This window comes from Nocardia brasiliensis IFM 10847, from assembly GCF_000710915.1.
GTDB lineage: Bacteria > Actinomycetota > Actinomycetes > Mycobacteriales > Mycobacteriaceae > Nocardia > Nocardia brasiliensis_A.
In genome coordinates this window covers 1-45961 of the sequence record NZ_BAUA01000183.1, presented here as the reverse complement: position 1 = coordinate 45961, position 45961 = coordinate 1, and the positions used below count along the sequence as shown (strand labels likewise).

General features: G+C 67.3%; 46 protein-coding genes. 32 read left to right on the top strand and 14 right to left on the bottom strand.

Features of this window, described 5'->3' with window-relative positions; all coding sequences use genetic code 11:
- The 6 genes from NBRGI_RS48335 to NBRGI_RS35775 all read left to right on the top strand — a co-directional run.
- The coding region (locus tag NBRGI_RS48335) for a hypothetical protein (RefSeq protein ID WP_158439986.1) at positions 1–265 on the top strand (265 nt) is incomplete at its 5' end.
- Between the two features lie 46 nt (positions 266–311).
- Positions 312–842, top strand: coding sequence for a hypothetical protein (locus tag NBRGI_RS35795; protein ID WP_029901601.1), 531 nt, complete (start codon positions 312–314; stop codon positions 840–842).
- 34 nt (positions 843–876) lie between these two features.
- Positions 877–1161: a hypothetical protein gene (locus NBRGI_RS35790; protein WP_029901600.1), complete on the top strand. Its 285-nt coding sequence runs from the start codon at positions 877–879 to the stop codon at positions 1159–1161.
- Positions 1151–1738 (top strand): hypothetical protein, encoded by a 588-nt coding sequence (locus NBRGI_RS35785; protein WP_029901599.1) that lies wholly within the window; start codon positions 1151–1153, stop codon positions 1736–1738. The genes NBRGI_RS35790 and NBRGI_RS35785 overlap by 11 nt, the downstream gene beginning before the upstream one ends.
- Positions 1739–1963: 225 nt before the next feature.
- A complete protein-coding gene (locus tag NBRGI_RS35780) occupies positions 1964–2470 on the top strand; it encodes a hypothetical protein (RefSeq protein WP_029901598.1) in 507 nt (168 codons plus the stop codon).
- Between the two features lie 93 nt (positions 2471–2563).
- The gene (locus NBRGI_RS35775; RefSeq protein WP_051728282.1) at positions 2564–2863 is read left to right on the top strand and encodes a hypothetical protein; all 300 of its coding nucleotides are present in this window, start codon (positions 2564–2566) and stop codon (positions 2861–2863) included.
- Positions 2864–2930: 67 nt separating this feature from the next.
- Here the strand turns inward: NBRGI_RS35775 and NBRGI_RS35770 are convergent, their stop codons facing one another.
- On the bottom strand, positions 2931–3473 hold the full coding sequence (locus tag NBRGI_RS35770; protein WP_148311084.1) for a DUF7691 family protein: 543 nt from the start codon (positions 3471–3473) through the stop codon (positions 2931–2933).
- A 295-nt stretch (positions 3474–3768) separates the two neighbouring features.
- Here NBRGI_RS35770 and NBRGI_RS35765 point away from each other — a divergent pair, with 295 nt between their 5' ends.
- The 4 genes from NBRGI_RS35765 (at position 3769) to NBRGI_RS35750 (ending at position 7412) form a co-directional block, all read left to right on the top strand.
- Complete coding sequence (locus tag NBRGI_RS35765) at positions 3769–4593, top strand: CPBP family intramembrane glutamic endopeptidase (protein WP_158439984.1); 825 nt, start codon at positions 3769–3771, stop codon at positions 4591–4593.
- A 250-nt stretch (positions 4594–4843) separates the two neighbouring features.
- Positions 4844–5626 carry a hypothetical protein gene (locus NBRGI_RS45700; protein ID WP_051728280.1) on the top strand — a complete coding sequence of 261 codons (783 nt, stop codon included), beginning with the start codon at positions 4844–4846 and terminating at the stop codon, positions 5624–5626.
- A 160-nt stretch (positions 5627–5786) separates the two neighbouring features.
- Positions 5787–5972: a hypothetical protein gene (locus NBRGI_RS47800; protein WP_148311083.1), complete on the top strand. Its 186-nt coding sequence runs from the start codon at positions 5787–5789 to the stop codon at positions 5970–5972.
- A gap of 495 nt (positions 5973–6467) precedes the next feature.
- Positions 6468–7412 carry a hypothetical protein gene (locus tag NBRGI_RS35750; RefSeq protein ID WP_029901593.1) on the top strand — a complete coding sequence of 315 codons (945 nt, stop codon included), beginning with the start codon at positions 6468–6470 and terminating at the stop codon, positions 7410–7412.
- A 100-nt stretch (positions 7413–7512) separates the two neighbouring features.
- Here NBRGI_RS35750 and NBRGI_RS35745 read toward each other — a convergent pair whose 3' ends face one another.
- Positions 7513–8688 carry an ROK family transcriptional regulator gene (locus tag NBRGI_RS35745; protein WP_036562082.1) on the bottom strand — a complete coding sequence of 392 codons (1176 nt, stop codon included), beginning with the start codon at positions 8686–8688 and terminating at the stop codon, positions 7513–7515.
- Between the two features lie 168 nt (positions 8689–8856).
- Between NBRGI_RS35745 and NBRGI_RS35740 the strand changes: the two genes are divergently transcribed.
- The 5 genes from NBRGI_RS35740 to NBRGI_RS35720 all read left to right on the top strand — a co-directional run bounded on the left by NBRGI_RS35740 (position 8857) and on the right by NBRGI_RS35720 (position 14371).
- Positions 8857–9939: a sugar ABC transporter substrate-binding protein gene (locus NBRGI_RS35740; RefSeq protein WP_029901591.1), complete on the top strand. Its 1083-nt coding sequence runs from the start codon at positions 8857–8859 to the stop codon at positions 9937–9939.
- The gene (locus tag NBRGI_RS35735) at positions 9936–10673 is read left to right on the top strand and encodes an ATP-binding cassette domain-containing protein (RefSeq protein ID WP_029901590.1); all 738 of its coding nucleotides are present in this window, start codon (positions 9936–9938) and stop codon (positions 10671–10673) included. Before NBRGI_RS35740 ends, NBRGI_RS35735 begins: the two co-directional genes overlap by 4 nt.
- A 72-nt stretch (positions 10674–10745) precedes the next feature.
- A complete protein-coding gene (locus NBRGI_RS35730) occupies positions 10746–11960 on the top strand; it encodes a sugar ABC transporter permease (protein WP_029901589.1) in 1215 nt (404 codons plus the stop codon).
- A gap of 216 nt (positions 11961–12176) precedes the next feature.
- Positions 12177–13229: an alpha/beta hydrolase gene (locus tag NBRGI_RS35725; protein ID WP_370627902.1), complete on the top strand. Its 1053-nt coding sequence runs from the start codon at positions 12177–12179 to the stop codon at positions 13227–13229.
- Between the two features lie 122 nt (positions 13230–13351).
- Positions 13352–14371: a cation diffusion facilitator family transporter gene (locus NBRGI_RS35720; RefSeq protein WP_370627903.1), complete on the top strand. Its 1020-nt coding sequence runs from the start codon at positions 13352–13354 to the stop codon at positions 14369–14371.
- Positions 14372–14375: 4 nt separating this feature from the next.
- Here NBRGI_RS35720 and NBRGI_RS35715 read toward each other — a convergent pair whose 3' ends face one another.
- Positions 14376–15785, bottom strand: coding sequence for an amidase (locus tag NBRGI_RS35715; RefSeq protein ID WP_029901586.1), 1410 nt, complete (start codon positions 15783–15785; stop codon positions 14376–14378).
- 109 nt (positions 15786–15894) lie between these two features.
- Here NBRGI_RS35715 and NBRGI_RS35710 point away from each other — a divergent pair, with 109 nt between their 5' ends.
- Together NBRGI_RS35710 and NBRGI_RS35705 are read left to right on the top strand one after the other, a co-directional pair.
- The gene (locus NBRGI_RS35710; protein ID WP_029901585.1) at positions 15895–17544 is read left to right on the top strand and encodes an FUSC family protein; all 1650 of its coding nucleotides are present in this window, start codon (positions 15895–15897) and stop codon (positions 17542–17544) included.
- Positions 17545–17575: 31 nt separating this feature from the next.
- Positions 17576–18028, top strand: a complete 453-nt coding sequence (locus tag NBRGI_RS35705) for an SRPBCC family protein (protein WP_029901584.1) — start codon at positions 17576–17578, stop codon at positions 18026–18028.
- 1 nt (position 18029) lies between these two features.
- Here NBRGI_RS35705 and NBRGI_RS35700 read toward each other — a convergent pair whose 3' ends face one another.
- On the bottom strand, positions 18030–19556 hold the full coding sequence (locus NBRGI_RS35700) for an LCP family protein (RefSeq protein WP_029901583.1): 1527 nt from the start codon (positions 19554–19556) through the stop codon (positions 18030–18032).
- A gap of 727 nt (positions 19557–20283) precedes the next feature.
- Here NBRGI_RS35700 and NBRGI_RS35695 point away from each other — a divergent pair.
- Complete coding sequence (locus NBRGI_RS35695; protein WP_029901582.1) at positions 20284–20937, top strand: SDR family oxidoreductase; 654 nt, start codon at positions 20284–20286, stop codon at positions 20935–20937.
- Between the two features lie 49 nt (positions 20938–20986).
- Here NBRGI_RS35695 and NBRGI_RS35690 read toward each other — a convergent pair whose 3' ends face one another.
- The gene (locus tag NBRGI_RS35690) at positions 20987–22237 is read right to left on the bottom strand and encodes a cytochrome P450 (protein ID WP_029901581.1); all 1251 of its coding nucleotides are present in this window, start codon (positions 22235–22237) and stop codon (positions 20987–20989) included.
- 129 nt (positions 22238–22366) lie between these two features.
- Here NBRGI_RS35690 and NBRGI_RS35685 point away from each other — a divergent pair, with 129 nt between their 5' ends.
- Positions 22367–22837 (top strand): winged helix-turn-helix transcriptional regulator, encoded by a 471-nt coding sequence (locus NBRGI_RS35685; RefSeq protein WP_029901580.1) that lies wholly within the window; start codon positions 22367–22369, stop codon positions 22835–22837.
- Positions 22838–22840: 3 nt separating this feature from the next.
- Here the strand turns inward: NBRGI_RS35685 and NBRGI_RS35680 are convergent, their stop codons facing one another.
- The 3 genes from NBRGI_RS35680 to NBRGI_RS35665 all read right to left on the bottom strand — a co-directional run bounded on the left by NBRGI_RS35680 (position 22841) and on the right by NBRGI_RS35665 (position 26851).
- Positions 22841–24232 carry a pyridoxal phosphate-dependent decarboxylase family protein gene (locus NBRGI_RS35680; RefSeq protein ID WP_029901579.1) on the bottom strand — a complete coding sequence of 464 codons (1392 nt, stop codon included), beginning with the start codon at positions 24230–24232 and terminating at the stop codon, positions 22841–22843.
- Between the two features lie 72 nt (positions 24233–24304).
- Positions 24305–25519: a L,D-transpeptidase gene (locus tag NBRGI_RS35675; RefSeq protein WP_029901578.1), complete on the bottom strand. Its 1215-nt coding sequence runs from the start codon at positions 25517–25519 to the stop codon at positions 24305–24307.
- Between the two features lie 369 nt (positions 25520–25888).
- Positions 25889–26851, bottom strand: coding sequence for a GlxA family transcriptional regulator (locus tag NBRGI_RS35665; protein WP_029901577.1), 963 nt, complete (start codon positions 26849–26851; stop codon positions 25889–25891).
- A 107-nt stretch (positions 26852–26958) separates the two neighbouring features.
- Between NBRGI_RS35665 and NBRGI_RS48330 the strand changes: the two genes are divergently transcribed.
- From NBRGI_RS48330 to NBRGI_RS35650, 3 genes are all read left to right on the top strand, one after another.
- Positions 26959–27510, top strand: a complete 552-nt coding sequence (locus NBRGI_RS48330) for a nuclear transport factor 2 family protein (RefSeq protein WP_158439982.1) — start codon at positions 26959–26961, stop codon at positions 27508–27510.
- A gap of 68 nt (positions 27511–27578) precedes the next feature.
- Positions 27579–28028, top strand: a complete 450-nt coding sequence (locus NBRGI_RS48325) for an SRPBCC family protein (protein WP_029901575.1) — start codon at positions 27579–27581, stop codon at positions 28026–28028.
- A gap of 9 nt (positions 28029–28037) precedes the next feature.
- Positions 28038–28820 (top strand): SDR family oxidoreductase, encoded by a 783-nt coding sequence (locus tag NBRGI_RS35650; RefSeq protein ID WP_036562078.1) that lies wholly within the window; start codon positions 28038–28040, stop codon positions 28818–28820.
- 8 nt (positions 28821–28828) lie between these two features.
- Here NBRGI_RS35650 and NBRGI_RS35645 read toward each other — a convergent pair whose 3' ends face one another.
- Positions 28829–29542 carry a M24 family metallopeptidase gene (locus NBRGI_RS35645; RefSeq protein ID WP_029901573.1) on the bottom strand — a complete coding sequence of 238 codons (714 nt, stop codon included), beginning with the start codon at positions 29540–29542 and terminating at the stop codon, positions 28829–28831.
- Positions 29543–29712: 170 nt separating this feature from the next.
- Here NBRGI_RS35645 and NBRGI_RS48320 point away from each other — a divergent pair, with 170 nt between their 5' ends.
- Positions 29713–29877: a hypothetical protein gene (locus NBRGI_RS48320; protein ID WP_156055173.1), complete on the top strand. Its 165-nt coding sequence runs from the start codon at positions 29713–29715 to the stop codon at positions 29875–29877.
- On the opposite strand, the gene NBRGI_RS35635 is transcribed toward NBRGI_RS48320, so the two are convergent.
- On the bottom strand, positions 29874–30524 hold the full coding sequence (locus NBRGI_RS35635) for a class I SAM-dependent methyltransferase (protein WP_029901571.1): 651 nt from the start codon (positions 30522–30524) through the stop codon (positions 29874–29876). The genes NBRGI_RS48320 and NBRGI_RS35635 overlap by 4 nt on opposite strands.
- A gap of 88 nt (positions 30525–30612) precedes the next feature.
- Here NBRGI_RS35635 and NBRGI_RS35630 point away from each other — a divergent pair, with 88 nt between their 5' ends.
- On the top strand, positions 30613–31497 hold the full coding sequence (locus NBRGI_RS35630; RefSeq protein ID WP_029901570.1) for a class I SAM-dependent methyltransferase: 885 nt from the start codon (positions 30613–30615) through the stop codon (positions 31495–31497).
- Positions 31498–31575: 78 nt separating this feature from the next.
- Here NBRGI_RS35630 and glpD read toward each other — a convergent pair whose 3' ends face one another.
- Genes glpD through NBRGI_RS35615 form a run of 3 tightly spaced genes read right to left on the bottom strand, consistent with a single transcriptional unit; the run spans position 31576 to position 35682 of the window.
- On the bottom strand, positions 31576–33255 hold the full coding sequence (glpD, locus tag NBRGI_RS35625; protein WP_029901569.1) for a glycerol-3-phosphate dehydrogenase: 1680 nt from the start codon (positions 33253–33255) through the stop codon (positions 31576–31578).
- Between the two features lie 43 nt (positions 33256–33298).
- The gene (glpK, locus tag NBRGI_RS35620; RefSeq protein ID WP_029901568.1) at positions 33299–34819 is read right to left on the bottom strand and encodes a glycerol kinase GlpK; all 1521 of its coding nucleotides are present in this window, start codon (positions 34817–34819) and stop codon (positions 33299–33301) included.
- Positions 34820–34860: 41 nt separating this feature from the next.
- Positions 34861–35682 (bottom strand): MIP/aquaporin family protein, encoded by an 822-nt coding sequence (locus NBRGI_RS35615; protein WP_029901567.1) that lies wholly within the window; start codon positions 35680–35682, stop codon positions 34861–34863.
- 251 nt (positions 35683–35933) lie between these two features.
- Between NBRGI_RS35615 and NBRGI_RS35610 the strand changes: the two genes are divergently transcribed.
- Both NBRGI_RS35610 and glpK (NBRGI_RS35605) read left to right on the top strand, forming a co-directional pair.
- Positions 35934–36698, top strand: a complete 765-nt coding sequence (locus NBRGI_RS35610) for an IclR family transcriptional regulator (RefSeq protein ID WP_029901566.1) — start codon at positions 35934–35936, stop codon at positions 36696–36698.
- A 30-nt stretch (positions 36699–36728) separates the two neighbouring features.
- Positions 36729–38261, top strand: a complete 1533-nt coding sequence (glpK, locus tag NBRGI_RS35605; RefSeq protein ID WP_029901565.1) for a glycerol kinase GlpK — start codon at positions 36729–36731, stop codon at positions 38259–38261.
- Here the strand turns inward: glpK (NBRGI_RS35605) and NBRGI_RS35600 are convergent, their stop codons facing one another.
- Positions 38262–39572 (bottom strand): fatty acid desaturase family protein, encoded by a 1311-nt coding sequence (locus NBRGI_RS35600; RefSeq protein ID WP_029901564.1) that lies wholly within the window; start codon positions 39570–39572, stop codon positions 38262–38264. It lies immediately after the preceding gene.
- 701 nt (positions 39573–40273) lie between these two features.
- Here NBRGI_RS35600 and NBRGI_RS35590 point away from each other — a divergent pair.
- Genes NBRGI_RS35590 through NBRGI_RS35565 form a run of 6 tightly spaced genes read left to right on the top strand, consistent with a single transcriptional unit; the run spans position 40274 to position 45946 of the window.
- On the top strand, positions 40274–41461 hold the full coding sequence (locus NBRGI_RS35590) for a lipid-transfer protein (protein ID WP_029901563.1): 1188 nt from the start codon (positions 40274–40276) through the stop codon (positions 41459–41461).
- Positions 41462–41465: 4 nt separating this feature from the next.
- Positions 41466–41927, top strand: coding sequence for a MaoC family dehydratase N-terminal domain-containing protein (locus NBRGI_RS35585; protein ID WP_029901562.1), 462 nt, complete (start codon positions 41466–41468; stop codon positions 41925–41927).
- Positions 41924–42334 carry a MaoC/PaaZ C-terminal domain-containing protein gene (locus NBRGI_RS35580; RefSeq protein WP_029901561.1) on the top strand — a complete coding sequence of 137 codons (411 nt, stop codon included), beginning with the start codon at positions 41924–41926 and terminating at the stop codon, positions 42332–42334. Before NBRGI_RS35585 ends, NBRGI_RS35580 begins: the two co-directional genes overlap by 4 nt.
- 15 nt (positions 42335–42349) lie before the next feature.
- A complete protein-coding gene (locus NBRGI_RS35575; protein ID WP_029901560.1) occupies positions 42350–43180 on the top strand; it encodes an SDR family NAD(P)-dependent oxidoreductase in 831 nt (276 codons plus the stop codon).
- 7 nt (positions 43181–43187) lie between these two features.
- Positions 43188–44735 (top strand): long-chain-fatty-acid--CoA ligase, encoded by a 1548-nt coding sequence (locus NBRGI_RS35570; protein WP_029901559.1) that lies wholly within the window; start codon positions 43188–43190, stop codon positions 44733–44735.
- 14 nt (positions 44736–44749) lie between these two features.
- Positions 44750–45946: a TetR/AcrR family transcriptional regulator gene (locus NBRGI_RS35565; RefSeq protein ID WP_029901558.1), complete on the top strand. Its 1197-nt coding sequence runs from the start codon at positions 44750–44752 to the stop codon at positions 45944–45946.
- Positions 45947–45961 lie beyond the last annotated feature (15 nt).

Here is a 45961-nt window from a genome sequence, read left to right as displayed (position 1 = left end):
TCGCAATGGGCCGCTGGGGGCTTCGGGTGGCGGCGCGGCTGCGGCAGGCAGCCAGTTCCTCGATGACATCCCCGACGACCCGTCCCTGGAGCAGTTGGCCGCTTCGCTGCAAAAACTGCTCGCCCCGCTGCCCAGCCAACCGCAGGCAGCTCCGAAACCCGCGGCCGCACCGGTCGCCTACGCCGATCTGCCCTACTCCGGAAAGGGGGCTGCCGAAGCGGTGGCGCGGGACCGCGCGCCGCACCTCGTCAGCGTTTCGCTGTGACGAACCCTGCATTGTCCCAACGCATTCAGCACAAGGAGAGTCAGACATGACGCACACAACGCAGACCCTGCACCTGGAATACCTCTACGGCCCGCGCTGGCAGGACGCCGTCCGCATCATCGAACGGTCCGGCCAATTGACCGCGGCCGAACGCGAGAAGCTCAACGCGGCGGCGAAACAGATGGTGCAGGAAAAGGTTTCGTCGCTGTCCAACGGTACCGGTCTCGGCCTGGAAGGCGGCTTGGCCGGCCTGCTGGCGGGACTGGGCCAGGGCACGAACGCCGCCGCACCTGGTATGCCGATCAATATCGCCACCGCCACGGCGAAGGCCTTCGGCCGCTCGCGCAACGTACAGGTCGCGGGAATGATCGCGGGCCAAGCGATCGCGCCCAATTCGGCGGCGGGCCCCGGCGAGCTGACCGGCCTGCTCGAGTCGTTCGGTTCGATCGGCGTGGTGACCGTGGTCGGTCAGGCGGTGACCGCGGCGGTGCTGAGCGACCTTGTGGGGCAAGGCGATTTCACTCAGGACGTCTATGACGAGCTGATGCGCCCGTGGAGCACCAGCATCGACGTGTGAGCGCGGCGACGAGTAGTGGGAAGAGGTCGGCACCATGTTCGATTCACGACACATCGGCTCGGGTGGGCTCGCCACCGATGCCCTCGGTGGTCTGCTCGACGTACGATCCGCACCGGTCACGTTCGGCTACTACGAACAGAACGAGGCCACCGCGGACGCCGGTGTCGAGTGGAACACCCGGTCCCGGACCGCCCCGATCGGGTGGTGGAATCGGCACCGGCACGCGCAGACCGGTTTCGGGCTGGCGTTGATCACGACGCTCGCCTTCGTGCCTGCCGTGCAGAACGCGATCCTCACGGTGCTGACCCATGCCGGGTGACCGGCGGCCGTCGCGTCGAGGGACGACCTTCCTCGGCGCGGCGGCCCTTGCCGTCCTTTTCCTGCTCGTCGCGGGACTGCTTGCCGCGTGCTCCGAGCACGGGTCGGCCGCCACGGAGCGCAAAGTCGCCGATCCCGGCACCGCGGATTGCGCGGCGGGCGGCCAGGCCGTCGCGGGCTTGCGCGACACCTTCCGCGCGCTGTCCGATCAGCTCAACGGCCTCGGTCCCGCCGCGCAACGTGGCGACCTCGCCGACATGAAGTCCCGTGTCGCCCAGGGCATCCGATTGTCCGACCAGATCACCGCGACGATCCATCCAGCGGTCGATCGCATGGGTTCCCCCCTCATCAGCAGCACCTATCGCGATGTCGCCACCGCGGGCGGCGGACTGCGCTCCGCGCTGGCCGAGTTCGCCGCGGCGTTGGACGCCGAACGACAGGCCCAACCGGCTGCCGACGCCGTGAGCGCCGCCCTGACCTCGCTCAACACCACCATGGACCGTATGCGCCGCGCCTGCCCCACCGTCTTCCCGGACCAGCCGAGCCCGACCTACGGTCCCGCCGCTCATCACCGATAGCGGATCACGCACCCGCAGAACGTCTTTCGAAGAGCCGGTCGCGGGCGAGGGCGAAGGCAGTCCGGTCGGCTACAGCTACGACGCATATTTCGCGATCGGGCAACGGGGCGGTGGCGCTGCCCCCCGAATCCCGCGCCGCAGATCTATCTTCTCGGTCGCAACCGACGGTGGAGACGGACGAACTGGGGGCGTGGGGTTTCCGCGCTGCTCTGCAATGATCCACGCATGGATTTCGAGCTGGATCCACCTCTCGGTGTCGGCCCACTGCGCGTCGGGATGGTCCGCACGGACGCCGTCGCCGCCTTGCAATCGCTACGCGACGCCGATGACATATCCGAGTCCGACAGCACTGGGCAATACATCTTCCGGCCGAGCGGCTTGATGATGCGCATCGAGTGCAGGGACAATCGCCTAATCGCGGTAGAGCTCGGCCGGCCCGAAACCGATGCCGATACCGTGCACTTCCAGGGAGTCGACGTATTCGGCCTGCCGGCGCGGGAGGTGGTCGAACGGCTGCGTCAGCGCGTTTCGATCGAACCGGCGCAGGACGATCCCGCCTCATTTGTTGCCCCAGATCTCCTGCTCAGCCTTTGGCGTCCGTTCGAGACCGATGACGATCCCGCGGAGGAGCAGGGGTTCTACTTCAATGCTGTGCTACTGGCCGCCCCTGGCTACTACGACACCCCGGCTCAGACAGCCGAACGGTCCCGCGGGACCGGCGGAGTGTCGTGAGCATGCCCGTCGCTTCGCCGACTCGACGAAATGTGAACCCCCGCAAGTGAACCCCGACCGAAGCACGGCCCCGTCGTACGGAATGGATCTGCGATGAACACCCATCAACCGGGCCAGGCGACGCGCGACGATGATCGTTTGGTCCCTACCCCGATTCCCGCGCTGATCGCCGTGCTGCTCCGCCGGGAAGAGGACAAGGGCGCAGCGTTGACCGAGGCCGAGCTCCTCGACACCCGCGACAACGCCGCCGCCGTGATGCTGCCACTGTCGATGCAACGAGGGTTGAATCAGTCGCGCGGATACCGCGACATCGATCCGGACAACCTCTGGCAGGAATGGTGTGCCTACAAATCCGGCCAGGACCCCTTCACCCTCACCGACGATCACCTCTGACCAAGGCTATCCACGAGCCCTGGCTCGTCAGCGGCAAGGTGGCGGGCAGGCATAGGTGCTCTACCACTCAGCCGTAGAAGGTGACCAGATCCTGCAGCGGCCAGGGCTTATCGAAGCTCAGGGCGAACGCGTTGAAGTGGAGAGTCTCGTCCGCAGCGTCGAGCAGGACGTCGACCAGAGCGGCCGTCTGCGTCCCGACGGTGACCGCGCCGTAGACCTCGCGCAAGGCCGGCACTCGATGGGCCACCACATGTCCGACGACCGGCGCATTGTCGGCCTGGGGCGTACTGGTGAAGGGGTTGTCGAAGACGAAACTCGATGGCGTGAGTTCCCGGGGCACTCCGGCGGCCTCGAGTTCCGCACTCGCTTCTTCCAGAAACCGTCCGCCCCACCGCAGCGGTCCGAGGTCGAAGCGGGTCGACTCGCCGTACTCGATCACGTCCTGCCACACGCGGGCGTAGGCGTCCCCGGCATCCGGGTTCTTGGGGCGGTCACCGAAGATGTCGTCGACGGCCTCCACCACGGACGGCGACCCGTTTTCCCTGTTCTGCGCGTCCATGGCGATCGCTCGCCGGCGGCTCTCCTCCAGCACTCCGGCTCCCGGACCCACGACTGCACGTTCTCGAGGCTCACGCTGTAGATGGTGAGCTGCGTACCCATCGGTTCTCCTCCACTGGGCGTTCCGGGACCCGCAGCACATCAACCGGTGCTGACGGTCCCCGGAGCCGTCTGCGCCCTATAGTCCCTAGTCGGTCAACGCATCCCGACTATGCCATGGACACGCTCGCCGGTGACGTCGAATTTCTTTGCCCAAGACTTCGACATCTGCTCGATCAACTCGGTTCGGGCGGATGCTGCCACAACGGCTGGGGGCGGCGTGTTTTCGTATGCGGCAAGCTGGTGCGGTGGATTCTGAACTCGCGTCGGCGCCGCGCCCAATGCTGTTCCTGTTGTTGGTCACCGCGATGTCGTTGCCGTTCTTCGTCTTGGGCGCGTTCGTCGACAGTGTGCGGGTGGGTGCGCTGGAATTGCCCGCCAGCGCGGCAATGTTCCTGGTTCCGGTACTTGCGGCAGTGTTCCTTGTCCGCCGGGACGAAGGCAGGAAGGCAGTCTGGGCGCTGCTGCGGCGCGCGGTCGATTATTCAGCTGCGCCGCAAAAGGTTTGGTATCTCGTGGCGGCGGGCGTGCCGGTAGCCGCCGGAATAGCGGCCTATGGGATCGCCCGAGGGTTGGACGCGGTCGGCGGGGGCATCCCAATTGCCTTGGCGGCGTTGCCTTTCGTACTGATCGCGACGTTGTTCTCAGCAACCTGTGAGGAACTGGGCTGGACGGGCTACGCGACCGATCCGCTGCAACGGCGCTGGGGCCAGGTGTGGGCGGGGATTGCCCTCGGAATCTATTGGGCGGTCTGGCATCTGGTGCCGCTTGCCCAGGTCGGGCACGGGTTCTGGTGGATCTCCGGATGGTTCGCCGGGACCGTATCCGGGCGAGTGCTGATCGTTTGGTTGCACAACCGAACCGGCCGGGGGATCCTGGCCGCGATTCTGTTTCACGCCATGCTCAATGTAACCGCCATAGTCACACCGGATTACGGCGCGCCGATCGTCCCGATTCTCGGCGGAGCGCTCCTGACATTCGCCGCGGTCTTGGTATGTGTTCGTCGGCCACTAGGCAACAGGACGGCACCGCCGACCACCACACTGCCGATGGCCGACAGGCCAGATCTATGAACCACTCCTCGGCATTTCCGTGCGCTGGAGAGGTCGAGATCGTCTCCGCGCGTCGATCTTCCAGTGCGGCTCGGCTCGGTCAGGAACCGCCTGAGCCCGCAGGCAATATCGTGCGTTGTCGATGGCGAGATAGTCTGCCGTTTATCTTCTGCAGACCGACACCGTCGCAACCACAGTGGTCCGCCGCAGGTTCTAGTTGTACGCATGGCTCCGCCTCTTCCGACAGTGGTCGGACAGTAATGTTCAGCAGGTGACCATCGAGGTAGTCGACGTGGCAGACGGCGCGGGAGTGATCGATGTCCGCGGCGATTGCGGATCACACGGGCAGTACGGTCAGAGCTTGCTCTATCTGGGCGGAAAAGCGGCGGGGCTGGATATAGCCGATTTTGCCGGAAGCATCGGCCGATTGTTCGTGCGAGCTCCGGAGCGAGCGCCCCGGCCCGAAGAGTTGCAGGCTATGCGTGACCTGACCACCGAGGGCTACAGCACCGGGAGCCTCGCCGAAACTCTCGCGCCGCTGCTCATGCTGATGGCCGACGGCCGCTATGAATTACGATTCCCCGAACCGGTAACCAACCGGATCGTCGAAGGCTTCCAGGCTTGGTACAGCTCGACGAAGTGGGGTATCAGCCGACCCAAGCCCGACGAGCCGAGCGGCATTTACCCGTTGGAGGACTGGCTTACACCGACCGAGGCGTGGCCGCCGACCGACACCGGAACGGTCGAGCGGTATCGCGCGGCAATCCGCCAGGGCGCACGGCCAGTGATCATCGCCCTGCGCGCCGGCGCAAAAAACGTCTGGAGTGGTTTCGTTCTCGACGGACACCACAAGCTCGCTGCCTATCATGCCGAAGAACTTGCCCCAACCGTGTTGCGCATCGCGCGAGTGGACGCACCACCGATCACGGCCGAGGAGGTCCGAAACCATTTTCCTCGCGCGGCCGAGCATTCGGAGATGAAGTGGGCGATGGCTGCGCTGGAGCGCCGTGATCAGCGACCATTCGAGCGACCTGGCCAGCCGTATCGAGACTGATGACCGACCCGAAGACAGGATGATCGGCGCTCGGTACAGACAGCAGAACTGTCCGTGAATCCCCTTCGCGCCAAAGTCGTCCGCCTGGAGATCGGTATCTCCAGACATCCTTAGGCACAGTCGATCTCGCTGCGATCCGAGCGCTCGGCGGGATGGGAGTGTGTTGTCCACTACAGTGCGGCAGGATGCCCGGCTGCTCGATGACCCGCCGTGGGACGCCGAGGGCTGCGCCGACGCCGTGCTCCGGGCCGAAGGCATCGACACCGAGTGGCGGGACAAGCGAACCCGCGCCCGGCTCGTCGCCTACATCCGCGACTGGCTCGGATGCCCCTGGCCTGCGCCCTGACCAGGCGGACGGAGGACACGCCCAGCCCGTTCTTCGCTGACGAAGCATCCGCTCTTCGGCATGTTCGAGCGCTGGAAGCATTGCCCACCAACGAATCTGGGCGACTGCCCGACGTGCGCCCAGCGGCAGATGAGCACGTTCGGCCGAGTTGGTTTCGATCAGGTCTGCGCTGACCGGGCGGCCCGGTCTCGGATGCCATCGAGCACAGCGTCGAGCATCCGGTCGAATTCCGCTGCGGAGCCGAATCGGAATGCTGCCCTGTCTGGCAGGACTTTTGGCAATCCTGCTGTTGTGGAAACAGCCGCAGATCCGACGAGTCGGGGCTGCCCAACGTACTCGACCCGGCATATGCGTGCGTTGGCTGCGGCGCCGGCCTGAGCCTGCCCGCCGAGCGCTCAGGGCATGTGCGGATGGCCAATACGGTTGTGCGGCGACCGAACTGAGCATCTGCGACTGGGCCGTGCGATGATCACATCATGACAACCGGAAAGGGCGATGGTCAGTAGACGCCGACTCGCGCTGCACGCAACCCTGCCGCATCGCTACGCACAATTCGACGTTTCCGCCGCCACGATCGATCACCGCGGCCGGCTCGTGGCCCTGCTCGTGGATCCCGCACAAATTACCGCCGCGCGTGCACACAGCCCGCACTACGACGCGACCGTTGTCATCTGCGACGACGACGAAATCGACCAGATACCGCTGACCGGCCTCGATCAGTGGTTCCGCGAGATCGATGTCCTCGACGATGGAGTCGTCCTGGGCGCTGCACGAACCAAGCGAGTCGAGCCCACGGATTCGACCTTGCCCCACAACGTCGTCGCCTTCGACAGCACGGGACATCGAGTGGGCGCCTGCTACGCAGGAGACGCTATCGCGCAATTGCTGACAGATCCCGCTGGGAGGATCTGGATCAGCTACTTCGACGAAGCCTCCTTCGCGTTTGCGGAACCGGACGGCACCTGGTCGACCGGTTTCAGTATCGGCTTGGCGCGCTGGGACAGCGTCGACAGGGGGCCTTGGTTCGCTTTCGAGGACACCGGAAATCAGGTCGACTGGTGTGACTGCTATGCGATCAATGTCGGTCGCACCCTCACCTACGCCTGTCCCTATACCAAGTTTCCGCTGGTGGAGATGGACGCCAATGGCGTGCGATCGATCACCCCGAACTCGGTCACCCGTTGTGTCGGTTTGGCGGTATCGGGCGCGACCTTCGGCTTCTTCGACCAACATCGATACAAAGGGAAGCCGAAATGGAAGATCAGAAAAGGCCGACTCCAGGACGGAGTCATCACCGAAACCGATACCGAGGAACTCGTTTTGCCGAATGGTCGGCAGCCCACAGTATGGGCTCGCGGAAAGATCGGACGTGACTCGACTCTCTGGTTGCACGAGGACGGCGACCCCAGACGCTGGTATCGATACGAACTTGCTGACTGACTCCGACGAATGACACTGAACCAGTCGTGAGCTCCTCGGTCGATCCGCATAGCATTCTTACCAAGGATGTACGGTCCCGCGGTCCCTCACCGCTAGCGGATCACGCACCTGCTGAACGTCTTTCGAAGAGGCGGTCGCGGGCGACGGCGAGTGCTCGGGAGACGGCGCCGGTGAGGACGCCGTCGTCGCCGAGGGTGCTGGCGACGATGCGGGGGCGTAGCGGACCGAGTTCGCTCATCCGGCGGCCGATCGCGCTGCCGAGCAGCTCGAGATTGTTGCCGATACCGCCGCTGAGCACGACGAGTTCGGGATCGAGGATGGCGGCGACCGCGGTGATGAGCGCGCCGATGCGGCGGCCTTCGGCTTCGACCACCGCGATCGCGCGGGCATCGCCGCCCGCCGCGGCGCTGAAGATCTCCTTCGCGGAGGCGCCCGGCAGACCGGCCTGTTCGGCCGCACGCGCGACACCGCCTGCCGCGGCGACGGTTTCGGTCATGCCGCGTTCGCGGGCATCGAGTGGGGGAGCGTCGACCTCGGTCGCGGGCAGGAACGAGACCTCACCGGCCGCACCGGTATTGCCGACGTAGAGTTCGCCGTTGATCACGATGCCCATGCCGACACCGGTGCCGATCGAGATGAGCACGAAATTGCGCACACCCGCCCCGGCGCCGAAGGTCAATTCGCCGACGGCCGCGAGGTTGATGTCGTTCTCGATGCTCGACTCGACCTCGAGCGCGGCACGCAGCTGCCCGACCAGCCCGGCCCGGCCCCACCCGGGCAGGTTCTGTGCGTAGTCGAGTCGCCCAGTGCTCGGATTCAGCACACCGGGACTGCCGATCACCGCGTAATGCACTGCGGTCCAGTCGATCCCCGCGTCAGACGCGACCTCGTCGGCCAGGCTGCGCACCCGGCGCACCAGATCCGCGGCCGAGCGGGCGGAATTGCGTACATCGCGGCGTCCGATGAAATCCCCGCGCAGATCGGCGATGGCGAGCCGGATCCAATTCCGGCCGATATCGACTCCGGCCACCACCCCGGCGCGCACGTTCACGTCGTACAGCGCGGTGGTCGGTCCCGGCCGGCCGCTCAACGAGCCGACCAGCTGTACCAGGCCGGACTGTTCCAGGCCCGAAAGTGCCGCTGACACGGTAGGTTTGGACAGTCCGCTGGCTTTCGCGAGCTCACCGCGCGAGGCGGGCCCGCTGACCCGCAGGTAGTCGAGCAGCAGCCGTTCGTTCATCGTCCGGAGCAGTTGGGGATTGCCCACCCTGCTCATGACTTCGCCTCGGCGGCGCTCGGCGTCGTCACGCGCGGGCACGCCGCGACACGATTCGCTCGCTCATGAATCCTCCTGCTCGCACCACTGGACACCTCGTTGTTAGTAAACTACCTTTCTTACCAACGCTCAACCGGGCGCTCTCACTCCACTCGGCACGGTGACCTCATGCGTCGAATTCAGCTCTTCACCGCGGCGGCGGCCGCACTCGTCCTGGCGGCAGGCTGTAGCTCCGGCGACAGCGCCAAAGACGCGAAATCGGGCGGCGACACCCCGACGATCGCGCTGCTGTTGCCCGAATCCAAGACCACCCGCTACGAGGCCTTCGACCGCCCGCTGTTCGAGGCGAAGGTCAGGCAGCTCTGCGACAAATGCAAGGTGCTCTACTTCAACGCCGACCAGGATGCGGCCAAGCAGCAGGGCCAGTTCGAGTCCGCGCTCACCCAGGGCGCCGACGTCATCGTGTTCGACGCGGTCAACGCCGATGCCGTTGCCCCGCAGGTGAATACCGCCCAGCAGAAGAAGATCCCGGTGATCGCCTACGACCGGTTGATCTCCGGCATCGCCTACGACTACTACGTGTCCTTCGACAACGTGAAGGTCGGCAAGGTGCAGGGCGACGCGCTGCTGGCCGAACTGAGCAAGCGCGGCACCACCGACAAGGGTCAGGTCGTGGTGATCAACGGCTCGCCGACCGATCCCAGCGCGGGCGACTACAAGAAGGGCGCGCACGAGGCCCTGGACGGAAAAGTGAAGGTGGGCCGCGAGTTCGACACTCCGGACTGGTCGCCGGACAAGGCGCAGCAGCAGATGGAACAGGCCATCACCGCCCTCGGCAAGGACGCGATCGTCGGCGTGTACTCGGCCAACGACGGCATGGCGGGTGGCGCGATCGCGGCGCTGAAGCGGGCCGGCTACGCCACCCTGCCCCCGCTTACCGGGCAGGACGCGGAACTGGCAGGCGTGCAACGGATCCTGACGGGCGAGCAGACCATGACCATCTACCTGGACTATCGGGCCCAGGCGGAGAAGGCGGCCGAGCTCGCCGTCGCGCTCACCAGGGGCGAAAAGCCCACGGCGCCCGCGAAGACGAACAACGGTGCCACCGATATCCCGTCCTTCCTGCTCGATGCGATCGCGGTGGGCAAGGACAACATCAAGGACACCATCGTCAAGGACGGTCTCTATTCCGTCGCCGATATCTGCACGCCCGACGTCGCGGCGGCATGCCAGGCCGCGGGTATCAAATGACAGCTCCCACAGCGGTTCTCTCGGCCCGCGGTCTGACCAAACGCTACGGCGCGGTGCAGGCGCTGGCGGGCGCGGATCTCGAGGTCCGCGCCGGTGAGGTGGTGGCCTTGGTCGGCGACAACGGCGCGGGCAAATCGACACTGGTGAAGGCGATTTCGGGCGTGACCGTCGCCGATGAGGGCGAAATCGTCTTCGCCGGTGCGCCCGTGCGGATCGCGCGCCCGCAGGACGCGCAGGCGCTCGGCATCACCACGGTGTTCCAGGATCTCGCGTTGTGCGACAACCTCGATGTCGTCGCCAACCTGCATCTCGGTGCGGAGACCCGGATCTGCTCGGTGCTCGACGAGATCGAAATGGAGCGCAGCGCACGCGATCTGCTCGCCTCGCTGGATGTGCGGATCAAGGACGTGCGGGCGCCGGTCTCCGCGCTGTCCGGTGGTCAGCGCCAGTCGGTCGCCATCGCGCGGGCCCTGCTCGGGCGGCCGCGCATGGTGATTCTGGACGAGCCGACCGCCGCGCTCGGCGTCGAACAGACCGCGCAGGTGCTCGCGTTGATCGGCCGCCTGCGTGAGCGCGGCCTCGCGGTGCTGCTGATTTCGCACAATCTGGTGGACGTGCGCTCGGTCAGCGATCGTGTCGTGGTGCTGCGGCTGGGGCGCAATGCTGGTGAGTTCGAGACCGCCAAGGCGACTCAAGCAGATATCGTGGCAGCGATCACGGGAGCGGCCGCATGAAAGAACGCAGTGAGCGAATCATGTCACAGCGGGTATCGCACATGACCGTGCCGAGCGACGGCGAGGTAGGTCATGAGTGAAGCCGTTATGAAAAGACCTGTGTTACAGGAAAATCGGGGGCGTGGGCTGGTCGACGCCGCATTGGACCGGCTGCGCCGCGGCGAAGTCGGATCGGTTCCGGTGGCGATCGGGCTGGTCATCATCGCCGCAGTGTTCTACCGGCTCAACGCGCACTTCCTGTCCGCGGAGAATCTCACCAACCTCGCGTTGCAGATGGCGGCGACCGGGACCATCGCGCTCGGCATCGTGCTGGTGCTGCTGCTCGGCGAGATCGACCTGTCCGCGGGCTCGGTCAGTGGCCTGACCGCCGTGGTGATGACGCTGCTGTACGTGCAGCACGGCTGGAATCCGATCTTCTCGGTGCTCGCCGCGGTGGCGGTCGGCGCGGCCATCGGACTACTGCACGGCCTGATGCGGACGATGCTGAGCATGCCGTCGTTCGTGGTGACGCTGGCCGGTTTGATCGGCTGGCAGGGGTTGATGCTCTACCTGCTCGGCAAAGACGGCACGGTGAACCTGCCTTTCGATCGCGGCATCGCCACGATCAGCGATACCTGGCTCTCGCCGCTGCTCGGCTGGATTCTCGTGGTGCTGCTCGCGGGCGGTCATCTCGTGGCGAGCCTGATCACCCGGCACCAGCGGGTGCACGCCGAACTCGATGCCTCGGCGCCGGTGTGGATCGTGCTGCGCTCCGCCGCGCTCGCGGCCCTGCTCGGCGCCACCGTGCTGGTGCTGAATTCCGATCGCGGCGTGCCGCTGACCCTGGTGATCTTCGGCGGACTGGTGCTCGGCCTCGACTTGATCTTGCGCAGAACGGTTTTCGGCCGGCGCATGTACGCCGTCGGCGGCAATGCCGAGGCGGCGCGGCGCGCCGGCATCAACGTCACCTGGATCCGGATCTCCGCGTTCATCGGGTGCTCCGTGCTGGCCACCGTCGGCGGTATCCTGGCCGCGTCCCGGCTGGTCGCGGTCAACCAGAGTTCCGGCGGCAGCGACATCCTGCTCAACGCCATCGCGGCCGCGGTGATCGGCGGCACCAGCCTGTTCGGTGGTCGCGGGCGCGCCTATGCCGCGCTGCTCGGCATTCTCGTCATCCAGTCCATCACCAACGGCATGCTGCTGCTCAATGTGGACTCCTCGGTGCGCTTCATGGTCACCGGCGCCGTCCTCGCGGTCTCCGTCGCCATCGATTCGGTGGCCCGCCGCGGCGCCGAGGGAGCGCGCTGAATCACGGGCGAAACTGGGTCGCCCGCCGGAGGGGCGCCTGAACGCGGAGGGGTTGTCTCGCGTTCAGGCGGTTCCTCGCCCGTCTCTGTGTCGATCGAACAACTGTGTCCGATCGAACAACGTGATCGGGTAACACCGCTGAACACCCGACCGACACGCTGGGGGAGTTGTGCATGTGTCCGGAGTCGTACGGGTCGGGGTTTTGGGAGTGTGTTCGTGGATCGCAGGTCGACCTGGGTGGTTCGAGTTCGGGCAGTAGTACTGGCGGCGTCACTGTGTCTCGGACTCGGTATCGCGGCCGGTGCACCGGCACAGGCGAGCGTCCCGCGCGACTGGGTGTCCACGCCCGCCGCGCCCGACGGGTCGGTGATCGCGCGGGTCGAGGAACCCGACGGACGCAACATCCGGATCTGGGTGCGTTCCACTGCGATGCAGGGCGCGACCTTCCCGGTCGACATCCAGCGCCCCGCCGACGATGGGCAGCCGCGGCCGACGCTGTATCTGCTGAACGGCGCGGGCGGCGGCGTCGACGACGCCAGCTGGCAGCTGCGCACCAACGTGCTCGACTTCCTGGCGGACAAGAACGTCAATGTGGTGCAGCCGGTGGGCGGGCAGTTCAGCTATTACACCGACTGGCTCGAGGACGACCCCGTACTCGGGCCGAACAAATGGAAGACCTACCTCACCGAGGAACTGCCCCCGCTGATCGACGCGGCCCTGGGCACCAACAAGGTGAACGCGATCGCGGGTCTGTCCATGGCGGGCACCTCGGTGCTCGCCCTGGCCGAGGCGAAACCGCAGCTGTATCGCAGCGTCTCCTCCTACAGCGGGTGCGCGCAGACCAGCGACCCGATCGGTCAGGCCTTCGTGCAGATGACGGTAGAACGCGGGCACGGCACGATCGACAACATGTGGGGCCCGCCCGGCGACCCGCTGTGGGCGGCCAACGATCCGCTGGTGCACGCGGACAAGCTGCGCGGCGTCAACCTGTTCGTCTCCAGCGGTAGCGGGCTGCCCGGTCCGCACGACACCCTCGACGGACCGTTCCAGATCAAGCCCGGCGTCCAGCAGTGGGCCGATCAGCTGGTGGTCGGCGGCGCGATCGAGGCCGGTATCCGGATGTGCTCGCAGAATTTGCAGAACCGGCTGAACGAGCTGGGCATCCCCGCGACCTTCGATTTCACCCTCACCGGTACCCATTCGTGGGGCTACTGGCAGGACGCCTTCATCGCGTCCTGGCCGGTGCTCGCTCGCGGTCTCTACAGCTGATGAAGCCCGACCGCGGCGTGTGACCCAGGTCATCCCAGGTAGCGCGCCGTGGTCGGCATAGGCTCGGCTAAGGTGGGTATGACAGATGCAGATATGCGCATACATCGCGGTGAGGCGGGCGGCTGATGGGACACGAACACGAGCACGGACACGGCCATGGGAGTGGCGGGCACGCGCATTCCCACGGGGTGTCCGGTGATGCCGATCGCCGCTGGCTGACGGTCGCGCTAGCGTTGATCGGCGGCTTCATGATGATCGAGGTCGTCGTCGGTTTGCTGGCGAACTCGCTGGCCCTGCTCTCCGACGCGGCGCACATGCTTACCGACGCGGCCTCGATCGTACTGGCGCTGACCGCGATTCGGCTGGCCGCCAGGCCGGCCCGTGGCAAATACACTTACGGCTTCAAACGCGCCGAGATCCTGTCCGCGCAGGCCAACGGCATCACGCTGCTGGTGCTGGCGGGCTGGCTGACCTACGAGGCGATCCGGCGCCTGCTCGACCCGCCGGAGGTGACCGGCGGGCTGGTCGTGATCACCGCGCTGTTCGGCATCGCCGTCAATATCGCCGCGGCCTGGGCAATCAGCAAGGCGAACCGATCCAGCCTGAATGTCGAAGGCGCGTTCCAGCACGTGCTCAACGATCTGTACGGGTTCATCGCGACCGCGGTGGCCGGTGTCGTCGTGCTGCTCACCGGTTTCGCCCGCGCCGACGCGATCGCCACCCTGGTTGTCGTCGCCCTCATGGTCAAGGCGGGCCTGGGCCTGGTCCGGGAGTCCGGCCGCATCTTCCTCGAAGCGGCGCCCGCCGGTCTCGACCCCGACGCACTCGGCCGCAGGCTCGTCGAGATGCCCGGCATCGATGAGGTGCACGATCTGCACGTCTGGCAGATCACCTCGGGCAATGTGGCGCTGTCCGCGCATGTCCTGGTCCAGCCCGGCGCGGACTGCCACGGCCTGCGCCAGCAGATCGAGCGCCTACTCGACCACGACTACGAGATCACGCACACCACCCTGCAGGTCGACCACTCCCAATTGGTCTCCGCCGCAGCGACATCCGACACCGGACGGCTGCTCCCGGTGCTGGCGGAGCACTGCGACGACGCGCACGGCCCGGTGCACCGCGAAACCCACCCGCGCCGTTAGCCGCTCAGGTGTCCAAGCGCCGGAACGGTTGTTCGGCTTCGATGAGGTAGGCAAGTTCGAGCAGGGTGCGTTCGGTGCCCATGGTGCCCGCGAACTGCACACCGACGGGCAGCCCTGTGGCGGTGTAGCCGCCGGGCACGGTGATCGCGGGCGTGCCGGTGATGTTGTTGATCGGGGTAAAGGCCACATAGGTGCGCAGGCGCTCGATCAGCACATCGAAAGGCACTGTCGGACTGAGGAAACCGAGTTCGGGAGTTTCGTGTCCGAGGGTGGGGAGCAGCGCCGCGTCGTAGGGGTCGAAGGCGCGCCGATAGGTCGCGGCCGCCGCGCGTAGTCGATACAACGTCAGTGGTGTGCGCCACGCGTCGCGAAGATAGAGGCGGCGCAGGCCGATCGTCAGATCGTCGAGCTTGCCGGTGTCGAAGCGACGGTCGGCGAGTTTGCCGGTCGAGGCGATCACCGCGGCGAGCAGGCCCCAATAGTGCACGAACGCGTTCTCCAGCGCGGCATCGAACGGCAGCGCGACCGGCTCCACCCGATGGCCGTGCGATTCCAGTGTGGCAGCGACGTTTTCGACGGCGTCGCGAATCGGGCCCGGCGGCACCGGTCCGCCGATGCCTTCGAGAATGAGCGCGATGCGCAGCGGCTTCGACCCCGGCCCCTCGACCCGGCCGATCGGCGGCAGTGCCGGATTATGCCAATACTCCTCGGCCGCAGCGGTATACGCCGCGGTGTCGCGCACGGTTCTGGTCAGCACGCCCTCGCTGACGATCCGGACCGGCAGCTTCCGCGACATCGGGGCGTCGATATGGCGTCCCCGGCTGGGTTTCAGCCCGACCAACCCGGCGCACGCCGCCGGAATGCGGATCGATCCGCCGCCGTCGTTGCCGTGTGCGATCGGCACCACCCCGGCGGCGACCAGGGCGGCCGTGCCGCCGGACGATCCACCCACCGAATAGCCGGTGTGCCAAGGGTTTCGGGTCGGCGGCGCGAACGGCGGCTCGGTGGTCGCGTTGAAGCCGAACTCCGGCAGGGCGCTCTTGCCGAGCACCGTCATTCCGGCGCTGCGGAATTGACTGGTGTAATCGCCGTCCTTGCGAGCGGTCCGCGCGCGGAAGGCCGCGCTGCCGTGGTTGGTCGGCATTCCCGCGACATCGAGGTTGTCCTTGATGAACGTGGGGACGCCGTAGAGGCGGCCGCCCTGCTCGGGCGGGGCCAGCGGTCGCGTATACGTCGCATAGGCGACCGCCGCGAGTTCTTCGACCTGCTCCGCCCGTCGCACCGCCGCCTCGGCCAGTTCGCCGGGGCTGCGTTCGCCGCGCCGCACCAGTTCGGCCAGCGCGACCGCATCGTGCGTACCGAGCGCATCGTCGGTGAAGGAATGCAAACGGGTGGGCGGAGCGTCAGCGGTCACATTTCGAACTTAGCGGCCGATCGGGCACCGGAGGCGGTTGTTCGTGACACAACGAGCGGCGCTTACGGTGGAATGACAGGTCACTCTCGGCTATCTCGGAAGGAAGTAGATGGTTTCGCCGGTCTCCGACCCGTTGCCGCCGCAGGTGCGGATCGGTTCGCTGCTGTTCGCGCTTCCGCCGGCGGGACGGCGATGGAGTCCGGCGTTGCGCTCGGCGCTGGCGTTCCTGCTGCCCGCCGCGGTGGTGGTCGCGCTGGGGCATCCGGGGTACGCGCTGTTCGTGTTGTTCGGCGCGCTCGCCGTCATGTACGGGGAGCGCCGGGCCTATCTCCTGCGGGCCGGCGTGGTGCTCACGGCGGGACTGGCGTTGCTGATGTCGTGTGCTCTCGGCGCGCTGCTCGGCGAGGTGCTTTCCGGCGGGCTCGGTGCCGCGCTGCTCACGGTGGCGTTGCTGACGGCGGTCGCGACGGTCGCGGTGTATGTGATCGACGCGATGCGGCTCGGTCCGCCGGGCGCGCTGCTGTTCGTGATCGTGTGCGGTGGCTCGATGATGGCCACCGAGGCAGGAATTTCGGCCGGGGTATTGCTGGCTTGCACGGCATTCGGTGTGGCGGTCTCGGTTCTCGTCTCGATGGCCGGGGTGCTGCGCGATCGGCGCAAGCCCGAGCGGGTCGCCGTCGAAGCCGCTGATCACGCCGTCGACGCCTACCTGGCGGCGCGCGCGACCGGCCGGCCCGCCATCGACCTGCGCCATCAGGCGGGTGGCGCGATCGCGGAGGCGTGGGCCGCGGTCTACGACGCGCGGCTGCCGACCAGGATGCCGGATTCCGAGCTGCTGAGCACCCTGGTCGCGGCCCGGAACCGGCTGGCAGGCCCGGCCTACGACGACACCGACGATGTGGTCGTCGATCCGCTCATCTCGTTCGTCCGGCCCGGTGTCGGGTTCCGGCTGCGGCGCTCGCTGTCGTTCGACTCCCACGCGATGATCAGCGCGTACCGGGTCGGCCTCGCCTGCCTGGTCGCCGGCGGTCTGAGCGCGTTGCTCGGCCAGGACCGGCCGCACTGGGCGGTGTTCACGGCCGTGATGGTGTTGCAGATCGGTCCCGACCGGGTCCGCGGCAAGGTCCGCGGCATCCACCGTTTCGCTGGAACTGTCGTCGGGCTGGCGCTTTTCGCGGGCATCCATCAACTCGCGCCGACCGGTTACGCGCTCGCCGCGCTGGTGGCCGTGCTGATTTTCTTCATGGAGTTGTACGTCCCGCGCAACTACGCGATCGCGGCCGTCTTCATCACGCCGATCGCGCTGCTCGCCGTCGGCGCGTCGCCGCAGGTGGCGGTCGGGCCGCTGATCCGGGATCGGTTCGTGGAGACCGTGCTCGGCGTGGCGGTCGCGATGCTCGCACCGCATGTCGTCACGCCGCGCGCGCACCGGCGCACCTTCCGCTGGATCGAGTTGCGGGTTCGGGCCGCGGCGCATGCGCTGGTCGAATTGCTTCGTGCCGAACCGGCCGGTGCCGAAGCCGTGGTTCTGGTCCAGCAGTTGCAGTTCGAGCTGGTCGGAGTGGCCCGGACGGGACTGGACTCGGCCACCGAGGAACCGAAATGGACCGCCGCGCATTGGCCGGTGCACGCCGCCATCGCCCATCTCGGCTACGACCTGCTCGCCGCCTGCTGGGCGTTGCCGCCCGGCGCGCTGCTGGACGATCCGGACTCCTGGGACACCGCGTTCGACGCAGTGCTGCCGCATGCGCAGGGGTAGCGAAAAACCTTAGGCCTGCTAGCGTTCGGGCATGCAGGACAGCGTGACGGTGCGGATGGCCGCACCCGCCGAAACCATCTGGGAATTGGTCAGCGATATCACCAACACCGGACGGTTCAGTCCGGAGACCTTCGCCGCCGAGTGGCTCGGCGGCGCCACCGGCCCGGCGGTCGGGGTGAAATTCCGCGGCCACGTCAACCGCAACGGCTGGGGTCTGAAGTACTGGACCGTGTGCCGGATCATCGCCAGCGAGCCCGGCCGCGAGTTCGCGTTCACCGTGCTCGGGCCCGGCGGCATGGCGATCAACACCTGGACCTATCGCTTCGAACCGGTCGAGGGCGGAACCGACGTCACCGAGTCGTTCCAGTTGCATGCCAGCCCGCCGATCCGGCTGTACTGGCTGCTGGCCGGGCGAGCAAGGCGCAAGACGAACGTCGAGGGGATGCGCGAGACGCTGGAGCGCATCAAAGCCGTCGTCGAATAGGTCAATTCACGCACGGGATCGTATTGCCGATCGTCGTGGTGACCGGTTTGCCCGCGTCCGGCGCGGGCTCGGCCGGTGTGGTCGTCGTGGTGGACGGTGCGGTCGAGGCCGACGTGCTCGCGGTCAGCTCGGTGGGCATGGTGAAGTCGCCGCCGAGAACTACCAGGACGTGTCCCGGCGCGACGCTCGTCGACGCGGTGGGGGTGAGACCGCCGAGGGTTTCGCCCAGCTGGTTCGCGTCCGCTTCGGCGCCCGCACCGTAGGTGATCGACGTCGAGACGGCGCCGCTCGTTGTACTCCGATTGCCGAGGGTGCCCTCCCGGTAACCGCGCGCGGTCAGCGCGGCGGACAGGGTGGCAGCCGCGCCGGACACCGTGCCCGCGTTCTGGATATCGACCGTGCTCGTCGGCGGTTGCGCCGCGGTGGTCGGCGGCTGCACCCCGAACGCGGTCCGGACCTCTTTCTTGATCGCCGCCGGATCGATGATGTTGACGTCCTGGCCGTTGATCGTCTCGTAGCGCAGCACGGGCAGGGTCCGGAATTCGATCGCGATCGAGCCGGCGGCGCCCAGATCGCTCGCGAAGTCGATCAGATTCCAGCCGTCCGAGAGCACCACGTCGCGGTGGGCCACGTCCATCAGTGCGGAGAGCTTGCTCAGATTGGTCAGCGTCCCGGATTCCTTGAGCGACTTGGCCACCGAGGTGAGGAACGCCTGCTGCCGGTGCGTCCGGTCCAGATCGCCGTTCTCCAGTTCGTGCCGTTGCCGCACGAACGCCAGCGCCTCGGAACCGTTCAGATGCTGCGGTCCCGCCGGGAACTTGGCGCCGGAGTAGTAGCTGTCGTCGACCGCCTTGTTCAGGCACACGTCGACGCCGCCGAGCGCGGTGGCCAAGTCGTAGAACCCGGCGAGCGAAATCTCGGCGAACCGGTCGATCGGGACACCCACCAGGTTGCGCACCGTGGACACGATCGACGCGCGGCCGGCCTCGCGACCTTTCCGCTCCAAGGTGACCGGGTCCTTCTCGCCGGCCGCGACGAGCTTGTCCTGCGCGGCGGCCTTTTTCAGGCCGTATGCCTCCTTGATCTTGGCCCGGTCGTAGCCGGGGATACCGGTGACCGGCACGTAGTCGTCGCGCGGGATGGAGAACGCGACGATCTTCTTCATGTCCGCCGGAATATGCATCAGGATCAGCGAATTCGCGTTGTAACCGCCGTCGTCGCCGTCGCCCGCGTGCAGTTGATCGAGGATCTCTTTCGGTAAGTCCTTGCCGTTCAGGTCTTTCCGGGTGTCCAAGCCGATCAGCAGGATATTCAGGTCGCCGCCGAGCGAGTGCGGCGCGTCGTCGCCGATCGCGTCGGTGCGGGTGAAGCCGTGGTCGAATTCGAGCTTCGCCGACCAGGCGAAACCGGTGCCAGAGACCACGGCCAGGGCGGTGAGGGCCACCACCGCGCGGACGGCGTTCTTCGCCACCTTGGTCGCACGACGTGGCGGCTGCTCGCGCGGTGCGGCGGCGCGCCGGGTTGCCACCCGGCGGGGTTTCGCCGCCCTGCGATGCCGCGCCCGGCCACTGGTCTCGTCGCCGACCTTGGCGAACTCGACGGTGTCGTCGTCCAGCATCGCGGCAGGTTCCGTGCCCGGCTTCCTCTTCGGCACTCGCTCCACCGGATCATCCTCGTCGTCAGTTCTACGCGCTTTCCCATCGAGAGTACGGATATTGCGCTGGCTACGCCGGGGCAACCATCGGCAGGGGTCCGACCACCGCTTTCGGCGCAACCGCTGCAGGGTGCCATCCAACTTGTTCCAACGTGAACGTTCCAACGTGACCATTCCAGTGTGGAAAGGTCGTAAGTCGTTGGGGGTCAATGTTTTTCGTTGGTGATTTGTACTAGGGTGATGGCACCTCCACCTCGAGGGACGGCGCGGCAGCTGGTCCAGGCCGCATCGTGCCGAGGAAAGAGGTGGTGGGTATGGCGAAACATCGCCGGAAAAAGCGAGAGGCTCCGGTCGATTACGGCATCCTCTTGAGCGGAGCTGCTGTAATCGCCGGAGCACTCGTCTTGGTCCGCTGGCTGCGGGCTGAGTGACCCACCAGGCGGGGCGTCGACTGACCTCGGCGTCCCGCCACCCAGCATCACTAGGTGACGACCACAACTCTACACGCCCCTGTGCGCATTGTTGCGGCGAAATCGGAGCACAGCCTGCGTCAACCGCGGGTTTTCGGCGGGACCGCCGAGGCGGCCGTAGGCTCGAGTCCATGTCTGCTCCCGTTCTTCTCGTGCTCGGCGCCGGCCCCGGTGTCGGATTGGCTGTGGCCCGGCTCTTCGCTCGTGACGGATATGCGGTAGTGCTGGCCTGTCGGTTGGCCGAGGAGGCGGAGCCGCTGGTCGCCGAGTTGCGCGGGCAAGGGGTCGACGCGGACGGGGTGGGTGTAGACCTGTCCGATCCCGCCGATGTGACCCGGGTGGTCGCCGGGGTGGGCGAGCGGCACGGCCGGATCGATGTGCTGCACTTCAACCCGAGCATGTTCCGCCAGTCCGATCCGCTCCAGTTGACCGTGCCGGAGTTGATCGAGGACTTCACCATCGGCGCCGCCGCGTTGCTGCCCGCCGTACAGACCGCCCTGCCGTTCTTCGCCGAAGGCGCCCGGGTGCTGGTCACCGGCAGCGCCGCGGCGGACAAGCCGTGGCATCAGGCCGCCTCGCTCGGCGTGCAGAAGGCGGCCGTCCGCAACCTGGTCACCAGCCTGGATACCACCTTGGCCCCCAAGGGTTTCCGCGCCGTCGCAGTCCAGATCAACGGCGTCCTCGGCGAGGGAGCCTTCACCAGAGACCGCGTCGCCGCCGCCCTGCACGCCGCCGCCACCCGCCCTTTGACCGACTGGACCCCCCACACCTCCTACAACGGCTGACCCCGCGCACCTTCCAGCATCCTGCGCACGGATTCGTCGACAAAGACGACTAGCGGGGGAGGATTTCGGGGAGCTCTATCGGGAGATGGGCGGGGCCGCGGAGGTTTACGTGTTCGCGGTAGGGCGGGGGGTCTGCGAGGAGGTGGGGGGCGGGCAGGCGTTGCGCGAAGCGGGTCAGGGCTATTCGGGCTTCCAGGCGGGCGAGCGGGGCGCCGAGGCAGAAGTGGGCGCCGAGGCCGAAGGTGAGGTGACGGCTTTCGCGGGTGGGGTCGAAGCGGTCCGGGTCGGGGTATACGGCTGGGTCGCGTTGGGCGGCGGCGATCAGCATGACCAGCAGGTCGCCGCGCGCGACGTCCATGCCGCCGACTGTGAACGCATCGGCGGCGATCCGCGGCATCAGCTGCACCGGCGGGTCGAACCGCAGCGTTTCCTCGACAATCCCTTGGGCCCGTTCGGGATTCGCTCGCAGGGCGGCGAGTTCGTCCGGGCGGCGTAACAAGGCCAGTGTCGCGTTCGAGATGAGGTTCACCGTGGTCTCGTGTCCGGCGATGAGCAGCAGTGCACAGGTGGAGATCAGTTCCTGGTGCGAGAGCATGTCGCCCGCGTCTTCGGCCGCGATGAGCTGCGAGAGTAGGTCGGGCCCCGGTGTGGCGCGGCGGCGTTCGGCGAGTTCCTCGAAGTAATTGCTGAGTTCGGTGCCCGCACGCTCCAATTCCGCTGGGTCGTCCTGGAATTCGGCGGCGCGCCGGGAGGTCGGGTCCAGGGTGCGGGCCAGCAGCCCGGACCAACTGCTGAGTTGCGCTTCGTCTTCGAGCGGCACGCCGAGTAACTCACAGATGACGGTGACCGGCAGTGGATACGCGAAGTCGGCGACGCCATCGAATACCCCTGCCGCCGAGTGTTTGTCGAGCAGGTCATCGACGATTTCGGTGATCCGTGGCTCGAGCTGCTGCACCACCCGCGGCGTGAACGCCTTCGACACCAGCCGTCGCAGCCGGGTGTGGTCGGGCGGATCGAGGAACAGGAACGACGGTTTCACTTGTTCCGCAGGAGTTTTCGACGAGGTGTACAGCGGCATCGGGCCCATCTGCAACGTGGCGAGCGAGCGGTCCACGCTCACCCGTGGGTCGCGCAGTACTGCCGTGCAGTCGGCATGGCTGGAGAACACGACGACCGGCGCGGTACCGATCCGGAACGGCCCGGCTTGGCGAATCCGCGCGAACAGGGGATAGGGGTCCGGCCTGAGTGCGGGATCGAGCAGGCGCACGTAATCGGCGGTCGGTTCTTGGGCTGTAGTCATGAGGCTCCCACCTGATGCACCGCGCCGTTGCGGGTCGGCATCTGCTCGCCCGGCGGCGACGGTTATTAGTATTATTGTGATACTGCCGGTAGGAATGCAATACCGTTACCGCATGCGAGGATGAGCCCCATGACCATCCGACGTCCGCCTGATGATTCGGTGACCCGTGTCGTCGAGTTGCTCGGCGACCGGTGGACGATCCTGCTCATCGCCGAGGCGTTCTTCGGCGTGCGGCGATTCAGCGATTTCGCCCGCAATATCGGCATCACCAATCGCAACCTGCTCACCAGCCGCTTGCGCATGTTGATCGACGCGGAGATCTTCGCCCGCACCGACGAGGGCGGCGGCCGGGTGGATTACCACCTCACCGCCGCCGGTCGCGAGCTGTACCCGATCATCATCGCCATGATGGCCTGGGGCGATCGTCACCTCACCGACCCGCAGGGTCCGCCGCTCGTGCTCGAGCACCGCACCTGTGGGCACACGATCACCCCGGTCATGGTCTGTGATCACTGCCGGACCGAGCTCGACCCGCGCGAGGTCGAGGCGCGGCCGGGCCCCGGCTTCCATTCCGCGCCCATCACGGAGGCGACGGGCTGAGCGTCAGGCGAGCTCGCGGGTCGCGGCGGTGATGGCCGCGGCCGCGCGGTCCACGTCGTCGGCGGTGGTGCGCCAGTTGCTGAACGCCGCGCGCAGTGCGGGAAGTCCTTCGTAAACCGTTGGGGTGACGAAGGTTTCGCCGCTTGCCGCGATCGATTCGGTGAGCGCGGCGATCCGCTCCGGTGTCGGCCGGTCGGCGAGGGTGAAGCAGACGACGTTGAGCCGCACCGGCGCGACGAGTCGCAGCAGCCCGTTGGCGGTGAGCTGCTCGGCGAGGCGATTCGCGCAGGCTATGTTGCGCCGCACAATGTCTCGATGACCGTCGCGGCCGTAAGCGGTCAGCGAGAACCACGCGGGCAAGGCACGCAGTCGGCGGGAGTTCTCCGGCACCAGGTGCCCGAAATCTGGCGTGCCGGTCGGCGCGGTCAGGTACGCGGCGGAATTCAGGAAGACCCGCAACTGGAGCTCGCGGTGCTTGCTGAACTGGACCGCGGCGTCGTAGGGCACGTTGAGCCATTTGTGCAGGTCGACGCACACCGAATCCGCCTCGGCCAGTCCGTCGACCAGCTCGGCGTGCTCGGGGTCCAGCGCCGCGAACGCGCCGAACGCGCCGTCGACGTGCAACCAGAACGGATACCGTTGGCGCAGTGCGGCAATCGCACGCAGATCGTCGAAATCGACGGTGTTCACCGTGCCTGCGTTCGCCACCACGATGGCGGGCCGGCCGTCGAGCGCATCGAGCGCCTCGGCGAGCCTGCGCACGTCGACGGCTTCGCGCCCGGCCCGGGTCGGCACGTATCTCATGCTGTCCCGGCCGATTCCGAGCATGGACAGCGACTTGATGATGCTGGAGTGCGGTGTGCCCGAGAGCACGGTTACCGGGCCTAGTACCCCGACACCGGCCTGCGCCACCGAGACGCCGAGCCGTTCGCCGAGCCACTCTCGGGCCATCGCCAGGCCGACGAAGTTCGACATGGTCGCGCCGCTGACGAAAGCGCCGGTGTGCCCGGCCAATCCGAACAGCTGCCCGATCCAGTCGACCGTTTGACGCTCCAGTTCGGCCGCCGAGGAGTCCTCGCCCGACATGGCGTTCTGGTCGAGGGCTCCGGTGAGCCAGTCACCTGCGACCGCCGCGGGCGTGGCGCCACCGGTGACGAAGCCGAAGTACCGTGGACCCGCGCTGGCCGAGAACTGCGGCTCCCAGCGTTGCCGGAACACCGCGAGCGCGGCCCGCAAACCACGGCCCTGCTCCGGAAGCGGCTCCGGCCCAACTTCTTTCGCCGGTCGCGCGACCGGTCGCGCGGCGAGGCCGGTCAGCAGCTCGGTCGCCGATGCGCCCACCACGTCGAGCAGTGCGGGCAGTTCGGCCAGGTCACCGGCAAGGTTCTCATCCACAGCTCGACGCTACGAGCCGTGCCCCGGCGTGTCCCGAGCCAGTCGAAAAGTGCTGGCCTTGCCCGAAAGGCCTCAGCGCAGCGCGCTGCCCTGCTGCCACTGGTCCCAGGGCACGCCCCAGTCGCCGTTCTGCCAAACCTCGAGCGGCGCGCCACCGGTGTTGCGGACCTCCACCACGTCGCCGGGCACCGCGAAATCGTAGAACCAGCGCGCATTGTCCGGGCTGAGATTCAGGCAGCCGTGCGAAGTGTTGGTGTTGCCCTGCGCCCACATGGTGGAAGCAAGTTCGTGCAGGTAGATGCCGTCGGTGCTGATCCGGGTGGCCCAGTTGATGGTTTCCTTGTAGCCGAGCCGGGAGTTGACCGGCAGGCCGAAGGTGGAGGAGTCCATGATCACCGGGTTGGCCTTGCTCATCACGGTGTAGGTGCCGGGCTGGGTCCAGAAGGTGATGGTCTTGCCGCCGACGTTCTCGCTACCGCCCATGCCCATCGAGGTGGGCATGGTGCGGATCAGTTTGCCGTCCTCGAAGACCTGCACCTGTTTGGTGTTGTCGTCGGCGATCGACACATGCGACGCGCCGATGGTGAACGAGGCCTTGCTGTCTTCCTGGCCGTAGAGTCCGCCGCCCAGGTCGACCGCGTAGATGTTGGCGGCGACGTTCACCTTCGTGCCCGGCGTGTAGTAGTCCTTGGGCCGCCAGTGCAGGTGCCGGTTGTCGAGCCAGTACCAGGAACCTTCGACCGGCGGACTCGTGGTGACCGACAGCCTTTTCTCGGCCAGTGCGCGGTCGGGGACGTCCTCGTCGAAATGCGCGGCGATGACGGCGCCGACGCCGAAGGTGCCGCCGTCGAGCAGGCCGCCGCCGGTGGTCTCGAAGTACACCTTGGTCTGATTGTTCGGCGTCAGTGTGGCGAACGTCGAGGTCAGCGGTCCGCTGCGGCCGGTGATGGTGAGGCCCTCGGCGGTGATCGTGTAGGTGTGGCCGTAGCCGAGCGCGTCGGCGGGCTTCCACGCGGTCTTGTCCGGCGTGAAGATGCCCTCGATCTGCTTGCCTGCCTCGTTTGTCATCGTCACCGAGGTCAGCACGCCATCGCCCGCGCTCACCTGAACGGGGGTGGTGGGGTCGACGCCCTTCGCGCCGGGAGCGGGTGTGATGGCGATCGCCGCGGGGGCGGGGTCCTTCGATACCGGTGTCTTCGAATCCGACCCTGAACAACCGGCAACCACCAGCGCCACGACCAGGACGGCGATCCCGGCGGCACTGGATCGGAAGCGGCGACTCGACATGATTTCTCCTGTGCTCGCCGTGCGCTTCCCGCTGCGCACCCTCGACTTTCGATCCCGCCCCGCGAGTTTACCGGCCCGCGCGGGGTGCCCTGGTCGAGGCGGAGTTCAGTTGTCGGGGCCGATCCGGAATTGGGTCGCCAAGCCGCGTGCGACTTCGTCACCGAGGAACGGCTGCAGGAGGAGGAAGAGAATCATGGACATCGGCACAGCCCCGATCATGTAATGCGGTACTACCAGGCCCCGGCGCCGCAGGCGCTGTCTCGACGGTGCCGCGTGACCTTGCACACTGTCCATTTCAGGCTAAGGGTGCGGTTGACGTCGGGCAACCTGTGGGCGCGAATCTGGTCGACTGTCGAATTACCCGGCGTGTCACCGCGACACGCTTGCGGGATCGCCGAATGCCTTGCGGTAGTTGCGCGGTGCGGTGCCCACCAGCTGGGTGAAGTGATGACGCAGCGAGGCCACCGAACCGAAGCCGGCTTGCTCGGCGACGCGGTCGATCGGCAGATCAGTGGTTTCCAGCAAACGCTGAGCACGGCGGATGCGGGCGTTCAGCATCCACTGCAACGCGGTGGTGCCGAGCTGGGTTTCGAAGCGGCGCTGCACCGTTCGGACGCTCAGACCTGCGTGTTCGGCGATATCGGCGAGGGTGAGCTGCTGGGTCATGTGCTCTTCGATCCAGTCGAGCAGGGGTTGCAGGGCGGTGGCGTCCTGCGCCGGGTCGGGCCGGGTGATGAATTGTGCTTGGCCGCCATCGCGTTGCAGTGGCAGCACCATCTGCCGTGCGGTATCGCCCGCGATCGCCGAGCCGTAGTCGCGGCGCACGAGGTGCAGGCACAGATCCAGGCCCGCACCGGAGCCGGCCGAGGTGAGGATCTGTCCGTTGTCGATGAACAGCACGGTGGGATCGAGGTCGACCCGCGGATATCGGGCGGCGAACAGGTCGGCCAACCGCCAATGGGTGGTGGCGCGCAGCCCGTCGAGCAGACCGGAATCGGCGAGCAGAAAGGCTCCGGTGCAGATGGAAGCGATGACCGCGCCGCGCGCCGCCGCGGCACGCAGCGCTTCGCTCATCCGCGGATCGGGGGAGAGCATGCTTTCGGCGCCGGGCACGATCACCACATCCGCCTGCTCCGCGGTTTCCAGCGGCCAGAGCGTGCCGAGTGCGAACAACCGCTGTCCGGCCGCGAGCGCCGTAGTCGCGTCGCCGCACATGCGTACGTCGTAGGCCGGGCGATGGTCGGGCAGCAAGGAGGCCGCGAAGACCTGGCCGCCCAGGACGAGATCGAAGGCGTTCACACCGGCCGGTACGAGGATGGCGACCATCCGCATGTCGCGATCTTAGCGAAAGCTGACATTGACGCCACTTGTTTGCTGATGATTTGCTGTAATTATTGAGCGATCAACCGGCGGGACAGGAAGGGCTTGTGATGACCGACATGACAACTGCTCCGCAGGACCGGAGGCACGCGGCGGTCCGACCCGATCGCTCCGTCGCGGGCCTGCTCGACGCGGCCGGCGAGTGTGCGGTGGTCGAACGCTTCTATGAACTCATCTTCGTGCAGGACCACGAGCAGGCGATGGAACTGGTTACCGCCGACGTGCGATTCCATGCGCCGTGGCAACTGCCCGGTCTGCCCGACATGCTGGTGAGCCGCGACGAACTGCGCGACAGCCTGGACTCCTGGGGCACCGACCTCTGGCACGAAGGCAACCTCGCCCGCATCACCGTCCGGCCGTTCGCCACGCCGCACCTGTGGTTCGCGACCATCGAGGGTGAATGGACCGCGCGCGAGAGCGAACGCCGGTATCACGCCGTTTTACTCAGCGAGGTCCGTTTCCGGGACGGCCGGATCGCCGGGGTGCAGCAGTATCACAACGCGCTGCACGAGGTCATCGCGCTGGGCGCGGACGTGCCGGGGATCAACGTTCCCGGCTACGGTGTCGGCTCTTACCGGGCCGACGGGACGGATCAGCACGACGCGGCCTGAGCTGCCCGCTACGGTGTTGCCTTAGTCCGGGCCGAACACGGTCCACGGTCCGAGGAGGCGTTGTGTCGATGATCACGGTTACCCGCGAGGTCGCCGCTACCCCCGACCGGGTCTGGGCGGTGATCACCGATCTGGAACGCACCGCGGAGGTGATTCGCGGAATCACCCGCCTGGAGCGCTTCGACAACGGCGCCGGATTCACCGTCGGCACCACATGGCGCGAAACCCGGGTCATGTTCGGTAAAGAAGCCACCGAGACCCTGACGGTCACCGCGCTGGTGCCCGGCCAGACCTACACCACCGAAGCCGATTCGCACGGCACCCATTACCGCTCCATCTTCACGCTCACGGCAAAAGGTCAGAACACGCTGCTGGCCATGGGTTTCGAGGGTAAGCCGCACGGCAAGGTCACGCGCACAGCCGCTTTCATCGGTAGGCTCTTCGAAGGCCCCACCCGCCGCATGCTGCAGCGTGATCTCGACGATATCGCCAAGGCCGCGGAATCCGCTGCTGACTGAGGGAATGCGATGTCGCACACAGGTTTTGCCGGTCGTCGGTATGTGATCACCGGGTCCGCTTCCGGTATCGGCGCGGCGACCGCCGCCTTGCTGCGGGAGCGCGATGCCATCGTCGTCGGCTGCGATCTGGACAACGCCGAGATCCAGGCCGACTTGTCCACCCCCGCCGGTAGGCAATCGCTGATCGAGCAGGTGCGCGGGCCGATCGACGCCGTGCTGGCCATCGCCGGAGGCGGCAAAACCGGTCTGCTGGAAACGAATTACTTCGGGGCGGTGGCGACCTTGGCCGGGCTGCGGCCGTTGTTGGCGCAGAGTCCGGCGCCCCGCGCGGTGGCGGTGTCGTCGACCGCCTCGCTGGCCCCGGCCGACGAGCGCATCGTGCAGGCCTGCCTCGACGGCGACGAGGCCACCGCGGTCGCCTGTCTCGCCGCTGATCCCGCCGCCGCCGGTGCGACCGGCGGCTACGGGATCGCAAAGCGCGCACTGAACCGCTGGGTGCGCAGAGTTGCCCCGACGCGGGAGTGGGCCGGTTCCGGCATCGCCCTCAATGTCGTTGCACCCGGCGTCGTCGACACGCCTGCCGCCGCCTATATTCTCGCCGACCCCGAGATCCGCGCCGCCGTCGAAACCACTGCGCCGCAACCGTTCGGCGGCTTTCCCGGCCGGCCCGAATGGGTCGCCGAGCTCATTTGCTGGCTGTCCAGCGCCGACAACCGATTCGTCACCGGCCAGATCGTCTTCGCCGACGGCGGTTCCGAGGTATCAGCCCTCGGCGATCACCATTGGCGGTGAGCCACCGGTCAATTCGCCGGAGGGCGCAGGTCGAGTAGCTGTTCGAAGAAGCCGCCGATGTTGTTGGCCTGGTCGATGAGGTGGATTTCGAGGATCCAGTGGCAGTGGCGCTCTTTGGGATCGAGGCGGCGCATCGGCAGCGTGGAGCCCGGGGCCACGTACGAGGTGACCTGGGTGCCGGAAATCTGTTTGTGCGGGAATTCGCCGACCAGATGACCCGCGATCTCGGCGGTGAAGCCCCAGCCCTGGGTGGCGGCCTGGTCGACGACGAAATGATAGAGCTGGTCGCCGGTGATATCGGGGTGCGCTTCGAAGTAGGCGCGGCCCTGCTCCCACAGCGGTTCGAGCGCGTCGCGCAGGGCCAGTTTCGCCGGGTCGTCACCGAGTACGTAGGTGCGGCCGAAATCGGCTTCCCATTCCTCGAAGATGGGGCCGAAGTCGAGGAAGCAGATGTCGTCGGCTTCGATGACCCGGTTCGGTGGTTTGGCGCTGTAGGGCTCGAGCGTGTTCACCCCGGAACGCACGATGCGCTTGTGCCAGAACCGCCGGGTCCCGAACATCTCGTTCGCGAGGTCGCGTACCGCGTCGCTGACTTCCGACTCGGTCGCGCCCGCCGCGATGATTCCCCGCGCCACCACTTCATCGAACAAAGCCACCGCATTGGCCTCGGCCGCCAGCAGGGCTGAAACCCGCGACGCCTCGTCCACACCCACCGTCTCCATGATTCGACCCTAACCCGTCGCGCACCGTCCGGTCTGTACGCAGCGGGCGCACGCACGAAACGTGCTTCACCTGCCACGGCCACGCACAAAATATGCTTCGGTGGCCCGCTCGGCGCACCATACGCTCAGCCGGTGTGCGTCGCGGCGCCGGAATCGGGTACGCGGCGAATATGAGCGGACCAGAGATGGATCGGGCGACGGCCGAATCGAAGCTGGAAGAGGCGGATTTCGCCGACGAGCACACCAAGGCCACCCATGCCGACGAGCACCCGTCCGGCGCCGATGTGGAGACCGACGAATCGACACCGGACGGACACGCGGGAATGGACGGTTAGAGCCGGCGCACCCTGGCCTGCCAGGCGGCGAGTTCGACGGCGGTGCCCGCGGGCAGGTCGAAGCCGGTGTCCTGGCCGAGTACCGACGCGGTGACCGTGCCGTGGTACTTCGAGGGCTGTAGATCCTCCAATTCCCAGCCTTCGCTGAAGGATTCACGGATCAGGGTGTCGCTGATCCGGGGGCCGAAGCCGGGCTCGACGTCCGAGAGCGCCAGGATGTGGACCGTTCCGCCCGGCTTGCAGAGCGCGTGCAGGCTGCGCACGTAGGCGGCGCGGTTCTCCGGTTCGGTGCCGAAGATGTGGAACAGTGCGCTGTCCACGATGGTGTCGTAGGTCGGCGCCGCCTGTGCGTCGCCAAGGGTGAGCAGATCCGCAGCCTCGAAGCGCGCGGTCGGAACCCCTTGTGCCGCAGCATTTCTCCGGGCGTATTCGATTGCGCTGGGCGACAGGTCCATGCCGACCACGTCGTACCCGAGCTCGGTCAGCAGGATGGTGTGTTCACCCGCGCCGCACCCGGGATCGAGCACCCGCCCTCGCACCCACCCCGCGCGTTCCAACTCCACGATCGCGGGCTGCGGCCGTCCGATCAACCACGGTGCCGCATCGTCGTCGTAAACCGCATTCCATTGCTCGACAGATTGAGTCATGTCCCCACTATCGGACCTCAACCGCACTCGAGGTCAACGGCCGAAAATCGCTGGAGCGAGGGCGAAACGGTTTGTACCGTGACTCGGCATGGGCTACGAACATCCGCTGGCGTACCTGCTCGGCCTCGAAGGTATCGCGTTGTTGCGATCGTTCACCGGCGCGCACGATCGTGACTTCGTGGCAGCCCGGATAGCCGAGGTCCGCGACCTGCTGGCGGACGAGACGTTGATCGATGCCGCCGTCGAGGTCGAGCGGGTCGACACGGTGACGGGGTACCGGCTCTGGTCGGCGCGGTACGACGAGCCTGGGAACGCGGCTTTCGATATCGACACCCCCGTGGTGCAGCGGCTCGTCGGCGCATTGCCCGTCGGCGCGGTCCTCGATGCCGCCTGCGGGACCGGGCGGCATGCCGGATGGCTGGTCGAACGCGGCCATCAGGTGATCGGGGTGGACAGCTCACCCGAGATGCTCGACAAGGCGCGGGCCCGAGTGCCGCAGGCAGAGTTCCGGGCGGGTGATCTGCACGACTTGCCGGTCCCCGACGACGCGGTCGATCTGGTCGTGTGTGCCCTTGCGCTGAACCACAATTCGGCGCTGGAGCCGATCCTCGCAGAGTTCGCCCGAGTGCTGCGGCCGGGCGGGCATCTGGTGATCGCCGATACGCATCCCGATGCTGTCGCGTTCGGCTCGGTGCCCACGGTGCGCGACAGTGCCGGACAACCCGGGCGCCTTCCGGTCTACCGCTACCTCGTCGGTGACTACCTGCGTGCCGCACTGCCGCTCGGGTTTCAGCTCCGGCACTGCGAAGAACCGGTGTTGCCGAACGGATCCACCACCGCACCGGCCGAAGACCCTGGCCCCTGGGATGTTTGGCCGTGGTCCCTGGCCGCCATGGTGCCCGAGGCCGCGCAGGCTGCGCGGGCAGGCGTGCCCGCCCTGCTCATCTGGGATTTCCAGCTGAGCGCAGACTGACCGGCGGGCTCGCAGGTGCGGCGCGGTGCGAAACCGCAAGCCGGACCGGCACTTCGAGCCCGCCGGGGGTGCGTCCGGTCAGGCGACGGCGACCAGGCGGGCGGCGTTCGCGGCTTCGTCGTCCGCCGCCTTGTTGGCGGCCAGTTCGGCCTGGACACGATCCCGGTACCTGGTGAGTTCGCGCTCGGCGTCCGCGGTGTCCCAGCCGAGGTACGGGCCGATCAGGAGCGCGACCTCGGGTGCCGCGAGCAGTCCGCGATCGGATGCCTCGATCGAGATCCGGGTGCGGCGGGTGAGCACGTCGTCGAGATGCAGTGCGCCCTCGTGGGTTACGGCGTACACCACCTCGGCGGCCAGGTACTCCTCGGCGCCGGGCAGCGCTTCGGCCAGGGCCCGATCCGCGGCGATCAGCTCGAACAGGTCGTGCGCGCCGGAACCGTAACGGCCGAGCAGGTGCTCTACCGTGGCCTTGGGCAGGCCGACGCGCTGCGCCAGGCTGTCCAGATCGGCGCGCATTTCCTGGTAGCCCACCGCACCGAGGATCGGCAGCTTGTCGGTGACCGACGGTGCGACGGCGCGGCCGAGACCCTTGACCGCGGCGTCGACGACGTCGGCGGCCATCACCCGGTAGGTGGTGTACTTGCCGCCCGCGATCACGAACAGGCCCGGGACCGGCTCGGCCACTGCGTGTTCCCGCGACAACGTGGAGGTGTCGCTGGACGCGCCGGACAGCAGCGGACGCAGCCCGGCGTAGGTGCCGACGATGTCGTCACGGGTCAGCGGCTCGCGCAGCACCGCGTTCACGTGGTCGAGGATGTATTGCACGTCGGCGTTGCTCGCGGCCGGATGATCCTTGTCCAGCGACCAATCGGTATCGGTGGTGCCGATGATCCAGTGGTTGTGCCACGGGATCACGAACAGCACGCTCTTCTCGGTGCGCATGATCAGGCCGGTGTCCAGGTCGAGCCGCTCGCGCGGCACCAGGATGTGCACACCCTTGGACATCCGCACGTGGAACGGGAACTCGACGCCGGTCATGCGGTTCATCTCGTCGGTCCAGACGCCGGTCGCGCTGATCACGCGACGGGCTCGCACGGTGTGTTCGCGGCCGGTCTCCAGATCGGTGACCTGCGCGCCGATCACCCGCTCGCCGTCGCGCAGCAGCCCGGTGACCTTGGTGCGGGTCAGCACTGTGGCACCGTGCTGGGCCGCCGTGCGCGCGATCATCATGGTGTGGCGCGCGTCGTCGACCTGCGCGTCGAAGTAGCGGATCGCGCCGGTCATCGAATCCTCGCGCAGCGCGGGCGCCAATTCCAGTGCGCGCGTACGGCTCAGGTGCCGGTGCATGGGCAGCGCCCGCGCACCGCCGATGGTGTCGTACAACGCGACTCCCGCACCGATGTAGGCGCGCTCCCAGACCCGGTGTTGCAGCGGCAGCAGGAAGGACACCGGGCGGACCAGGTGCGGGGCCAGCTTGTTCAGCAGCAGGCCCCGCTCCTTCAATGCCTCACGCACCAACCAGAAGTCGAGCTGTTCGAGATAGCGCAGTCCGCCGTGGATGAGCTTGCTGGAACGACTCGAGGTGCCCGCGGCGAAATCCCTGGCCTCCACCAGGGTGACGCTCAGGCCGCGGGACGCGGCGTCGAGCGCGGCACCGGCGCCGACCACGCCGCCGCCGATCACCAGCACATCGATTTCGTTGTCGCCCAGGGCATCAACCGCGCGGGCGCGGTAGCTCGGATCCAATCTCGCGGACATTGCATTCTCCTTCTTCGGTGATAAGTCGCCAAGCGCCGACGAGCTACTCGTCGACGTCGATCCAGTCGAGGGTGCGCGCCACGGCCTTCTTCCAGCGGGCGTAGCCGCGTTCGCGCTGTTCCTCGGTTCCGGTGGGGTTCCAGCGCTTGTCCTCGTGCCAGTTCTGCACGAGTTCGTCTGTGCTGCTCCAGAATCCGACCGCGAGGCCGGCCGCGTAGGCGGCGCCGAGCGCGGTGGTCTCCGCGACGACCGGGCGCGACACCGGGACGCCGAGGAAGTCGGCTTGCAGCTGCATGCACAACTCGTTGGCGGTGACGCCGCCGTCCACCCGCAGCACGTCGAGCTGCACGCCGGAGTCGGCCTGCATGGCCTCGACGACGTCACGGGTCTGGTAGCAAATGGATTCCAGCGTCGCCCGCGCCAGGTGGGCGTTGGTGCTGAACCGGGAGAGTCCGACGATCGCGCCGCGCGCGTCGGAACGCCAGTACGGTGCGAACAGCCCGGAGAAGGCGGGCACGAAGTACACCCCGCCGTTGTCCTCGACCTGCCGGGCCAGCGATTCACTTTGCGACGCACCGGAAATGATGCCCAGCTGGTCGCGCAGCCACTGCACCGCCGAGCCGGTCACCGCGATCGAGCCCTCGAGCGCGTACACCGGCTTGTCGTCGCCGAGCCGGTAGGCGACCGTGGTGAGCAGGCCGTGTTCGGAGCGCACGATATCGGTGCCGGTGTTGAGCAGCAGGAAGTTTCCGGTGCCGTAGGTGTTCTTCGCCTCGCCCGGCCGGAAACACACCTGGCCGACCGTGGCCGCCTGCTGATCGCCGAGCACGCCCGCCAGCGGCACCTCGCCACCGAACGGGCCGTCGGCCCTGGTCTTTCCGAACAGTTCGGGGTTCGACGACGGGGCGATGGCGGGCAGCATCGAACGCGGAATCCCGAAGATGGACAACAGTTCGTCGTCCCAGTCCAGGGTCTCCAAGTTCATCAGCATGGTGCGGCTGGCGTTGGTCGGATCGGTGACGTGCACGCCGCCGTCGACCCCGCCGGTCAGGTTCCACAGCAGCCAGCTGTCGGTGGTCCCGAAGATCGCCTCGCCACGCTCGGCCGCCTCGGCGACACCGGCGACGTTGTCCAGGATCCAGCGCAGCTTGCCGCCGGAAAAGTAAGTGGCGGGCGGCAATCCGGCCTTGTGCCGGATGGTGTCGCCGTGGCCGGCTCGCTCCAGTTCCGCCGCGATGCGATCGGTGCGGGTGTCCTGCCAGACGATGGCGTTGCAGTACGGGCGGCCGGTGCGGCGGTTCCACACGACGGTGGTCTCGCGCTGGTTGGTGACGCCGACCGCGGCCAGATCGCTCGCCTGCAGATCGGCCTTGGTGAGCGTGCTCTGGATGACCGCGCGGGTGCGCTCCCAGATCTCGGTCGGGTCGTGTTCCACCCAGCCGGCCTGCGGCAGGATCTGCTGATGTTCGAGCTGGTGGCGGGCGATCTCGTTGCCGCTGTGATCGAACACCATGAAGCGGGTGCTCGTGGTGCCCTGGTCGATGGCGCCGACATACTGGGTCATCGGTGGTCCTTTCGGGGAAAGCTGTGGAAAGAGAAAGGTATTCAGAAAAGGACCTGTGCGGCCAGACCCGCGAGCACGCCGCCGAGCAGTGGGCCGACGATGGGCACCCAGGCATAACCCCAGTCGGAGTTCTTGCGGCCCGGCAGATCGGTGGGGCCCGGATCGGCCCTGAGCTCGGCCGCGCCGCCGCCGACGGTGGCGGGCTCGCGCACCGGCCGGACCGCGGCGCCCTTGCTCACCGGCAGCAGCGCGTGCGCCAGCCGCGGCCCGAGGTCGCGCGCCGGGTTGATGGCGTAGCCGGTGGGCCCGCCGAGCGAGGCGCCGATGCCGACCACCAGCAGCGCGGCGGCGAGCGGGCCGAGGCCGGTGGCGGTGTGGCCCATGGCCAGCAGCACCAGCACGAGCGCGAAGGTGGCGATCACCTCGGTGGCGAAGTTCCAGGACAGCCCGCGGATCGCGGGGCCGGTGGCGAAGACGCCCAGCTTCTTCTCCTCGTCGGTCTCCTCGTCGAAGTGTCGCTTGTACGCGACGTAGGCGAGGTTCGCGCCGACGAAGGCGCCGACCAACTGACCGAGAATGTAGGCGAGCGTGGTGGCGACGGTGATCTCGACGCCGGCCGTGTATTCGTCCGCGCCGCTGGCCAGCACGCCGATCGTGTACGCAGGGTTCAGGTGACCACCCGTTTTGTAGGCGACGTAGACACCGGCGAGCACGCCCAGACCCCACCCGAAGTTGATCAACAGCCAGCCGCCGTCGAAGCCCTTGGATTTGGTCAGCAATACGTTCGCGACTACGCCGACACCGAGTAAGACCAGCATCCCTGTGCCTAGTGCCTCACTCAGGAAGATCGAGCCGAAGTTCATCGTTGAGTCTCCGTTCGCCCGTGGTCGCCCCACGCGACCCTGCGCATCGAGACGTTACGACCCGGCCGCGAACCCGGACATAGTGCGCGTTCGACAATGCCGAACGGTGGGCCTGGCTGCCCCCAGCTGCTGCCGCTAGTGTCCGGGGGCCGAGGAAGCGGGCATGACGCACGTCACACTGAGCGCCGGGAGTGTTGCTGTTTGTTCACCGTATGTTCGACATTGTCGAATCCGGCAGCTAGTTTCGGGGCATGCCCGGACCGATCCAGTCGATCGAGCGAGCGGCGGCCATCCTGCGCCTGCTCGCCCGCGGCGCAGGCCGGCTCGGCGTCGGCGAAATCGCGGGCGCGCTCGGTCTCGCCAAACCCACCGCGCACGGAATCCTGCGCACGCTGCAAGGCGTCGGTTTCGTCGAGCAGGATCCGGCGACCGGTAAGTATCAGCTCGGCGCGGCCCTCGTACACCTGGGCACCAGCTATCTGGATGCCAACGAATTACGTTCGCGCGCTATCAACTGGGCCGATGCCCTGGCGGCGCGCACCGGCGAAGCCGTGCGCATCGGCGCGCCGGTCGACGGAAGCGTGGTGGTGGTGCACCACGTCTTCCGCCCGGACAACTCCGAACAGGCGCTCGAACTGGGCGAACTGCTCCCGCCGCACGCGACCGCGCTCGGCAAGGTGCTGCTTGCCTACGACGCCGATCTCCTGGCGGACATGCGCGGCACCGACCTGCCCTCGCTCACCCGGCGCACGATCGTCGACCGCACGGTCCTCACCCGGACGCTCGCCGCGGTCCGGCAGGCGGGCTGGGCGGGCGACACCGAGGAATACCGGCCGGGCGAGGCGGGCATCGCGGCGCCGATCCGCTCGCACGGCGGGCTCGTGGTGGGTGCCATCGGCATCAGCGGACCGGTCGACCGGCTCTGCGACGCGCAACTACGACACCGGGCCGCCATGGTCGGGCAGGTACGCGACGCCGCGCACGCGGTCTCGCGGGATCTGGGCGGCGGACACTGACCCACTGACTCATCGCAGGAGAGGACGCGGATGACCCAACGTTTCGTGCTGGCGATCGATCAGGGCACCACCTCCACCAGGTGCATCCTGTTCGATCAGCGCGCTCGCCTGGTCGGCGTCGCGCAACGCGAGCACAAGCAGCACTATCCGCGACCGGGCTGGATCGAGCAGGACGCGATGGAGATCTGGCGCAATGTCGATCGGATCGTGCCGCACGCCCTGCGGGACTCCGGCATCGCCGCCGAACAGGTGGCCGCCCTCGGCATCGCGAATCAGCGCGAGACCACGGTGGTGTGGGACCGGCGCACCGGCGCACCGATCCGGCGAGCCATCGTCTGGCAGGACGTGCGGACCGAGGACCTGGTCCGCGAGTACGAGGAAAGGCCTGGCGCACACCGCATCCGGGAGCTGTGCGGGCTGCCGCTGGCCAGCTACTTCGCGGCGCCGCGGCTGCGCTGGCTGCTCGATTCGATTCCCGGGCTGCAGGAACGGGCCGAACGCGGTGAGGTGCTGTTCGGCACCATGGAGACCTGGCTGATCTGGAATCTCACCGGCGGCGTCGACGGCGGCCTGCACCTGACCGATGTCACCAACGCCAGCCGCACTCTGCTGATGAACCTCACCACGCTCACCTGGGATCCGGAGCTGCTGAGCTTCTTCGGTATTCCCGCGGCCATGCTGCCGCGGATCCAGCCCTCGACTGCGTCCTACGGCACCACCCGCCGGGTCGTGCCCGGTATCCCGATCGCCGCCGCGCTGGGTGATCAGCACGCCGCGCTGTTCGGCCAAACCTGTTTCGCGCGTGGGGAAACCAAGTGCACCTATGGCACGGGCGGGTTCCTCATGATGAACACCGGTCGCGAACTGGTGCAGTCCTCGCACGGTCTGCTCACCACCATCGGCTACCAGATCGGCGACGAGAAGCCGGTATACGCGCTGGAGGGGCCGATCGCGGTGACCGGCTCGCTGGTGCAGTGGGTGCGCGACAACATCGGCCTGGTCACCAGTGCCCCGGAGATCGAAACCCTCGCTCGCACCGTGCAGGACAACGGCGGCTGCTACATCGTGCCGGCCTTCTCCGGGCTCTACGCGCCGCACTGGCGCAGTGACGCGCGCGGTCTCATCGCCGGTCTCACGTCCTATATCACCAAGGGCCACATCGCGCGTGCCGTGCTGGAGGCGACGGCGTGGCAGACCCGTGAAGTGGTCGACGCGATGAACGCCGACTCCGGCTTACAAGCCCGCGCCCTGCGCGTCGACGGCGGGATGACCTCGGACAACTTGCTCATGCAGATCGTGGCCGATGTGCTGGATCTGCCCGTCATGCGCCCGTTCGTCGCCGAAACCGTCTCGCTCGGAGCCGCTTACGCCGCCGGTCTGGCCGTCGGCTACTGGCCGGACCTGGAGGGCCTGCGCAACAATTGGCGCCTGGCCGCCCAGTGGGTCCCGCAGATGGACCCGCTGCACCGCGCCGACGAATACGAGAACTGGCAGCGCGCAGTGCAATTGACTTTCGGCTGGCTCCGTCCGAAGCACCGCCGCGATGAAGCGCGAACGCCATGATCATCCGGCGTCGGCGACCGGCCTGCGCAGCGAACCGGAGATATTGGACCTGATCCTGGCCGCGGCCCGGCGCAGGCCATTGCCCTCGACGCCCGCTTCGAGTTCGAGGCGCAGGCGCGCGTTGTGCAGCGCGGTGCGCAAACCCGTTGTCGCATCGGAGAGTTCGGCCACCGCCAGCGCGGCGCCGGTCTGAAACTTCTTCTCGGACGCGGTTTCCGGCGCATCATCGGAGGTGGCGATCAGCCAGCGGTCCGGCACCGCGAGCTTGTGAATGGTGCGCATGGTGAGCAGATACTGCCGCAGCAACGAGCCGCTGGTGTAAGGCAGGTCGTACTTGTCGCAGAGAGCGCGAACCCGGGTGGCGACCTCGGCGTAGCGGTTGCTAGGCAGATCGGGGAACAGATGGTGTTCGATCTGATAGCAGAGGTTTCCGCTGGCGAAGGCGAGCATCGGTCCCGCATCGAAGTTCGCGGTGCCCAGCATCTGCCGCAGATACCATTCGGATCTGGTCTCATCGGTCAGCGCCGCGGGCGTGAATTTCTCCGCGCCGTCCGGGAAATGCCCGCAGAAGATCACCACGTAGGCCCAGGCGTTGCGCAGGACATTGGCGGCGATGTTCGCGGTGAGCGCACGCCGCCAGCGCTTTGCGCTCAACGCGGGAAACAGTACGTAGTCCTTGACCGCCTGGCGTCCGACTTTGCGCAGGAAAGCCTTTGTCAGCGCGGACTTCTCGGCCTTGGTCTCGACGCGGTCGCGATCGGCGTACAGGCCGTGCAGGCCGATGCCCCATTCGAAAGTGGTGGCCAGGATCAGATTCTGCAGCGGCTGCAACAGATGCTCGCGCTTCCACTCCTGGTCCCTGGTCACCCGCATCACGCCGAAACCGATGTCGTCGTCCATGTCGATGACGTTGGTGTAGACGTGATGGCGGAAGTTGTGTGAGTACTTCCACTGGGCGGACAGCCCGACCATGTCCCATTCCCAACTGGTGGAATGGATTTCCGGATCGTTCATCCAATCCCATTGGCCGTGTGAGACATTGTGGCCGATTTCCATGTTCTCGATGCTCTTGGCGGCGGCCAGCGACACCGTGCCGAGCAACCACGTCGTCCGGTTACGGTTTACCGCGATCAGCAGGCGGGCCGCGATGTCCAGGGCCCGCTGGAAGCGGATGGTGCGCCGGATATAGGCCGCGTCGCGGCCACCGAGCGATTCGCTGGTGTCCCGGTGGATCGCGTCGAGCTCGGCGCCGAGCGACTCGATGTCCTCCTTGCTCAGATGCGAATACACGGCAATATCGGTGATGGCCATAGGTCCTTCTCGGCTGATCGCCGCCCAGCGCAGGGGACGCCGGACCGGCCGCCGATGCGCGTCTCGATCGGCGTTGCTCGGAACTCGAGCTGGGATGGTCGGAGATTGAGAGCCGACGTCGATAATTCCTACCTCGACGCTACCACCGCTGGGGCGACGGTAGGCGCAACAGCAGGCGGATGCGAGACAAACGGCACGTGGCGGCCGCGAATCACGCGTTCCGGCAGGGGAATTTCGACACCACGGTGGGGATCATGCGAGGTTCTGGGCGCAGAGAGGGTTGAATAGAGGGGATCGGCTATTGGCGGCCGATCGGAGGAGGCTCGACGAATGAGTCAGGAAAGCGGGCAAGGGTCGGGGCTGTTCAGCCACGACACCATTCCCATTCAGGTGTATAAGCCTGCCGAGAGCAGTGAAGTACATCATCAGCCGGTGTTCAGTAGGGCCGAGGACGGCTCCGGTTCTGTTGTCGGGGAGGTCGCTCCGCCGCACGCCTGACGCCGGACATGACGCGCGAGCCCCCGCAACTCCCCAGGAGATGCGGGGGCTCGAGCCGTTCCTGGGGCCGGCTTTCGAACTAAGTGAATCATCGATAGTGTATTTTAGGTCGCTGACCTGGAACTTTCGTGATTCTCGTGATGCTCATCGCATTGTGCTGTTCAATAAGTGAACAGTCGCTAGTCAATGTTGATGGGACAGACATGAGCAGACGTGCAGTCGTGGCGGGCGTGGGAATGATCCCGTTCACCACCCCGAGCCGCAGCGAGACCTACGACGTCATGGGCACCAGGGCGGCGCGGGCCGCACTGCTCGACGCCGACCTCGACTACTCCCGTATCCAGCAGGCCTACGCCGGCTATGTCTACGGTGATTCGACCTGCGGGCAGGCGGTGATCTACGGCCTCGGCCAGACCGGTATCCCGGTGATCAACGTCAACAACAACTGCTCGACGGGCTCGTCGGCGTTGTTCCTCGCGCGCCAGGCGGTCGAGTCCGGCGCGGCGGAGGCGGTGCTGGCGGTCGGTTTCGAACAGATGCAGCGCGGTGCGCTCGCGCGTGGCTACGCCGACCGGCCGAGTCCGTTCGCCCGCTTCGACGAGGTGATGGACGAGATCCAGGAACGCGACGAATCTCCTTTCGCCGCACAGATGTTCGGCGGTGCGGGGCGGACCTACGCCGAGCGCTACGGCACCGCGCCGGAGACTTTCGCGAAGATCTCGGTGAAATCGCGCAGGCATGCGGCGAACAATCCGTTCGCGGTCTTCCGCGACCCGCTGACGGTCGGTGAAGTGCTCGCCTCCCCGCACATCTACGGTCCACTGACCCGTTTGCAGTGCTGCCCGCCCACCTGTGGCGCCGCCGCGGCGGTGCTCGTCAGCGAAGAGTTCGCCGCAGCCAACGGCATCGATCGCTCGGTCGTGATCCGGGCGCAGGCGATGACCACCGATTTCCCGTCCACTTTCGAGCAGAAGGACATGACGAAGATCGTCGGCTACGACATGACCAAGGCTGCGGCACACCAGGTTTACGAAGCCTCCGGTGTCGCGCCGACCGATATCCGGGTGGTCGAACTGCACGACTGCTTCACCGCCAACGAGTTGCTCACCTACGAGGCGCTCGGTCTCACGCCGGAGGGGACCGCGGAGAAGTTCGTCAACGACGGTGACAACACCTACGGCGGACGGGTGGTCACCAATCCCTCGGGTGGCCTGCTCTCCAAGGGGCATCCGCTCGGTGCGACCGGACTCGCGCAATGCGCCGAGCTGGTCTGGCAATTGCGCGGCGAGGCCGAAGGCCGTCAGGTCGCCGACGACCTGAAAATCGCGCTGCAACACAACATCGGCCTCGGCGGCGCGGCCGTGGTGACCCTGTACGAGAAGGTGAGTTGAGCCCATGCCCGTAGACCCGACCGTGATCGGCAAGCAGTTGCCGCCGAGCACCCTGACGGTGGAGGCGGGGCGGCTGCGCTTCTTCGCCAAGGCGATCGGCGAGACCGATCCGATCTACACCGATCTTGCCGCCGCGCAGGCGGCGGGCTATCCGAATCTGCCGGTGCCCCCGACCTTTCTGTTCGGCATCGAGCTGGACAGCCCGGATTCGTTCGGCTGGCTCGGCGATCTCGGCGTCGATCTGCGCCGGGTGCTGCACGGCGAGCAGTCGTTCGTCTATTACGGCACCGCGGTGGCGGGCGACGTGCTGACCGCCACGCCGACCATCGGCAACGTGTACAGCAAGAAGGGCGGCGCACTGGAGTTCATCGAGAAGACCTCCACCGTGACGCGAGCCGACGGCGCCCTGATCGCCGAGCTGAAATCCGTGATCGTCGTACGCAATCCGGAGGTCACCGCGGCATGACCGGCCTCGCATCCATCGAAGTCGGCACCGAGTTGCCGCCGCTGCGCCTCGCGCCGATCACCCGAACCACGTTGGCGCTGTTCGCCGGTGCCTCCGGCGATCACAATCCGATCCACATCGACCTCGACGTGGCGAAGTCAGCCGGGCTCGACGACGTGTTCGCGCACGGCATGTTGTCGATGGCCTATCTGGGCAGGCTGGTCTCGGATCGGTTCGGCCCGCGGGCGATCCGCGCGTATCGCGTGCGTTTCGCCGCGATCACGCCGGTGCACGCCCAGCCGACCGCGACCGGCAAGGTCGTCGCGATCGATGAGGTGGACGGCGAGCGCCGCGCCACCCTGGAACTGGCCGTCGTGCTCGCCGACGGCACTGTCACCCTCCTCGGCGACGCCGTCGTCGCACTCTGAAAGGATTTGCAGCACATGGGAACTCTGGATGGCAAGGTCGCCATTGTGTCCGGCTCCGGCCGCGGGATCGGCCGGGAGATCGCGCTGAAGCTCGCGCGCGAGGGCGCGCGGGTGGTAGTGAACGACCTCGATCCGGAACCGGCGAAGCAAACCCTCGCGGCCATCGAAGCCGCAGGCGGACAGGCGGTTTCGTGCATCGGCAGTGTCACCGAGGAGGGCTTCGCCGAGCGGTTCGTGCAGACCGCGGTGGACGCGTTCGGCGGGCTGGACATCATCGTCAACAATGCCGGCTACACCTGGGATTCGGTGATCCAGAAGATGACCGACGAGCAGTGGGACGCCATCCTCGACGTGCATCTCAAGGCCCCGTTCCGAATCCTGCGGGCCGCGCAGCCGGTGATCGCCGCGGCCGCGAAGCGGGCCAAGGAGGCGGGCGAGCCGGTGCCGTGCCGCAAGGTGGTCAATATTTCCTCGCTGGCCGGCACGGGCGGCAATGCGGGACAGGCGAACTACTCCTCGGGCAAGGCCGGGATCATCGGTCTCACCAAGGCCCTGTCCAAAGAATGGGGCCGCTACAACGTGACCGTGAACGCGGTCGCGTTCGGCCTGATCAAGACCCGGCTCACCGAGGCGCCCGCGGGCACCGGCGGCACGATCGACGTGGCGGGCAAGGAGATCAAGGTCGGCGTCAATCCGAACCTGCTCGCCGCGATGGAGCAGATGGTGCCGCTCGGGCGCGGCGGGACGCCGGAAGAGGCGGCGGGTGCGGTCTACCTGTTCTGCATTCCGGAATCGGATTACGTCAGCGGGCAGACCCTGGTCTGCGGCGGCGGCTTCAACATCTAGGACGACGATGTATCTGACCCAATCGCTGCACCGCACGCTGCAGCAGCACCCGGATCGCGTGCTCACGGTTTTCGGCGACCGCGTGCGCACCGTTGCCGAATCCGCCGATCGCATCGCGCGATTCGCGGGCGCACTGGCCGAACTCGGTGTCCGGCGCGGCGATCGGGTCGGCATCCTCGCGCTGAACTCCGACCGCTACTACGAATACCTTTACGCGGTGCCCTGGCTCGGCGCCGCGGTCAACCCGGTGAACATTCGCTGGAGCCCGGCGGAGATCGTCTACTCGCTGCGCGAATCCGATACCAGGGTGCTGCTCGTCGACGACGCGTTCGCTGCCCTGATTCCGCAACTGCGGCAAGAGTTTCCGGGCCTCGCGACGGTGATCTTCTGCGGCGACGGCCCGACACCCGACACCGCGCTGAACTACGAGACACTGGTCGCCGACCACACTCCCGTCGCGGACACCAGAACCGGCGGCGACGAGCTGGCCGGTGTCTTCTACACCGGCGGCACCACCGGGCACCCGAAGGGGGTCATGCTCAGCCACGACAACATGATCATCTCCGCGCTCGGCAGCTGTGCCGTGGGAGATTTCGTCACCCCGTACGGCACGGTGCTGCACGTGGCACCGATGTTCCACCTCGCGGATATCGCCATGTGGGTCGCGGGCAATCTGGTGAACGCGTCACACGTCTTCGTGCCGATGTTCACGCCGGGCGGCGTGTTGCAGGCGATCGGTACGCACGGCGTCACCAATATGCTGTTGGTGCCGACCATGATTCAGCTGCTGGTCGACGATCCGGCGGTCGCGGATTTCGATCTCAGCGGTGTCCGCACGGTCACCTACGGCGCTTCGCCGATCTCGGAGGCGGTACTCGGCCGCGCCCGCAAGGTCTTTCCGATGGCGGGGTTCACCCAGGCGTACGGCATGACCGAGCTGGCCCCCGTCGCGACGCTGCTGGGACCGGCCGAGCACGACGACCCGGTGCTGCGGCGCTCGGCGGGCCGGGCGACGCCGCACGTCGAGGTCCGCATCGTCGATGCCGACGACAACGAGGTGCCGCGCGGCGAGGTCGGTGAGGTGGTCGTGCGCGGCGACAACGTCATGCTCGGCTACTGGAATCGGCCCGAGGACACCGCGGCCGCGGTTCGGGGCGGCTGGATGCACACCGGCGACGGCGGCCGGATGGACGAGCACGGCTACGTCTTCATCGTGGACCGGCTCAAGGACATGATCATCACCGGTGGGGAGAACGTCTACTCCGCCGAGGTGGAGAACGCCTTGGCCGCGCACGCCGCCGTCGCCTCGTGTGCGGTGATCGGTGTGCCGGACGACGAGTGGGGCGAACGGGTGCACGCCGTCGTCGTGCTGCTGCCCGGTGCGCAGGCGGCGGAAGAGGAGCTGCGCGCGCACTGCAAATCGCTGATCGCCGGGTACAAGGCGCCACGCACGGTAGAGTTCGCCGAGGCTTTGCCGGTCTCGGGTGCCGGTAAGATTCTCAAGCGCGAACTGCGCAGGAAGTATTGGGATCCGGACGCGAGTCAAGTGTCCTGAGGGAGCGAAATCGTATGGTGAGCGGGCCGGACCTGGTCCGTCCGGCCCGTGGCACCAGGCCGGCGAACCGGCGTGCACTGATCGTTGCCGCTGCCGCGGATCTGTTCTGTCGCAACGGATATGCCGATGTCGGGATGGGTGATGTGGCCGCGGCCGTGGCGATGGGCCCCTCCGCGCTGTACCGGCATTTCCGCGGTAAACAGAGCTTGCTGGCCACCGTGGTGGGGGAGGCGCTGGCCGCGTTCGCGGAGGCGGTCGACGCCGCGGCGGCACAGCCGGACGAGATCGGCGCCACGCTCGCGGCGACCATGCTCGCCCGCCGCGATGTCGGGGTGCTGTGGCGCCGCGAGGCGCGCCACCTGTCCGTCGACGACCGAGCCGAATTCCGGGCCACCGCGCGCCACATCGGTGCCCGCCTCGCCGGGCTCATCGCCGCTCGCCGCCCCGACCTGACCCCGGCGGCCGCGGATCTGCTCGCCTGGTCCGCGCTCGCGGTCGCGAACAGCGTCTCGTTTCACAGCCTTTCGCTGCCCGAGCCCGAATTCGGCACACTGCTCGGCGAACTCGTCGACTCGGTGGTCCATGCCCCACCGCCGGTATTCGGCGAGCTTCGCGATCTCGAGCGTGACGCCACGCCGCTCGCTGCGCTGGACCGCCGGGAAGCGATTCTCACCGAGGCGACGAAGCTGTTCGCGGCACGCGGTTTCGCGAGCGTTCGGATGGACGAGATCGGCGCCGCCGTCGGCATCGCGGGTCCCAGTGTCTACAACCATTTTCCGGGCAAGGCCGATATCCTGCTCGCGGCGATCGTGCGCGGGGACGAATGGCTGCGCCGCGACCTGCACCGGGCGCTGGCGCAGGCCGCCGGCCCGCGTGACGCGCTCGAACGACTACTCGCGAGCTACAGCGCTTTCGTTTTCGAGAACCCACATCTGATGCAGACGCTCGTCTCGGAGGCCCGGCAGCTGCCCGAGGCCGACCGCAGGCGCGCGAAGGCGGCGCAGCGCGCCTACATTGCCGAGTGGGTGCATCTGCTCCGTCGGCTTCGACCGGAGTGGGAGCCGATTCCCGCCCGCATCAGGGTGCAAGCCGCCCAGTCGATGCTGAACGACCTGGCCTCGACCCGGCAGGTGCGGGCCTACCGTGACGTCGACACGGTGGCGGCGACGATCGCCGCCGAGGTCCTCGGACTGCCTGGCCCCGGCCGCTGATTCAGCGTCCGCGGG

Bases quoted from the DNA above. Each gene is read 5' to 3' on its own strand.
- NBRGI_RS35795 (WP_029901601.1), top strand. From the start codon at position 312: ATGACGCACACAACGCAGACCCTGCACCTGGAATACCTCTACGGCCCG.
- NBRGI_RS35790 (WP_029901600.1), top strand. From the start codon at position 877: ATGTTCGATTCACGACACATCGGCTCGGGTGGGCTCGCCACCGATGCC.
- NBRGI_RS35785 (WP_029901599.1), top strand. From the start codon at position 1,151: ATGCCGGGTGACCGGCGGCCGTCGCGTCGAGGGACGACCTTCCTCGGC.
- NBRGI_RS35780 (WP_029901598.1), top strand. From the start codon at position 1,964: ATGGATTTCGAGCTGGATCCACCTCTCGGTGTCGGCCCACTGCGCGTC.
- NBRGI_RS35775 (WP_051728282.1), top strand. From the start codon at position 2,564: ATGAACACCCATCAACCGGGCCAGGCGACGCGCGACGATGATCGTTTG.
- NBRGI_RS35750 (WP_029901593.1), top strand. From the start codon at position 6,468: ATGGTCAGTAGACGCCGACTCGCGCTGCACGCAACCCTGCCGCATCGC.
- NBRGI_RS35745 (WP_036562082.1), bottom strand. From the start codon at position 8,688: ATGAGCAGGGTGGGCAATCCCCAACTGCTCCGGACGATGAACGAACGG.
- NBRGI_RS35740 (WP_029901591.1), top strand. From the start codon at position 8,857: ATGCGTCGAATTCAGCTCTTCACCGCGGCGGCGGCCGCACTCGTCCTG.
- NBRGI_RS35735 (WP_029901590.1), top strand. From the start codon at position 9,936: ATGACAGCTCCCACAGCGGTTCTCTCGGCCCGCGGTCTGACCAAACGC.
- NBRGI_RS35730 (WP_029901589.1), top strand. From the start codon at position 10,746: ATGAGTGAAGCCGTTATGAAAAGACCTGTGTTACAGGAAAATCGGGGG.
- NBRGI_RS35710 (WP_029901585.1), top strand. From the start codon at position 15,895: ATGGTTTCGCCGGTCTCCGACCCGTTGCCGCCGCAGGTGCGGATCGGT.
- NBRGI_RS35705 (WP_029901584.1), top strand. From the start codon at position 17,576: ATGCAGGACAGCGTGACGGTGCGGATGGCCGCACCCGCCGAAACCATC.
- NBRGI_RS35695 (WP_029901582.1), top strand. From the start codon at position 20,284: ATGTCTGCTCCCGTTCTTCTCGTGCTCGGCGCCGGCCCCGGTGTCGGA.
- NBRGI_RS35690 (WP_029901581.1), bottom strand. From the start codon at position 22,237: ATGACTACAGCCCAAGAACCGACCGCCGATTACGTGCGCCTGCTCGAT.
- NBRGI_RS35685 (WP_029901580.1), top strand. From the start codon at position 22,367: ATGACCATCCGACGTCCGCCTGATGATTCGGTGACCCGTGTCGTCGAG.
- NBRGI_RS35675 (WP_029901578.1), bottom strand. From the start codon at position 25,519: ATGTCGAGTCGCCGCTTCCGATCCAGTGCCGCCGGGATCGCCGTCCTG.
- NBRGI_RS35665 (WP_029901577.1), bottom strand. From the start codon at position 26,851: ATGCGGATGGTCGCCATCCTCGTACCGGCCGGTGTGAACGCCTTCGAT.
- NBRGI_RS48330 (WP_158439982.1), top strand. From the start codon at position 26,959: ATGACAACTGCTCCGCAGGACCGGAGGCACGCGGCGGTCCGACCCGAT.
- NBRGI_RS48325 (WP_029901575.1), top strand. From the start codon at position 27,579: ATGATCACGGTTACCCGCGAGGTCGCCGCTACCCCCGACCGGGTCTGG.
- NBRGI_RS35650 (WP_036562078.1), top strand. From the start codon at position 28,038: ATGTCGCACACAGGTTTTGCCGGTCGTCGGTATGTGATCACCGGGTCC.
- NBRGI_RS35645 (WP_029901573.1), bottom strand. From the start codon at position 29,542: ATGGAGACGGTGGGTGTGGACGAGGCGTCGCGGGTTTCAGCCCTGCTG.
- NBRGI_RS48320 (WP_156055173.1), top strand. From the start codon at position 29,713: ATGAGCGGACCAGAGATGGATCGGGCGACGGCCGAATCGAAGCTGGAA.
- NBRGI_RS35635 (WP_029901571.1), bottom strand. From the start codon at position 30,524: ATGACTCAATCTGTCGAGCAATGGAATGCGGTTTACGACGACGATGCG.
- NBRGI_RS35630 (WP_029901570.1), top strand. From the start codon at position 30,613: ATGGGCTACGAACATCCGCTGGCGTACCTGCTCGGCCTCGAAGGTATC.
- glpD (WP_029901569.1), bottom strand. From the start codon at position 33,255: ATGTCCGCGAGATTGGATCCGAGCTACCGCGCCCGCGCGGTTGATGCC.
- glpK (WP_029901568.1), bottom strand. From the start codon at position 34,819: ATGACCCAGTATGTCGGCGCCATCGACCAGGGCACCACGAGCACCCGC.
- NBRGI_RS35615 (WP_029901567.1), bottom strand. From the start codon at position 35,682: ATGAACTTCGGCTCGATCTTCCTGAGTGAGGCACTAGGCACAGGGATG.
- NBRGI_RS35610 (WP_029901566.1), top strand. From the start codon at position 35,934: ATGCCCGGACCGATCCAGTCGATCGAGCGAGCGGCGGCCATCCTGCGC.
- glpK (WP_029901565.1), top strand. From the start codon at position 36,729: ATGACCCAACGTTTCGTGCTGGCGATCGATCAGGGCACCACCTCCACC.
- NBRGI_RS35600 (WP_029901564.1), bottom strand. From the start codon at position 39,572: ATGGCCATCACCGATATTGCCGTGTATTCGCATCTGAGCAAGGAGGAC.
- NBRGI_RS35590 (WP_029901563.1), top strand. From the start codon at position 40,274: ATGAGCAGACGTGCAGTCGTGGCGGGCGTGGGAATGATCCCGTTCACC.
- NBRGI_RS35585 (WP_029901562.1), top strand. From the start codon at position 41,466: ATGCCCGTAGACCCGACCGTGATCGGCAAGCAGTTGCCGCCGAGCACC.
- NBRGI_RS35580 (WP_029901561.1), top strand. From the start codon at position 41,924: ATGACCGGCCTCGCATCCATCGAAGTCGGCACCGAGTTGCCGCCGCTG.
- NBRGI_RS35575 (WP_029901560.1), top strand. From the start codon at position 42,350: ATGGGAACTCTGGATGGCAAGGTCGCCATTGTGTCCGGCTCCGGCCGC.
- NBRGI_RS35570 (WP_029901559.1), top strand. From the start codon at position 43,188: ATGTATCTGACCCAATCGCTGCACCGCACGCTGCAGCAGCACCCGGAT.
- NBRGI_RS35565 (WP_029901558.1), top strand. From the start codon at position 44,750: ATGGTGAGCGGGCCGGACCTGGTCCGTCCGGCCCGTGGCACCAGGCCG.